Source organism: Yoonia sp. R2331 (assembly GCF_041103235.1).
Taxonomy (GTDB): Bacteria; Pseudomonadota; Alphaproteobacteria; order Rhodobacterales; family Rhodobacteraceae; genus CANMYO01.
The window spans coordinates 950777-1008447 of the sequence record NZ_JBGCUN010000001.1 but is presented as its reverse complement, the minus strand read 5'-3'; the positions used below and the strand labels follow the sequence as shown (position 1 = coordinate 1008447).

53 protein-coding genes, 1 tRNA gene, 2 pseudogenes and 1 riboswitch (2 of these 57 running past the window's edge) are annotated in these 57671 nt (G+C 57.5%); of the genes and pseudogenes, 32 read left to right on the top strand and 24 right to left on the bottom strand.

The genetic code is table 11. The features are described 5' to 3' along the window. Window positions 1-2081, top strand: partial view of an EAL domain-containing protein gene (locus AB3Y40_RS05080; protein WP_369437708.1) — the 3' portion only. The gene continues 787 nt to the left of window position 1, outside the view; only the last 2081 of its 2868 coding nucleotides appear in the window; its start codon lies beyond the left edge, outside the window; its stop codon occupies window positions 2079-2081. A gap of 165 nt (window positions 2082-2246) precedes the next feature. After that, entirely contained in the window at window positions 2247-2396 is a 150-nt protein-coding gene (locus AB3Y40_RS05075) for a hypothetical protein (protein WP_369437707.1), read from the top strand. A 22-nt stretch (window positions 2397-2418) separates the two neighbouring features. Here AB3Y40_RS05075 and AB3Y40_RS05070 read toward each other — a convergent pair whose 3' ends face one another. The 7 genes from AB3Y40_RS05070 to AB3Y40_RS05040 all read right to left on the bottom strand — a co-directional run bounded on the left by AB3Y40_RS05070 (window position 2419) and on the right by AB3Y40_RS05040 (window position 9539). Continuing rightward, window positions 2419-3798 carry an FGGY-family carbohydrate kinase gene (locus AB3Y40_RS05070; protein ID WP_369437706.1) on the bottom strand — a complete coding sequence of 460 codons (1380 nt, stop codon included), beginning with the start codon at window positions 3796-3798 and terminating at the stop codon, window positions 2419-2421. Further along, a complete protein-coding gene (gene rhaM / locus AB3Y40_RS05065) occupies window positions 3795-4112 on the bottom strand; it encodes an L-rhamnose mutarotase (protein WP_369437705.1) in 318 nt (105 codons plus the stop codon). The genes AB3Y40_RS05070 and rhaM overlap by 4 nt, the downstream gene beginning before the upstream one ends. After that, window positions 4109-5110, bottom strand: coding sequence for an ABC transporter permease (locus AB3Y40_RS05060; RefSeq protein ID WP_369437704.1), 1002 nt, complete (start codon window positions 5108-5110; stop codon window positions 4109-4111). The genes rhaM and AB3Y40_RS05060 overlap by 4 nt, the downstream gene beginning before the upstream one ends. Beyond that, on the bottom strand, window positions 5107-6087 hold the full coding sequence (locus AB3Y40_RS05055) for an ABC transporter permease (RefSeq protein WP_369437703.1): 981 nt from the start codon (window positions 6085-6087) through the stop codon (window positions 5107-5109). The genes AB3Y40_RS05060 and AB3Y40_RS05055 overlap by 4 nt, the downstream gene beginning before the upstream one ends. Next, the gene (locus tag AB3Y40_RS05050) at window positions 6084-7625 is read right to left on the bottom strand and encodes a sugar ABC transporter ATP-binding protein (protein ID WP_369437702.1); all 1542 of its coding nucleotides are present in this window, start codon (window positions 7623-7625) and stop codon (window positions 6084-6086) included. Before AB3Y40_RS05050 ends, AB3Y40_RS05055 begins: the two co-directional genes overlap by 4 nt. An 80-nt stretch (window positions 7626-7705) precedes the next feature. Then, entirely contained in the window at window positions 7706-8701 is a 996-nt protein-coding gene (rhaS, locus tag AB3Y40_RS05045; protein ID WP_369437701.1) for a rhamnose ABC transporter substrate-binding protein, read from the bottom strand. 25 nt (window positions 8702-8726) lie between these two features. Beyond that, entirely contained in the window at window positions 8727-9539 is an 813-nt protein-coding gene (locus AB3Y40_RS05040; protein ID WP_369437700.1) for a DeoR/GlpR family DNA-binding transcription regulator, read from the bottom strand. Between the two features lie 186 nt (window positions 9540-9725). Between AB3Y40_RS05040 and AB3Y40_RS05035 the strand changes: the two genes are divergently transcribed. Together AB3Y40_RS05035 and AB3Y40_RS05030 are read left to right on the top strand one after the other, a co-directional pair. Further along, complete coding sequence (locus tag AB3Y40_RS05035; RefSeq protein WP_369437699.1) at window positions 9726-11828, top strand: bifunctional rhamnulose-1-phosphate aldolase/short-chain dehydrogenase; 2103 nt, start codon at window positions 9726-9728, stop codon at window positions 11826-11828. A 20-nt stretch (window positions 11829-11848) separates the two neighbouring features. Beyond that, window positions 11849-13087, top strand: a complete 1239-nt coding sequence (locus tag AB3Y40_RS05030) for an L-rhamnose isomerase (RefSeq protein ID WP_369437698.1) — start codon at window positions 11849-11851, stop codon at window positions 13085-13087. Between the two features lie 59 nt (window positions 13088-13146). On the opposite strand, the gene AB3Y40_RS05025 is transcribed toward AB3Y40_RS05030, so the two are convergent. The 6 genes from AB3Y40_RS05025 to AB3Y40_RS05000 form a co-directional block, all read right to left on the bottom strand. Continuing rightward, a complete protein-coding gene (locus AB3Y40_RS05025) occupies window positions 13147-14124 on the bottom strand; it encodes a sterol desaturase family protein (protein WP_369437697.1) in 978 nt (325 codons plus the stop codon). Between the two features lie 128 nt (window positions 14125-14252). Continuing rightward, a complete protein-coding gene (locus AB3Y40_RS05020) occupies window positions 14253-15263 on the bottom strand; it encodes a FecCD family ABC transporter permease (RefSeq protein WP_369439608.1) in 1011 nt (336 codons plus the stop codon). A gap of 52 nt (window positions 15264-15315) precedes the next feature. Then, entirely contained in the window at window positions 15316-16218 is a 903-nt protein-coding gene (locus AB3Y40_RS05015) for an ABC transporter substrate-binding protein (protein WP_369439607.1), read from the bottom strand. Between the two features lie 29 nt (window positions 16219-16247). Next, window positions 16248-17048 (bottom strand): ABC transporter ATP-binding protein, encoded by an 801-nt coding sequence (locus AB3Y40_RS05010; RefSeq protein WP_369437696.1) that lies wholly within the window; start codon window positions 17046-17048, stop codon window positions 16248-16250. Next, window positions 17045-17440: a DUF1636 family protein gene (locus AB3Y40_RS05005; RefSeq protein WP_369437695.1), complete on the bottom strand. Its 396-nt coding sequence runs from the start codon at window positions 17438-17440 to the stop codon at window positions 17045-17047. Before AB3Y40_RS05005 ends, AB3Y40_RS05010 begins: the two co-directional genes overlap by 4 nt. Before the next feature lie 119 nt (window positions 17441-17559). After that, window positions 17560-17774, bottom strand: a riboswitch (cobalamin riboswitch). 226 nt (window positions 17775-18000) lie between these two features. Further along, the gene (locus AB3Y40_RS05000) at window positions 18001-18720 is read right to left on the bottom strand and encodes an IclR family transcriptional regulator (RefSeq protein WP_369437694.1); all 720 of its coding nucleotides are present in this window, start codon (window positions 18718-18720) and stop codon (window positions 18001-18003) included. Between the two features lie 255 nt (window positions 18721-18975). Between AB3Y40_RS05000 and AB3Y40_RS04995 the strand changes: the two genes are divergently transcribed. The 13 genes from AB3Y40_RS04995 to katG are packed head-to-tail and all read left to right on the top strand — an operon-like array spanning window position 18976 to window position 31116. Then, window positions 18976-19812, top strand: a complete 837-nt coding sequence (locus tag AB3Y40_RS04995; RefSeq protein WP_369437693.1) for a cyclase family protein — start codon at window positions 18976-18978, stop codon at window positions 19810-19812. Next, window positions 19812-20165: a cupin domain-containing protein gene (locus tag AB3Y40_RS04990; RefSeq protein ID WP_369437692.1), complete on the top strand. Its 354-nt coding sequence runs from the start codon at window positions 19812-19814 to the stop codon at window positions 20163-20165. The genes AB3Y40_RS04995 and AB3Y40_RS04990 overlap by 1 nt, the downstream gene beginning before the upstream one ends. A gap of 4 nt (window positions 20166-20169) precedes the next feature. Further along, window positions 20170-20955 carry an SDR family NAD(P)-dependent oxidoreductase gene (locus AB3Y40_RS04985; RefSeq protein WP_369437691.1) on the top strand — a complete coding sequence of 262 codons (786 nt, stop codon included), beginning with the start codon at window positions 20170-20172 and terminating at the stop codon, window positions 20953-20955. 3 nt (window positions 20956-20958) lie between these two features. Next, complete coding sequence (locus AB3Y40_RS04980; protein ID WP_369437690.1) at window positions 20959-21885, top strand: 3-hydroxyacyl-CoA dehydrogenase family protein; 927 nt, start codon at window positions 20959-20961, stop codon at window positions 21883-21885. A gap of 42 nt (window positions 21886-21927) precedes the next feature. Beyond that, on the top strand, window positions 21928-23208 hold the full coding sequence (locus AB3Y40_RS04975; RefSeq protein WP_369437689.1) for an ABC transporter substrate-binding protein: 1281 nt from the start codon (window positions 21928-21930) through the stop codon (window positions 23206-23208). A gap of 60 nt (window positions 23209-23268) precedes the next feature. Further along, entirely contained in the window at window positions 23269-23997 is a 729-nt protein-coding gene (locus AB3Y40_RS04970) for an ABC transporter ATP-binding protein (protein ID WP_369437688.1), read from the top strand. 4 nt (window positions 23998-24001) lie between these two features. Then, window positions 24002-24697: an ABC transporter ATP-binding protein gene (locus AB3Y40_RS04965; protein WP_369437687.1), complete on the top strand. Its 696-nt coding sequence runs from the start codon at window positions 24002-24004 to the stop codon at window positions 24695-24697. A 1-nt stretch (window position 24698) separates the two neighbouring features. Next, on the top strand, window positions 24699-25562 hold the full coding sequence (locus tag AB3Y40_RS04960) for a branched-chain amino acid ABC transporter permease (protein WP_369437686.1): 864 nt from the start codon (window positions 24699-24701) through the stop codon (window positions 25560-25562). Then, window positions 25559-26587: a branched-chain amino acid ABC transporter permease gene (locus tag AB3Y40_RS04955; RefSeq protein WP_369437685.1), complete on the top strand. Its 1029-nt coding sequence runs from the start codon at window positions 25559-25561 to the stop codon at window positions 26585-26587. The genes AB3Y40_RS04960 and AB3Y40_RS04955 overlap by 4 nt, the downstream gene beginning before the upstream one ends. Before the next feature lie 3 nt (window positions 26588-26590). Continuing rightward, a complete protein-coding gene (locus AB3Y40_RS04950; RefSeq protein WP_369437684.1) occupies window positions 26591-27532 on the top strand; it encodes a beta-keto acid cleavage family enzyme in 942 nt (313 codons plus the stop codon). Window positions 27533-27583: 51 nt separating this feature from the next. Next, entirely contained in the window at window positions 27584-28279 is a 696-nt protein-coding gene (locus AB3Y40_RS04945) for a CoA transferase subunit A (RefSeq protein ID WP_369437683.1), read from the top strand. Then, the gene (locus tag AB3Y40_RS04940; RefSeq protein WP_369437682.1) at window positions 28279-28905 is read left to right on the top strand and encodes a 3-oxoacid CoA-transferase subunit B; all 627 of its coding nucleotides are present in this window, start codon (window positions 28279-28281) and stop codon (window positions 28903-28905) included. Before AB3Y40_RS04945 ends, AB3Y40_RS04940 begins: the two co-directional genes overlap by 1 nt. 39 nt (window positions 28906-28944) lie before the next feature. Further along, a complete protein-coding gene (gene katG / locus AB3Y40_RS04935; RefSeq protein ID WP_369437681.1) occupies window positions 28945-31116 on the top strand; it encodes a catalase/peroxidase HPI in 2172 nt (723 codons plus the stop codon). Window positions 31117-31835: 719 nt separating this feature from the next. Here katG and AB3Y40_RS04930 read toward each other — a convergent pair. Beyond that, complete coding sequence (locus AB3Y40_RS04930) at window positions 31836-33482, bottom strand: sulfatase-like hydrolase/transferase (protein ID WP_369437680.1); 1647 nt, start codon at window positions 33480-33482, stop codon at window positions 31836-31838. Beyond that, window positions 33479-33988: a MarR family winged helix-turn-helix transcriptional regulator gene (locus tag AB3Y40_RS04925; RefSeq protein ID WP_369437679.1), complete on the bottom strand. Its 510-nt coding sequence runs from the start codon at window positions 33986-33988 to the stop codon at window positions 33479-33481. The genes AB3Y40_RS04930 and AB3Y40_RS04925 overlap by 4 nt, the downstream gene beginning before the upstream one ends. 135 nt (window positions 33989-34123) lie before the next feature. Here AB3Y40_RS04925 and AB3Y40_RS04920 point away from each other — a divergent pair, with 135 nt between their 5' ends. Beyond that, window positions 34124-35179, top strand: a complete 1056-nt coding sequence (locus tag AB3Y40_RS04920) for a TAXI family TRAP transporter solute-binding subunit (RefSeq protein ID WP_369437678.1) — start codon at window positions 34124-34126, stop codon at window positions 35177-35179. Between the two features lie 26 nt (window positions 35180-35205). Continuing rightward, window positions 35206-37494 (top strand): TRAP transporter permease, encoded by a 2289-nt coding sequence (locus tag AB3Y40_RS04915; protein WP_369437677.1) that lies wholly within the window; start codon window positions 35206-35208, stop codon window positions 37492-37494. Window positions 37495-37734: 240 nt separating this feature from the next. On the opposite strand, the gene AB3Y40_RS04910 is transcribed toward AB3Y40_RS04915, so the two are convergent. Then, on the bottom strand, window positions 37735-38262 hold the full coding sequence (locus AB3Y40_RS04910; protein WP_369437676.1) for an SRPBCC family protein: 528 nt from the start codon (window positions 38260-38262) through the stop codon (window positions 37735-37737). A 133-nt stretch (window positions 38263-38395) separates the two neighbouring features. Here AB3Y40_RS04910 and AB3Y40_RS04905 point away from each other — a divergent pair, with 133 nt between their 5' ends. Next, entirely contained in the window at window positions 38396-39292 is an 897-nt protein-coding gene (locus AB3Y40_RS04905) for a LysR family transcriptional regulator (protein ID WP_369437675.1), read from the top strand. 129 nt (window positions 39293-39421) lie between these two features. On the opposite strand, the gene AB3Y40_RS04900 is transcribed toward AB3Y40_RS04905, so the two are convergent. Next, complete coding sequence (locus tag AB3Y40_RS04900) at window positions 39422-40039, bottom strand: glutathione S-transferase family protein (RefSeq protein ID WP_369437674.1); 618 nt, start codon at window positions 40037-40039, stop codon at window positions 39422-39424. Window positions 40040-40133: 94 nt separating this feature from the next. Here AB3Y40_RS04900 and AB3Y40_RS04895 point away from each other — a divergent pair, with 94 nt between their 5' ends. The 5 genes and pseudogenes from AB3Y40_RS04895 (at window position 40134) to AB3Y40_RS04875 (ending at window position 43414) form a co-directional block, all read left to right on the top strand. After that, window positions 40134-41048 (top strand): LysR family transcriptional regulator, encoded by a 915-nt coding sequence (locus AB3Y40_RS04895; protein ID WP_369437673.1) that lies wholly within the window; start codon window positions 40134-40136, stop codon window positions 41046-41048. 254 nt (window positions 41049-41302) lie between these two features. Continuing rightward, window positions 41303-42052 (top strand): annotated as a pseudogene (locus tag AB3Y40_RS04890) (transposase); the annotation flags it as partial. Between the two features lie 42 nt (window positions 42053-42094). Further along, the gene (locus AB3Y40_RS04885; RefSeq protein ID WP_369437672.1) at window positions 42095-42328 is read left to right on the top strand and encodes an IS3 family transposase; all 234 of its coding nucleotides are present in this window, start codon (window positions 42095-42097) and stop codon (window positions 42326-42328) included. A 105-nt stretch (window positions 42329-42433) separates the two neighbouring features. Further along, a pseudogene (locus tag AB3Y40_RS04880) lies at window positions 42434-42547 on the top strand (helix-turn-helix domain-containing protein); the annotation flags it as partial. Between the two features lie 48 nt (window positions 42548-42595). Further along, window positions 42596-43414: a substrate-binding domain-containing protein gene (locus tag AB3Y40_RS04875; RefSeq protein WP_369439606.1), complete on the top strand. Its 819-nt coding sequence runs from the start codon at window positions 42596-42598 to the stop codon at window positions 43412-43414. Here AB3Y40_RS04875 and AB3Y40_RS04870 read toward each other — a convergent pair. The 6 genes from AB3Y40_RS04870 to AB3Y40_RS04845 form a co-directional block, all read right to left on the bottom strand. Further along, window positions 43384-43668, bottom strand: coding sequence for a hypothetical protein (locus tag AB3Y40_RS04870; RefSeq protein ID WP_369437671.1), 285 nt, complete (start codon window positions 43666-43668; stop codon window positions 43384-43386). The genes AB3Y40_RS04875 and AB3Y40_RS04870 overlap by 31 nt on opposite strands. A gap of 22 nt (window positions 43669-43690) precedes the next feature. Next, on the bottom strand, window positions 43691-45577 hold the full coding sequence (locus tag AB3Y40_RS04865; protein ID WP_369437670.1) for a DUF2264 domain-containing protein: 1887 nt from the start codon (window positions 45575-45577) through the stop codon (window positions 43691-43693). Continuing rightward, complete coding sequence (locus AB3Y40_RS04860; protein WP_369437669.1) at window positions 45574-47259, bottom strand: dipeptide ABC transporter ATP-binding protein; 1686 nt, start codon at window positions 47257-47259, stop codon at window positions 45574-45576. The genes AB3Y40_RS04865 and AB3Y40_RS04860 overlap by 4 nt, the downstream gene beginning before the upstream one ends. 10 nt (window positions 47260-47269) lie before the next feature. Beyond that, window positions 47270-48445, bottom strand: a complete 1176-nt coding sequence (locus AB3Y40_RS04855) for an ABC transporter permease (protein ID WP_369437668.1) — start codon at window positions 48443-48445, stop codon at window positions 47270-47272. Next, window positions 48445-49443 carry an ABC transporter permease gene (locus AB3Y40_RS04850; protein WP_369437667.1) on the bottom strand — a complete coding sequence of 333 codons (999 nt, stop codon included), beginning with the start codon at window positions 49441-49443 and terminating at the stop codon, window positions 48445-48447. The genes AB3Y40_RS04855 and AB3Y40_RS04850 overlap by 1 nt, the downstream gene beginning before the upstream one ends. Window positions 49444-49524: 81 nt before the next feature. Beyond that, window positions 49525-51411 (bottom strand): ABC transporter substrate-binding protein, encoded by a 1887-nt coding sequence (locus AB3Y40_RS04845; protein ID WP_369437666.1) that lies wholly within the window; start codon window positions 51409-51411, stop codon window positions 49525-49527. Between the two features lie 360 nt (window positions 51412-51771). Between AB3Y40_RS04845 and AB3Y40_RS04840 the strand changes: the two genes are divergently transcribed. The 3 genes from AB3Y40_RS04840 (at window position 51772) to AB3Y40_RS04830 (ending at window position 54447) form a co-directional block, all read left to right on the top strand. Next, a complete protein-coding gene (locus AB3Y40_RS04840) occupies window positions 51772-52896 on the top strand; it encodes a glycoside hydrolase family protein (RefSeq protein ID WP_369437665.1) in 1125 nt (374 codons plus the stop codon). 203 nt (window positions 52897-53099) lie between these two features. Further along, the gene (locus tag AB3Y40_RS04835; protein ID WP_369437664.1) at window positions 53100-53327 is read left to right on the top strand and encodes a M48 metallopeptidase family protein; all 228 of its coding nucleotides are present in this window, start codon (window positions 53100-53102) and stop codon (window positions 53325-53327) included. A 718-nt stretch (window positions 53328-54045) separates the two neighbouring features. Beyond that, window positions 54046-54447: a hypothetical protein gene (locus AB3Y40_RS04830; RefSeq protein ID WP_369437663.1), complete on the top strand. Its 402-nt coding sequence runs from the start codon at window positions 54046-54048 to the stop codon at window positions 54445-54447. Between the two features lie 2 nt (window positions 54448-54449). Here the strand turns inward: AB3Y40_RS04830 and AB3Y40_RS04825 are convergent. Next, a tRNA-Ser gene (locus AB3Y40_RS04825) sits at window positions 54450-54539 on the bottom strand. 252 nt (window positions 54540-54791) lie between these two features. Between AB3Y40_RS04825 and AB3Y40_RS04820 the strand changes: the two genes are divergently transcribed. The 4 genes in view from AB3Y40_RS04820 to AB3Y40_RS04805 are tightly spaced (at most 22 nt apart) and all read left to right on the top strand, a layout consistent with a single transcriptional unit that may run on beyond the window. Next, window positions 54792-55682 (top strand): SPOR domain-containing protein, encoded by an 891-nt coding sequence (locus AB3Y40_RS04820; RefSeq protein WP_369437662.1) that lies wholly within the window; start codon window positions 54792-54794, stop codon window positions 55680-55682. Window positions 55683-55704: 22 nt separating this feature from the next. Next, a complete protein-coding gene (locus AB3Y40_RS04815; protein ID WP_369437661.1) occupies window positions 55705-56874 on the top strand; it encodes a D-alanyl-D-alanine carboxypeptidase family protein in 1170 nt (389 codons plus the stop codon). Next, on the top strand, window positions 56871-57479 hold the full coding sequence (gene tmk, locus AB3Y40_RS04810) for a dTMP kinase (protein ID WP_369437660.1): 609 nt from the start codon (window positions 56871-56873) through the stop codon (window positions 57477-57479). Before AB3Y40_RS04815 ends, tmk begins: the two co-directional genes overlap by 4 nt. Then, window positions 57476-57671, top strand: partial view of a DNA polymerase III subunit delta' gene (locus AB3Y40_RS04805; protein ID WP_369437659.1) — the beginning only. The gene runs 929 nt beyond the window's last position; the window shows 196 of its 1125 coding nt (coding positions 1-196); it begins with the start codon at window positions 57476-57478; the stop codon falls past the right edge of the window. Before tmk ends, AB3Y40_RS04805 begins: the two co-directional genes overlap by 4 nt.

The window sequence follows — 57671 nt, the reverse complement described above, 5'->3', positions numbered from 1 at the left end:
AGGTTGCCATCCAAAGCGCCGATCAGGGGGTCTGGGATCATGACAAGGGCTCTGGTCAGCGGTTCGTGTCAGATACCTGGCGCAAAATGCGTGGCATGCCGTCTGAAGAAGACGTGCACCAATCGGTGGACGCTTGGCTGGCCGATGTGCATCCAGATGACATCGACATGGTGAAGGGCGAGATTAAGCGCCATGAGTCGGGCGAAACCGATGTGATCAATTACCAATACCGGCAGCGGCATCGCGACGGTCACTGGGTCTGGATCCTCAGCCGTGGCCGCGTGGTCGAACGCTTCGACGATGGGCGATCTGCCCGTATCATCGGCACAGACACCGACATCACAGAGATCAAGAAGGTCGAGGAAGAGCACGAACAGATGTCCGACCGCTTGCGCGTGGCGATGCGCGCGGCTGAAATGGGGCGGTGGGAATTCAACGTGCGCGATAGCGTTGCCTATTGGGATGACCGCCTGCTTGAAATGTTCGGCGTGCCGGAACTGGATAATTTCCAGCCCGCCGACTTTTGGTCGACCTTGATCCATCCTGACGATCTGGAACGCGCCACTGCGATTTCAGAGGATTCTGTCAAACGCGGCATTGATCTTGCGCTCGATTATCGCATCCTCCGGCCTGACGGTAGCATCGTGCATGTGCGCAGCCGTGCGATCTTTGTGGCGGACGCCAAGCGCGGCGACCGGTTTGTAGGTGTGAATATCGACATCACCAACGACATCCTCCGTCAGGAAGAACTGGAGGCCGCCCGCGCCCTGCTGGAACATGAATCGCGCCACGATGCGATGACAGGCCTCACCAACCGCCGCGGTCTGGATGAATTACAGGGCGGCTTTCTGCGCGATTTTCCCGATCAGCGGCAGGCGGTGCTGCACCTTGACCTTGATAACTTCAAACAGATCAATGACACGCTTGGCCACGGCGCGGGTGATGCGGTGCTGATCCACGCCGCTGACATCCTGCGCCAATCCGCCCGCGACGATTGGGTCGCGGCCCGGGTGGGTGGCGATGAATTTGTGATGCTGATGGCCGATGCGCCCTCTGACGCAGAGCTGGCCGAGGTTGCCGGGCAGATCATCAGCAAGATGAATGCGCCTTTTGCCTTCAAAGGGCAGCCCTGCAATTTTGGCGTCAGCATCGGTATCGCGGTCTCGGACCGGCAGCAGGCACCCGATGCCTCGTTGTTTGTTTCAGCCGATCTTGCGCTTTACGCGGCCAAGGCAGACGGACGGGGCCGATTTAGGTTCTTTGACGAAGCAATGCGCAAGACCGCCGCAGACCGCAAAGATGCCTTTGACGCGCTCCGATCTGGCTTCAATCAGGGAGAGATCATTTGCCACTATCAACCGCAGTTTGATGCCCACACGCTGCAACTTACCGGGCTTGAGGCTTTGGTACGCTGGCAAAGTCCGACCCGCGGCCTGATCATGCCCGATGCTTTCCTTGGCACCGCGGAAGAAATGGGGATGATTGCACAGTTTGACGCGTTGGTCCTTCAGCGTGCGCAGCACGATTTGCAACAATGGCAAGAGGCGGGGCATGATGTGCCGCGTGTTTCTGTGAATGTATCAGCCATGCGCCTGTCAGACCCCGATTTGATCCGCACGCTGGAAGGCATGAATTTGGCACCGGGCAAGTTTGCCTTTGAGCTGCTGGAATCGGCGTTTCTGGATTCCTATGGCGACGAGCTGGCCGATAACCTTAGCGCGCTGCGCACAATGGGCATTGATGTCGAGATTGACGACTTCGGCACCGGCCATGCTTCGATTGTCAGCCTTTTGCAGGTGTCCCCTGATCGGCTGAAAATTGATCGCCAATTGATCAGCCCCATCACCCATTCCAAACGCCAGCGGAACCTGATTGCAACGATCATCAACATTGGGCGGATGCAGGGTGTGGCAGTTGTGGCCGAAGGCGTGGAAACCGCCGAACACGCGCGCATTCTGCGCGATCTGGGGTGTGATTATTTGCAAGGCTATGCCCTTGGCCGCCCCCTGCCCTTTGATCAGGTCATGGCGCTGCTCGGCCGGCTTGACGCAAACGCCGGGCGCCTGATCCTCGCGGCGTAGTCCGGTCATCCTGCGGCTAGGACATTTGGCGGTGCCGCGCCCGAGACCATGCCACATCGAAGTTCAGAGCAGCATATGTGAAATCATGAACTGGTCGTCGATCACGTGGTCCGCACCGAATTGCTGCACCATTGAGGTTTACCGTCCACTGCAACAGTCGTGCCCTTGATCAGCTCATCTGCAGCGCCTGACGTGTTACACGTTCTGCCCGATCTTGAACCGTTGTCGTTTCCGATCTGGCTGGTCGCCCACCGAGAGGTGACGACAAGCCGCAGCATCGAGCGTGTATATGATTTTCTGACCGCTGAACTCTGACGCTAGATTACCAGCTTTGCTGCTACGCGGCGCCGGTCAATTCTGACCACAAACCAGCATAGGCCCTTAGCGCATCCAAAGGCAGAGTTGGTTCTTCTTGGTCAAGTTTTGGCGGAAACTCATCATCGCCAAGCAACATCGCCGCGCCGATGCTCGTTCCCGTCACCGCCGCATTCGTGAGCACTGGGCGCTCCGTCACAGCTTGAAGCATCGCAAGGTATTCGGGGTTTCTGGCAAACGGGCCCTCCACGATTGTCGGGCCATCGCCTTTGACAAAGTTCAGGCAGGTGCCCGTCATCAAAGCCAGATAGAACGAAAGCGCCGCCGACCTTTGGCCCGTTCCGACCTCTGGTTCACCGTTATGCCAATGCATCTGCCGCCCTTGAAAAGGTCCCGAACCGGTTTCGACCGATGGCAGCAACATGCAGGGCCGTTCCAGAACCGCCGTCACCTCTTGTTCGGTCGGTGCGACCTGCTGGCCTTGCTGGACCATTTCAAATTCTCGCCCGCCCATAAAGCGCGCGCTGGCGACTGCCTGTTCACGCGCATTGACGTTGACAAGTGTGTCACGAGACGGATCCAGTGCAACAGCACCCCCGTCTTTCATCGACATGACAATCACCCAGGTCCCGGTGGACACAACAGAGACGGGGCCGACCTGCGAAATGACATGCGGATAAAGCGAGGCGTTCGAGTCATGGATGCCGACGCAAACCGGTGTTTCAGGCGCAAGCCCGGTGGCTTTTGCAATCTCTGGCAAGATCGGCCCCAAAATGTCGCTCGGACGGCGCACGGGTGCAATTTTGTCGCGAATGCCAAGCTTTGCCGGCAGGTCAGAAAACGTCCCGTCATAGGGATTCCAGAGGTCCGTATGGCAGCCGATGGATGTGACATCGGTTGCAGTCACGCCGGTCAGACGGTGCCCCCAATACTGCGGGTAGGTGACGATCTGGGCGGTGCGGTCTTTCAGTGTCGGATCACTGGCCAAAAGCCAGTGCAGTTGCGCGCCAATGTTCAGGCCACCTGCAAGCCTCGGCGATCCGGTTTGCGCAAAGTCAGGTTTGATCGCCTCGTAGGCATCAACAACCTCGGCGGGATAGGTGTGTTCATAGTCCAGGATTGGTGCGGCCAATGCGCCGGTGGAATCCAGCAACGCAGCACAAGCCCCGTGGGTCGTCACTGAAATTGCGTCGATCCGGTGCTCTCGGTGGAACTGTGCCAAGGCATCCAAAAGGAACGCCCAATGCCCATCGACATCATAGTGCGGATAAGGAGGTGCCGGCTGCACGATATTAGGCCGCGTGACGACCGCCATTTCGGTGAGGGTCGACAGATCAACCAACGCCAGTTTTGCATTGGTTTTGCCAATATCAATGACGGCGATGTGGCGGGGTCTGGTCATGGCATATGAAACAGGGGCGTCAGCGCCACGGCAACGGGCGAGCTGTCCTCGTTCGTCTCCATGATATCGCCCATATACGCCCACCATTTCTGCATCACCGGATGATCTGGCAATGCGTCCATGCCGTGATCATCCGTGTGGGTCAGGACGCCGATCAGGTGGCCGGTTTCCGTGTCCAGATGGATCGAATAGTCACTGACGCCTGCGTCGCCCAGCAGTTCAACCAGCTCGGGCCAGATCGCATCATGGCGGCGCTTGTACTCTTCGGCCATTCCATCGTTCAGCCGCATGCGAAAGACAAAACGCTCGCTCATGATGCGCGCCGTGCTGCAGCCATCGCCCAAAGACGCGGCAGCGCAATCACACCGATCAACAGTAGGCCGATGAAGATCGACATGACGATGCCGGGCACGTTCAAAAGGCCAAGCCCAAAGGTGACAAGCCCCATGACGAAGGCCGCGATGACGACACCGGGGATCGTTCCAGACCCACCAAGGATGTTGACGCCCCCCAGAACCACCATTGTGACCACTTCAAGCTCCATCCCCGTGGCAATACTTGGCCGTGTCGACCCAAGGCGCGACGTCAGGCAGACGGCTGCAATACCGGACATCAGGCCAGTCAAAAGGAACAGGATGAATTTCACGCGGGCCACGCGAATGCCACTAAAGGATGCGCCGGTCGGGTTGTTGCCGATTGCATAGACGGCGCGACCAAAGTTGGTCTTGTGCAACAGCACCCCGTAGATGATGGCGATGATCACGAAAAACAGCATCTCGACTGTGAAGACCCAATAGATGTAGCCCTGCCCGAACCAGGAAAAGCTGGCGGGATACCCGCGGAAAGCGTCATCGCCAAGAATGATGAAACTGATACCGCGGAACAGGCTCATGGTACCAATTGTCACCACGATTGACGGCAGGCCAAGGACGGTGACAAAGAAGCCGTTGAACGCCCCGCAAAGAACACCAACCGTCAGGCCGATCACCACCAGTTCCGGGGTCCCTGCCCCGTATTGCAGTGCCAGCCCCATCGCCGTGCTGGCCAGCGCAATGATTGATGCGACTGACAGGTCAATTTCGCCCGAGATGATAAGAAGCGCCATCGCAAAGGCGATCATGGCTTTTTCGGTGAAGTTGAACGTCGCGTCGCTGAGGTTCCAAGCGCTCAGGAAATAGGGCGATGCAAAGCTATTGACCACGAAGATTGCGATTGCCACGGCCAGCAACAAGGCTTCCCAGCTTTTGAACACGCGCGCGGCGCGGCTGTTCAGCCGATCGGGGACATGTCGGGTTTGGGTTTCGTCCGTCATTGGGTTGTCTCCGCCGATTTAAGGATGATGCGGCCTTTGGTGCGGCCTGCGCGGGCGTTGAACGCCACGGCGATCAGGATCGCACTGCCCGAAATGGCAAGCTGCCAAAACGGCGAGATGTTCACGACCGGAAGGGCGTTTTTGACGACGCCTAAGAAAATCGCGCCCAGCACAGCGCCACCGACAGAGCCGACCCCACCAGCGATTGAAATGCCGCCGATGACGCAGGCCGCCACGACCTCAAGCTCGAACCCGCCCGCGATGTCGACGTAGGCCACAGCAAAGCGCGACACCCAAAGGTATCCGGTCAATCCAGCCAGAGCGCCGGACACAACAAAGGCCCAGAACTGCGTCTTGCCGACATCAATCCCGGTGTAGACGGCGGCATGAGGGTTGCCGCCCACCGCGAAAATCGAACGGCCGAATTGCGTGCGCGCCATCATTACCCCGAACAGGACGATTGTGATGATCGCAGCCCATGACAACACTGGCAGGCCCAAAAGCACCATGCGGGGGAAGTCGGTGAATGCGGGCGACATTTCATGGGAATTCACCCATTTGCCGTCAGAGATCAAAAAGATGATCCCGCGAAAGATGGTCATTGTGCCAAGTGTCACAACAATTGGTGGGATGGCGAGCTTCCAGACCAGCAACCCGTTGATCGCCCCCATGACCGCGCCCAGCAGGATTGCGATCGTGATAATGGCAGGGATCGGCAGACCGGGCATCGCCACATTGATCATCGCCACGACCATGCCAGTCAGTGCGAGGTTCGCGGCCACTGACAAGTCAATACAGCGGGTCAGGATCACGACCATCTGCCCCAGCGCGAGAATGATCAATGGGGCAGTATCGTTAAAGACGTTCGCCAGATTGGACGGGGCGACAAAGCCTGAAAAGCGGGAAGAAATCAGAAGCAGGAGAACCAGGATGGCACCGGCCAAAATCGCTTCGCGTACGGGTATGAAACGGGTCATGCTGCCACTCCGTCAGATGTGATGCCCGCTGCGTGGCGCACAAGGGTTTCGGGGGTCAATTCGTCTTGTGTCAGCTCCGCCGCGATGCGGCCGTCCCGCATGACGATCACGCGGTCTGACATGCCGATGATTTCCGGTATTTCCGAGCTAACCATGATGACGGACAGGCCCTGTGCTGCCAATTCGGCCATAAACTCATGCACCGCAGCCTTCGATCCAATGTCGATGCCCTTGGTCGGTTCGTCCAGAATGATGACTTGGGGCTGGGTCGCCAGCCATTTGGCGATGACGACCTTTTGCTGATTGCCGCCCGACAGATTGCCAACGTCCTGATCAAGCGACGCCGCGCGAAGATCCAGTCGCTGCGAATACTCACGCGCCAGCTTGAATTCTTCCGCGAGCTTCAAGAATCCGTTTTGGGACGTCTTGCCCAAGGACGGTAACGTAATGTTCTGGAAGATCGGCAATCCAATGATCGCACCCTGTTTGCCGCGATCCTCGGGCACATAAACAATCCCGTTGGACACCGCATCAGCAGGCGAGCGGATGACTTTGACGTCGCCATTGATCCGGCAGACCCCGTTTGAGGGTTTGGTGATCCCGAACAGGGCTTGCATGAACTCGGATCGGCCAGCGCCAACCAGCCCGTAGAAGCCAAGAATTTCGCCTTTGTTGAGGCTGAAATTGATGTCAGCGAATTCCGTCGGGTGTTCATACCCTTCGACCTTCAGGACTTCATCGCCGATGTCGTGGTCGGTTTGCGGGAAGATCTGATCAACGGACCGTCCGACCATCATCGTCACCAACTCCCCTTCCGTGATGTCAGCGATCCGGCCATCGCCGACGAATGCACCGTCGCGAAAGACCGTGTAACGATCCGCAATGCGAAAAATCTCATCGAACTTGTGGCTGATGAACAAGATCGCCTTGCCTTGGGATTTCAGTGTTTCGACCAGCTCGTACAGCTCTTCGATTTCCTTGTGGGACAAGGCCGCGGTCGGCTCGTCCATAATGACCACACGTGCATCGACAGACAGCGCGCGAGCAATGGCGACCAGGTGTTTGTTGGCAATTCCCAAGTCGCGCAACTGAGTGTGGGAACTGAAAGGCGCGCCGATGTCGGCCAGCAGCTTGGCGGCGGCGCGATGCATTTGTGCCGTATCAATCAGGCCGAACCGCGTCCGGGGTGCATGACCGATGTATATATTCTCTGCCACGGAAAGCTCATCGAACAAAACCGTCTCTTGGTGGATGGCCGTGATACCGGCTTTCGACGCGTCGTTCGGCGTGGCAAAGGAAATAGGATCGCCGTTGATGCGGATTGTGCCGCCGTTGGGCTGATAGATTCCGGTCAGAATTTTGACGGTGGTGGATTTACCGGCACCGTTCTCGCCGACAAGGGCGGTCACTTGACCGGGGTATAGGTCCAGTTTCACCTCATCCAGGGCTTTTACCCCGGGAAATGTCTTGGTGATCATGTCCATTGAGACCATGGGGGACACGTCAGGCGATATGGCGGGCGCGGGGCGAGTCGACATCCGAATACTCTCTCAGGAATGGGGGTTGGGGTAATCCGGCCCAGCGCACGTGTTGCGCCGGACCGAACCAGGGAGACGTCTTAGAAGATCGACTTGAACTGGTCGATGTTGCTGGCGTCGTAGACGAACGGATCAGCCATTGCGCCTTCGTTGTTCTCATCCAGCGTCAGGCTGCCCATGCGGCCCATTGGCACTTCGGCACCTGGGGCGGCTTCGACACCATTTTGGCTCAGCTCATAGGCAAGCATCGTCGCGGAGTAGCCCAGATCAATCGGGTTCCAGATCGCAAACGACTGCGATGCACCGGATTCAATGGCACCAGCCATTTCGGACGGCAGGCCAAGGCCAGTGACGTTCACTTCGCCAACTTTGCCAGCATCCACGACAGCCTGCGCTGCGGCCACGATACCAACGGATGTTGGTGCAATGATCGCGTCCAGATCAGGATAGGACTGCATCAGGCCGGTTGCTTCGCGGTAGGATTTGTCAGCAAGGTCGTCGCCGTAAACTGTCGCCACGACTTCGATGCCGGGGTAGTCGCCCATCACCTTGTTCATCTCTTCGATCCAGATGTTCTGGTTCGTCGATGTAGTTGTCGCAGAAAGCAGCGCCACTTCACCGCCATCTGGCAGGTGATCGGCAGCCAGCTTGATGATCATGTTACCGATCAGCGGGTTGGACGATGGGTTCAGGTGCAACTGACGGCCTTCGGGGGCAACGCCGGAATCCCAGCTGATAACCGTAATGCCGCGCTGCATGGCACGCTGAAGTGCGGGCACCAATGCATCAGTATCGTTTGCGGAAATCGCAATCGCGTCAACGTTCTGGGCGATCAGTGCGTTGATCACTTCGATCTGGCCTTCAGCAGTCGTATCTGTCGGTCCGGTATAGATGATCTCGACATTGCCAAGTTCTGCGGCGGCTTCTTCCGCACCTTCTGCGGCGGCTTCGAAAAAGCCAATGCCCAAGGCTTTTACGACCAGCGCGATGCGCACGTCGTCTTGGGCAAATGCTGGCGTCGCGATCATCGCTGCGGCCATTGCAGCGGATGCTGCCAGTTTCTTCAGTACACTCATGGTTTCCTCCCTGGAGTGGTTTTAATCAGGCTGGCAAAGACGCCATCCCCTCTTTCTGCGTGGCACCGGACGGCACCACGATCAGTCTTACATCCGCCGATTCCAGCATGGCCGCGGTGCGGTCATCTATCATGTCGTCGGTGATGATTGTGTCAATCCGCTCAAGTGGGCACAGCACAAGGCTGGAGCGTTGTTCAAACTTGGTGCTGTCCACCAGAACGATCAGTTCTTCGGCTTGGCCGATCAGTTTTTGTTCGGCCTGGATCAGCAAGGGGTCGCCTTCCATCAGGCCCAACGGACCGATGCCCTGCGCGCCCATAAACATGCGTTTGGCGTAGAAATTCCGTGTCACATCGTTCTCGAACGGCGACAGGATGATGTTCTGTTCACGGTACAGGATACCGCCCGACACCATGACGGTGTTGCTGGTATTCTTGATCAAGTGCTCGGCGATCGGGAATGAGTTGGTGAAAACCTGCATGCGACGCGACGCCAGCGGGTGGACCATTTGAAACGTCGTTGTGCCGCCATTGATGATGATCGGCTCGCCATCGTCACATAGCTCTACTGCGGCGGCAGCAATCGCCTGTTTTTCAGCACTATTCAGTGTTTCGTTGACCGAGAACGGCCGCCCGGCAAGGCCGACAAATGGTGTTGAGGTCAGCGCCTCTGCACCACCGCGCACCCGGCGCAGCTGCTTTTGGTCATCCAATGTATTGATATCGCGACGCACCGTTGCCTCAGACGCGCCCGTCAACGTGCACAGATCAACGACCGTCACAAGTGACCGGTCCTGAACGGCAGATAGAATGACTCTGTGGCGATCTTTTTCGTGCATGGGGTGTCCCTTTGATGATCCGAACGTGGAGCGAATCGCGACAACTTGTCAATCATTAATTGTCATATTCAATCATTCTGCACTGCAGCATGATTGTTTGTGATCGAAAATGATTGACTTGTCTGCGCCACACCGCCACGTTGATTTCTGAAACTTAGTCTTAACCCGCCGTCCACGGAGACACACATGACCTCTTCCACAAACAGACAACGCCTTGAAAACAAATGGGATGATGCCCGCGCCAGCAAGATGAGCGATTCTGAGAAGCTGCTATATCGGTCAAATCTTTTGGGGTCTGATAAGAGAATCACCAACTACGGCGGCGGCAATACCTCTGCAAAAGTCATGGAAGATGATCCGTTGACCGGCGATAAAACGGAAGTGTTGTGGGTAAAGGGATCGGGTGGCGACGTTGGCTCGATCAAGATGGACGGGTTTTCGACGCTTTATATGGACAAGCTGAACGCGCTGCGGGGCCTTTATCGCGGGGTAGAGTTTGAGGACGAGATGGTCGCCTACCTCCCCCATTGCACGTTCAACCTGAACCCGCGTGCAGCATCTATCGACACGCCACTGCATGCTTATGTGCCTGCAAAACATGTCGATCATATGCACCCCGATGCGATCATTGCAATCGCTGCCGCCAAGGACAGCAAGGCGCTGACGCAGCAGATTTTCGGGGACAGCATCGGCTGGTTGCCCTGGAAGAAACCGGGTTACGAATTGGGCCTTTGGCTGTCTGACTTTTGTGAAAAGAACCCGGATGCAAAGGGCGTTGTCCTTGAGAGCCACGGCCTCTTCACCTGGGCCGATGACGCAAAGGACTGCTATGAACTGACGCTGCATGTGATTCAGACGGCGATGGATTGGTTCGCAAAGGAAACGGCTGACAAGGCTGCTTTCGGTGGTGCCGTTCACCAAAGCCTTGATGCCCAGGAGCGGCGCGCCACCGCCGCTCGCCTGATGCCTGCCATCCGCGGATATGTATCCGGCCAGCAGCATATGGTCGGCCACTTCACCGACAGTGACGCGGTGCTGGAATTCGTCAACGCCAAGGATATGGAGCGACTCGCCGCACTTGGCACATCCTGTCCCGATCACTTTCTGCGCACGAAAATCTGCCCGCTTGTCGTCGATTTCGATCCCGCAAACCCGGACGTCGATGCCACCATCGCGGGTCTCGACGCGGCCATCGCTGACTACCGTGTCGGCTATCAGGCCTATTATGATCGCTGCAAACATGACGACAGCCCTGCCATTCGTGACCCGAATGCTGTTGTCTATCTGATCCCCGGTGTCGGCATGATCACCTTTGCCAAGGACAAGGCGACGGCGCGTATTTCCGGTGAATTCTACGTCAACGCCATCAATGTGATGCGCGGTGCCGATGCCGTGTCCGAATACCAGGGCCTGCCAGAGCAGGAAGCCTTTGACATCGAGTACTGGCTTCTGGAAGAGGCCAAGTTGCAGCGCATGCCTGCGCCAAAGTCCTTGGCCGGTCGCGTGGCATTGGTCACCGGCGGTGCTGGTGGCATCGGGGCCGCCACAGCTGAAAGGTACCTGCGCGAAGGGGCCTGTGTGATGCTGGCTGACATTGACGATGCCGCCCTTGCCGAGACGCTCGAAGGTCTGAGCGCGAAATACTCTGCGGATGTGGTGCGCACGGTCAACATGAACGTCACCAACGAAGACGCCGTCGCTGCGGCCTATCATGATGTCGCGGCAGAGTTTGGTGGTGTCGATATCCTTGTGTCCAATGCCGGCATCGCAAGTTCCGCCCCGATCGAAGACACCTCTCTTGATCTGTGGAACAAGAACATGTCGATCCTTTCGACCGGCTATTTCCTTGTCAGCCGTGAAGCGTTCAAACTGTTCAAGGTTCAGAACATGGGCGGCGCTGTTGTCTTCGTGGCCTCCAAGAATGGTCTTGCCGCATCTCCAAATGCATCGGCCTATTGCACAGCCAAAGCGTCAGAGCTCCACCTTGCACGGTGCCTTGCCCTCGAAGGCGCACCGATGGGTGTCCGGGTGAACGTTGTGAACCCGGATGCAGTGCTGAAAGGGTCCAAGATCTGGCAAGGTGAATGGCTGGACCAACGGGCTGGCACCTACGGGACTGACAAAGACGGACTTGAAGAAATGTACCGGGACCGCTCTATGCTGAAACGCTCTGTGCTGCCCGAAGACATCGCAGAGGCCGCGTATTTCCTTGCATCCGATCTTTCGGCCAAATCGACAGGCAACATCATCAACGTTGACGCCGGCAACAAAGAAGCGTTCACGCGATAAGTGTTCGAGGGAGGAACGACATGAGCTATGAGAGCGCAAAAAACGTCTTTGCAGACTGGGGCGTAGATACAGAGGCCGCCCTGAACCGGTTGACCGACATCCCGATCTCCATGCACTGCTGGCAAGGCGATGACGTTGTTGGATTTGAAGCCAAAACCGGCAGTTCAGGCGGCGGCATTCAAGCCACGGGCAACCACCCTGGCCGCGCCCGCACGCCGGAAGAGCTGCGCGCAGACCTGGAGTTTTCCTACGGACAAATCCCGGGAAATCACCGACTCAACCTGCACGCCTGTTATCTTGATACCGACCAGAACCCTGACCGGGACGAGATTGAGTACAGCCATTTTGCCCCTTGGGTTGATTGGGCAAAAGACCAGGGCCTTGGCCTTGATTTCAACCCGACGTTCTTTGCCCATGCCAAGGCCGACGACAATCTGACACTCAGCCACCCCGATCAGGGTATTCGCGATTTCTGGATCGAGCATGGCAAACGCTCACGCGACATCGCGGCACAAATGGGTGCGGCGCTCGGCTCGCCGGTTGTGAACAACATCTGGGTGCCTGACGGCTACAAGGACACACCTGTCGACCGGATGGCCCCCCGCAAACGTTTGGAAAACTCGCTCGACGCGATGATGGCCGGCCAACACGACAAAGCCCAGATGCTGGATGCGGTCGAAAGCAAGCTTTTCGGGATCGGTGTTGAGGCCTGCACAATTGGCAGCCACGAATTCTATATGGGCTACGCGATCCGCAAGGGTACCTTGTTATGTCTCGACATGGGGCATTTCCACCCAACCGAAAACGTCGCAGACAAACTCAGCTCGGTTTCCCTGTCGGTCGATGAAATCCTGCTTCACGTCAGCCGCCCGATGCGTTGGGATAGTGACCACGTGATCCTGCTGGACGACGCAATCATGCAGATGGCACAGGAGCTTGTCAGCGCCGATCTGTTGGACCGCACCCACATTGGCCTCGACTTCTTCGATGCCACGATCAGCCGGACAGCCGCTTGGGTGATCGGGACACGAAATATGCAAAAAGCGTTGCTCCGTGCGCTTCTGGCCCCCTGGTCAAGCTTGAAGTCGGCAGAAAACAACCTTGACTACACATCCCGTCTGGTTGTCACCGAAGAAATCAAGGATCTGCCGTACGCAGCCGTCTGGGCCGAATTCTGCAACCGGATGGACGTCGCAAGTGGCCAAGCCCTTGTTTCAGATCTCAACCGGTATCAGGAAAGTGTCGCAGGTCGCGGCTGAATTCGCTCCGGTCACCGCCTCCGGGCGCGCGCAAATCCACCACGGTCAAAGATGGCCCATCAGCCCATAATCCGTTTGCGCCGTTCTTGCATTTTCGCGTTGGCGGTGACCGTTCCATCATGGAAAGAGCCGAACCACTTGTCCCACGGAATTTCCAGACTGCCGTAGTTACACTCAAAATAGCGGTGATGCATCTGGTGATGAAACGTGCCCAGGGCCAGTCGGTTCTTGTCGCCAACAAGCAATCCCTGAAAACCCGTATGCGTGGTGATGGCCGTCAGGAAATAATACTGCAGATGGAATAGAATATGCACCGGGTGCGCCCCGATGATAAGATGCACAAAGACAGAGCCAAGGAAGATGAACTGCTCTGCCGGGTGCATCGACATGCCCGACCACGGCCCGACATTGATGTTGCGATGGTGAAGCGCATGCACGTGCTTGTACAAAAACGGGATGTGAAGCGCGCGGTGGATCACGTAGAAATAGAAGCTTTCCCAAATGGGGATCAGAAAGAAGATCGCCACAAACCAGATTGGCTTGGTCTCAAACGTAATCAGGCGCATGTGTCCATTGGCCAGCGCCCAAAGCAGCAAAACCTCAAAGGCGGTCCAGATCAGAACACCGCTGCCAAGCGTCCAGAATATGTTGTCCCGCACCTGGCCGCCTAGCGTGAATTGCCGCCCTTTGACCATCAGCGGGCGCGGATCAAACTTTAGCTTTTGGCCCTGTGCAGAGTAGGTGTAGAACCACAAATGCAGCGAACCTGCGACAAGCAGTGTCAGCACGATATTGCGGGCGTACATCCGCGCCATCCAGCTGAATTCGAAATTCTGCGCGGCCTCCAAAGGCGGCTGGAACCAAATGTAGCAGGCAAAGGCGATGCCAACGATGATCAGCTTTTCGGTGACAAGAAACCACGAATTCCAGACCCATTTCACCATCTCGCGCGGATTAAGCGGCCAGATGAAAAAGGGTGACGTCTTGATGGGAACATCCGGCAGATGGTTCCATCCTTTGAGTTGTTCTTCTGACATCCCGCCACTCTCTCTCATTGTCGCGGGGCCAGATTGACATCAGCCACGTCCCACAACAAACAGAATTCACCAACGATCCAAATCGGAAATGCAGCCTGGGCCGGGATCGTGAATGCCAACAGGATGCTTCACACCACAGATCTTCGTCGCCCCAGTAGCCAGACAAAGAACACCCCGCCCACGAGTCCTGTGACGATGCCGATTGGCATATCTTCCGGTGCCATGACCTTGCGGGCCGTGATGTCCGCCCACAGCAGAAAGACCGCCCCGATAAGGGCTGAGCCGGGCAAGACACGCGCGTAATCACCGCCAACCAGCATGCGCACGACATGGGGCACCATCAGGCCAACAAAACCAATGATGCCAGAGAACGCGACCATGACCCCGGTGATCAAAGCCCCCACGACAAAGACGGATAACCGAAATCGCGCAACCGGAATACCAAGGGTTGATGCCGTCTCGTCCCCGACTGTCATTGCATTCAGGTCTTGGGCTTTCCACATCAGCCATCCGGCGCAGATGACCAGAATGACCAGCGGGTAGATCAACTGGCTCCACTGCGCGAGGCCAAGCCCCCCCAACATCCAGAAAACCACGATATGGGTGGCCTTGGGATCAGCCAGAAAGATCAGGACATTGGCGCAGGCCATGATGATGAACGACACGGCCACTCCGGCCAATACAAGCCGGTCAGCACTTGTGGCATCCGCAAGTCGTGACACACCCAGCACGATGAGTGTCGCGCCAAGTGCCCCCGCGAAAGCCAGCAGCGGCACGGTCAACAAGCCAATGAACATGCCGGTATGCAGCAGCGCGAGGATTGCGCCAAACGCGCCACCTGACGAAATTCCCAGAAGGTGCGGATCAGCCAGCGGGTTGCGGGTCACTGCTTGCAGGCTTGCGCCAACCATCGCCAGCCCGGCCCCGACCATCATCGCAAGAAGGGCGCGTGGAAACCGGATTTCCCAGACAATGGCCTCCCGGCTTTGAGACCATGTTTGCTCGATCAGGCCCGGCGCAACCTTGTTGCCGACGACGCCCCAGACCGTCGTCAGCGGGACCGGGACAGCACCAACTGAAATCGCAAGTGAAAGCGAGATCACCAGCAGAACCACCCCACCCAAAAGGAATGCGGTCATCCCGCTTGGATGTCGGACGGTGGCTTGCGTCTCTGTGACCTCGCTCATCTGCTCAATTCGCCCAGAAGGCTTCTGCCAAGGTCTTGATCGCTTGAATGTTGCGCGGACCGGGTGTCGCCTCTACGTATTCCAAGGTCACGAAGCGGTCGTTCTTGACCGCGTCCAGATCGGCGAACGCCGGATTTGACATCATGAATGCGCGCTTTTGTGCGGCGGTCACTTCGCCATAGTTCACAATCATGATGACTTCGGGATTGCGTTCAACGACCTCCTCCCACGTCACTGTTGCCCAGCTTTTCTCAAAATCATCCATGATGTTGACGCCACCTGCAGCCTCAATCAGTGCGGTAGGCATGGCGTAGCGACCAGCGGTGAATGGCGTGTCTTCTCCGCTGTCATAGACGAACACACGCAAAGGCTCACCGGTTTCCAACTCATCCGTAAGGGCAGCAAGTTCTGCCCGATAGCCGTCCACCAGTTCGGCGGCCTTGTCTTCGACATCAAAGATCGCACCAAGGTTGATCAGGTCAGCGTACATCATGTCGATGCTGGCCTTTTCGGTTTCCATGATGTGGGCGCAGGACTCAGTCAGTTCGTAGACCTGAACGCCGAACGGCTCCAACGTCTCTGGCGTGACCTCGCCGCCAACTTTCATGCCATAGTTCCACCCCGCGAAGAAAAAGTCAGCGTCCGCACCTACGATGACCTCTTTCGACGGATACTTCGCGGACAACTCGGGCAATTGCGCGACACCTGCGCGCATATCTTCGTCCAATGTCTTCCAGCCGGAAATGCCGGTATAACCGACCATCCGGTCTGCCAGACCCAGCACCAGCATCATTTCTGTCAGGTTGACGTCGTTTGAAACCGCGCGCTCTGGTGGTGCGTCGAAATTCACGGTGCGGTTGCAGCTTTGGACGGCCGTTTCCGCAGCGACAGTGCTTGCTGCGATCATTAACGCGGCTGAGCTCAGGAGGGGTGCCTTCACGTGGATATTCCTTTGTTATGAAGGTGAAATGTAAGGTGGCCGGTGTCGCTTTTGGAAAGCTGTTCACGTTGGGCGATGACTTGGAATGCGTCAGAGACAGCCGCCTCTGACAGCACCCGATCCGGGGGGCCAAACCCGATGGTGTGACCGGATTGCAGCAGCAGAACATCGTCGCAAACCCCTGCTGCGAGGTTCAGATCATGCAGAGATGTGACAATGGTCAGCGGCAGGGTGCGGATAAGGTCAAGAACTTCCAGCTGGTGACGGATATCCAGATGGTTGGTCGGTTCATCCAGGATCAAAATGCGCGGTTCCTGTGCCAAAGCGCGGGCAACCATCACCCTCTGGCGTTCTCCGCCTGATAAGGTTCCCAGATGGCGATGGGCCAAACCGTGCAGGTCCAAGCGGCCCAATGCACCATCAACAATGGCCTTATCACTGGATCCTGCGTTACCGCCGAACCCGCGCCGGTGGGGTGTGCGGCCCAAGGCTACGATCTCACCTACAGTCAAAGCAAAGTCGCTGGGCTGCTCTTGCAAGACGGCCGCAACGCGCTGAGCCACGGAACGAGCCGACAGGGTCCAGATGTCATCTCCATCAACATGCACAGTTCCGGTCATCGGTCGGTGAAACCGGTAAAGCAGCCGTAGCAGCGTTGTTTTTCCGGCTCCGTTCGGACCAACAATCCCCAGAACCCGTCCGGCCTCTACCATGAAACTGGTGGGCTGCAGCAGCGTTCCAGCACCACGTCCTGGCGACCAAGACAGGTCCTGCACTCTGAGGGTCGCAGCACTCACGATGCACGCGCCTCATTTTCCTCGATGACCATGATCGCGGCAGGCACACGCGCCAATGTCGACTTGCGCAGCTTCCCAGGGCGATCCACAGACGAACACCAACCATCGTGCAAATAGGCATATTGTTTGGCAAAGGCCACAAGGTCTTCGACGTCCGTCGCGGGGTCGATATCGCCGAAAAGATACGTCGCCTTCTTTGTGCCGTGATAGGCTACGGTGCATGGGCGATCACACCCCGCCATACAGGCCACGCCCGAAATCTCGAATGCCTCGGGAACTGCGTCCCCTGCATTGGCAATGGCCAGCCGCAGCTTTTCGATCAGCTCAAAGCCGGGGCGACATTCAGTGCCTTTGTGCCGACAGGATGTGCAAACTGTTATGCGATGATTCATCGGGCCCTCCGCCTCTCAGAAGGGCGAAGGAAGAACCACGTTGATGCCGGCAAAACCGATTGGCCATCATATGCTCCTGACCAGGCACCCCGCCTGCATCGTGTTGAAATGCCGGCATGCGATACATGCCGGTGATGGCAGGTCTCCTGACTCGCGGGTCGCAGCTTCCCCGAACCTTCCCGGACATCTTGTCCAGTGGTCCATATCGGGGTCGCTCACCGCTTACAGTTGCGGGGGCAGTCACGGATTTGGTGCCTACTGGCTACGCCTCACCGTGTTCCCTTTTCATCTCATTTGCCTTTGGCAGTTGAGAACCATCGCCCAAAGCAAATCGCAAAGTCCAACCGCAGTCAATGACCGAACCATTCCAGTCGCAAATTTGGCCTGTCGGCTAACTTATGATTGTTCTGCATTGCAAACTGAGAACGCGCGTTCGGCAGTGCTGGCCACATATGCCAGCATAAGGTGATGCGCCCGACGCCTCGCATTTCTTGATTGGATTTCGACATCGGGGCGCCCCTGCCCTTGTGAAGCGGCGCCACGCAGAACCATTGGGCCGGTTAGGCAGCACGCATGACCTTTTGCACCGACCGGGCAATCTTCCGAACCGCCACCTCAATCATCGGTTTTTGTCTGATGAACCGCGACGTCGGGACCGGGACCGAAATAGCGTGCAGTTCATCGGAAAGATCGCGGAATGCAAATCCAACGGCAGAAATTCCGTCCGAATGCTCGTCATTGTCGTATGCAAGTCCGGTCTCGGTGACTTGATCCAGAATCTTCGCAAATGCGTCAACGTCGAAGCCACCGTCAGTCTGGGCTGCCTCTGTCTGCGCATGCTTCAGAGCTAGGTCGCGCGGTAACTCTGCAAGACAGGCGCGCCCATTCGCTGTCGTTGTCACAGGAAACACCTCCCCCACCGAGGACACGGTGCGCAGGCGATGTGTTCCGGGAACCTGGTCGATGAAGATCATTTTGTTGCCCCGCAATACGGACAGATCAGAGGTTTCCCCAGTCGCCTGCGTCAATTCGGTCAAGAGCGGCCGACACAATTCAGCTGTGTTAAATCGGGCCGCTTCAGCCAATGCGCCCAACTCTGGGCCCAAGCGCACGCCACCACCCGATGTATTCGAGATCAACAGGCGTTCAACTTGCAGGGCCCCGACAATCCGCTGAACGGTCGAGCGCGGCAAACCGACCTCTGACGCGATCTGCCCAAGGCTCAATCCTTCAGGATGCTCTTTCAGGCTGCGCAATACCGTTGCTGCGCGTGAAATCACCTGAATTCCGCTTCTTGCGTTTTGACTTTCTTGCATTGCTCAAGGGCCTCCGCTGGTGCTGCTAGCATCTCATACCGCTACAGCCGCGCCCGTCAATACCAAACCGCATTGCGGTACAAGTGATCTACAATGCGATTTATTATTGACCGCAATGTGGTGCAAGTGTACCAAAAAGGAAGAATCGGGCTGGGTGGCCTAAGCAACAATTCAAACGCAACGCGCACCGCTTCGGCGGTGAACAGAGGACCTGTATCCATGGTGGAAATTCGCGGAATAGAATTCCAATCAAACACAGAAAATGACATGGGGCTCGAGTTTGTGAACCTCAGCCACCGGTTTGGCTATCAGTGTCCGAACTGGCCCTACTTCAAAGACGTCGCCATTGAGCGGAAGCACTACATGGCGAAGTCAGGTGTGCTGAGTCAGACGATCACCACCACCATGCATGTCACCACGCATATCGACGCGCCCGCCCACGTGGTTCAGGGCACACCATTCATTGATGAGGTGCCACTGCCGCACTTCTTTGGGTCCGGCCTTGTCGTCTCGATCCCAAAGAAAAAGTGGGAATCCATCACTGGCGATGACCTTGAAAAGGCCTGCGGCCACGCCATCCGCAAAGGCGACGTGCTCATCATCAACACAGGCTGGCACAAGCAATACGAAGACGGTGACTACTTTGCCTACTGCCCCGGGCTGGTGCAATCGGCCGCCGATTGGATGGTTGAAAAGGGCGTCAAAGTTGTGGGGCACGACACACAAGCCAATGACCATCCGCTGGCAACGGCAATTGGCCCGCAGCGCAATGGCCCGATCCTGCCCCATCTGGAAGAGGAATACAAAGAATGGTCCGGCGGAAGGGATTGGAAAGACGACTTCCCCGAATGGGAGCCGGTCCACAACACATTGTTTTCAAACGGCATTCTTGGAATTGAAAATGTCGGTGGCGATTTGGACTCTGTCACTGGCAAACGCGTGACGTTTGCGTTCTTCCCCTGGAATTGGGACCGGGGGGATGGCTGCATCATTCGCCTTGTTGCAATGACAGACAAACAACAGGCCTACCGCATCGAAGCTGGCGAGACGTTCTGATGCACGTCAAACGGTTTGCCGATGCCACGACCTATGACGCCCCCAATCACTGGGGCGTCACGGGCCTTCGGCTTCAAGGGTTCGAAGACGGTGGGCCCGAAAACCAATGGATTGGCTTTTCCCAGTTTCTGCCCGGTGGTGGAGCGGGACCGGACAGCACGCCGTTTGAAAAAGTCTACGTCGTTCTCGAAGGGGAAATGACGGTCGAGGTTGATGGCCGGGAAACCATTCTGGCGGCGATGGACAGTTGTACCATCCCGCCAGGTGAAGTCCGGCGCATCGAAAACAAGACGAACCATATTTGCAAAATGCTTGTCGTGATCCCGTATCCCAACGGCAAGAGACCGGAGTAACCACATGTCCCTCGATAATCCGCTCTCGATGTTTGATGTCCGTGGCAAGGTGGCCTTGATAACCGGGGCCTCTGGTGCCTTTGGCGCGGTGGCCGCACGTTGCCTGTCTGGCGCTGGATGCAAAGTCGTCCTCGCCGCTGGCAATGCCAAAGCTATGGCAGAGGTTGCGAACACCTGCGCGGGCGAGGTCCACCAGATCAACGCCCGCCCCGACAGTGAAGCTGCGTGCAACCAGTTGGTGGCAGATACGGTCGCTGCATTTGGCAGTGTCGACATTCTGGTTGTAGCCTCCGGCATGAATAAGGTCGCCAAGATCACAGAAATGGAGCCGGATACCTTCGATGGGGTGATGGACGCCAATGTGACGCAATCGTGGCTCATCGCTCGGTCTGTATCTGCGCAGATGACGGCGCAGGGGACTGGCGGAAAGATCGTGTTCGTGTCGTCTGCACGCGGCCTGCTTGGTCACCCAGCAGGATACACCGCGTATTGCGCCTCAAAGGCTGCGGTGGACGGCCTTACAAAGGCCCTCGGCTGCGAATTAGGACCGACGGGGATCACTGTGAACGCAATTGCCCCGACAGTGTTCCGCTCTCCGCTTACCGCATGGATGTTCGAAGACACACCAGAAGCGACCAAAGTCCGCGACGGATTTCTGGCCAGAGTACCCAAAGGACGGTTGGGAGAGCCCGAAGATTTGGCTGGCCCCCTGCTCTTTTTGTCCTCTGCCGCGTCTGATTTCTACACAGGCCACATCTTGTATGCCGATGGCGGCTATACGGCGGGCTGAGCGATGCGCAAGAACATCCAAACCGCCGTAATTGGTGCGGGCCTGATGGGGCACGGCATCGCGCTGACGCTGGCGCGTGCGGGGCAATATGTGCGTATCACCGATCCTGTTGATGCCGCCCGCGAAACTGTGGCGCAAAGGATTTCAGATAGTCTCAGAAGCCTCGGCGAAGCTGACGACCAAATCCCCAAGATCCTGAAGAAAATTGAAATCTGCGGCACGGTTTCCGGTGCCGTGCACGACGCGGAAATTGTTTTTGAAGCTGCGCCTGAAAAGCTCGACCTGAAGCAAAGTATCTTTGCAGAGGTAGAAGCACATGCGCCTGACACCTGCATTCTGGCATCGAATACGTCTGTCATGCCGATCACCAAGATTATGGGGAACCTCAAGCTCAAGAACCGCGCATTGGGGACACATTGGTGGAACCCACCCCATATGATTCCACTGGTCGAAGTGGTCCGCACGGAATGGACCGATGCCAAAGTTGCCGATCATGTCTTTGCGTTGCTGGCCGATGCCGGGAAGACACCTGTCTTGGTCAATAAGGATGTGCCCGGCTTCATTGGCAACAGGTTGCAACATGCGCTTTGGCGCGAGGCCATAAGTCTCGTTGAAAATGACATCTGCGATGCAGAAGCCGTCGACACCGTGGTCAAATCCAGTTTTGGCCGCAGGCTTGCGGTCTTGGGTCCGCTTGAAAACGTCGACCTTGTCGGAACGGATCTGACGCTGGATATCCACGAAAACGTTCTGTTTGATCTTGAGCGCCGTGCCGCCCCATCGCCGTACCTGGAGGACCTCGTCGATCAGGGCCGCTTTGGCATGAAGTCGGGCGAAGGCTTTCGCAGCTGGACAAAGGAGGAAGCCGCCCAAGTGCGCGCGCGCGTAGCCCAGCATCTGCAAAGATTGGACGAAATACTTTTAGACTGAAGCAACGAAACCGGTTCAAGAAACCGGACAAGGGAGGAAAACATGACATCGAAAACATCAACTTGGTCGCGCCGCCGTTTCTTGGCGGGCAGCGCCACAGCGTTGGCAGCCCCCGCCATTCTGACCGGCGGGCGCGCCTATGCAGACAATCCAGTGATCAAGGTCGGCCATGTCAGCCCGCGAACAGGGCCATTGGCCGGTTTTGCCGAGGCAGACGATTTTGTTCTGGAAGCGGTTCAGGCGGCACTGTCGGCGGGTCTGGAAAACAACGGTAAAGCCTACACGGTTGAGATTATCTCAAAAGACAGCCAATCAAACCCGAACCGCGCCGCAGAGGTTGCTGCCGATCTTATTCTTGGGGATGAGGTCGATATCATCGTCGCCGCCTCCACACCTGACACCGTGAACCCGGTTGCCGATCAGGCCGAGATTAACGAGGTCCCCTGCATCACCACCGATTGCCCTTGGCAGCCTTATTTCTTTGGCCGCAACGGCATCCCCGGCGAAGGATTCCTGAGCACCTACCATTTCTTCTGGGGGCTTGAGGATGTGATCGGTGCCTTCCTGGACATGTGGGACACAAGCGGCGTCGCAAGACAGGTGGGCGGCCTCTTTCCGAACGACGCAGACGGCAATGCATGGGGCGATGCCGAACTCGGCCTGCCCAAACCCTTGGCAGCGGCTGGCTATACCCTGACCGATCCGGGCCGCTATCAGCCGCTTTCGGATGACTTCAGCAATCAGATTGCTGCCTTCAAATCTGCCGGCTGTGAGATCATCACCGGCAATATGATCCCCCCCGATTTCGCAACTTTCTGGGCGCAGTCAGCCCAGCAAGGCTTCAACCCCAAGGTCGTAACCATCGGCAAGGCGCTGCTTTTCCCGTCGGTGATTGAGTCGCTGGGAGAGCGCGGTGACGGCCTTTCGTCAGAGGTCTGGTGGTCCCCGAACCACCCGTTTAACTCTTCCCTGACCGGTGCCAGCGCCAAAGAGCTTGCCGAGGGGTACACGGCGTCTTCCGGGCGCCCTTGGACCCAGCCGATCGGCTTTAAGCACGCGCTTTTCGAGGTTGTGGCTGACGTGATCAAACGGGCCGAAGATCTGGAAGATCCAGCGGCAATCGTATCTGCGATCGCGGCGACGAACCTCGATACGATTACCGGCAACGTGAATTGGTCCAACGGCCCCATCAACAACGTCACCAAGACGCCGTTGGTTGCAGGCCAATGGCAACGTGATGGCGATGCGCTTGACCTCAAGATCGTCGCGAACGCCGCTGCACCGGATATTCCTTTGACCGGCGAACTGAAACTTTTGTCGTAAACGCAGTCCCAAGGCAGCATGGCACAGGTCATGCTGCCGCCCCTACCCCCAAGAGGTGTCATGTCCACGTTCCTCCAACTGGATCAGGTCTCAAAGTCATTTGGCGCGGTCACCGTCGCCGATGGGCTGAGTTTTGAGGTCGATGCCGGGCAGGCCCTCGGCGTGATCGGGCCAAATGGTGCTGGCAAGACCTCCATGTTCAACTTGATTACAGGGACCTTGTCGCCCAACTCCGGGCAAATCATGTTTGATGGTCAGGATGTGACGCGCAGCAGCGCCGCCAAACGATGCCGGGCGGGGATGGCGCGCAGTTTCCAGGTCCCGCAACCGTTTTCGGGCATGACAGTCTTTGAAAATGCAATGATTGCAGCGACCCAGGCTGGTGGGATGATTGGCAAAGAGGCCGAAAATTTCTGTCTCGAGGTCTTGGACCAGACAGAGCTAATGGATCGTGCCAATACGCTTGCCGGCGGGTTGCCCCTGCTGGGTCGCAAGCGGCTGGAATTGACCCGCGCACTTTGCGCAAAGCCCAAGCTTCTGATGCTCGACGAAATCGCGGGCGGCTTGACCGAAGCGGAATGCACGTCACTCGTGCAAACGATTCAGGACATCCACAAACGCGGGGTCACGATCATCTGGATCGAACATGTGGTGCATGCCCTTTTGGCAGTTGTGGACAAGCTCATGGTCATCGACTTCGGTCGCAAGATTGCCGAAGGCGACCCCCGCACAATCATGGAAAGCCCCGAGGTTCAGGAAATCTATCTGGGAATTGATGGCGATGGCTGAACACATGCTGAAACTGAGCGGCCTAGATGCTTTCTACGGCGATTTCCAAGCACTCTACGGCGTCGACCTAGAGGTCTCGCAAGGCGAAATCTTGGCCATTATCGGTGCGAACGGCGCGGGCAAAACGACGCTGATGCGGGCGATCTCGGGATTGACGCAAAGCGGTGCGCCGATGGTGCGCTATCGCGGCGAAGACATTGGCGCACTCCGCGCCGACGAGGTCGCCAGCAAAGGCATCGCCCTGGTGCCCGAAGGCCGTCAGCTTTTTCCGTCTTTGTCGGTCGAGGAAAACCTCATCATCGGCGGGCAAATCGGGCGCAAGGGGCCATGGTCCTTGCAAACCGTCTACAAACTCTTCCCGATCTTGCAGGAACGCAAGCGCCAGCAATCGACCTCGCTATCGGGTGGTCAGCAGCAGATGGTCGCGATTGGGCGCGCGCTGATGTCCAACCCAGACCTGATCCTGTTCGACGAGATCAGCCTCGGACTGGCCCCGATCATCATCAAAGACATCTATGCGGCTTTGCCCGGCATCATCGGCGAAGGCATGAGCGCGTTGATTGTGGAACAAGACATCACCAAGGCGCTGTCGGTTTCGCAACGTTTCTATTGCTTGCAAGAAGGACGCGTCTCGCTCGAAGGGACGTCCGCGACCGCCGCGCGAGAGGATATTTCCCGCGCCTACTTTGGGGTGGCATAAGATGGATTGGGTCAACGCAATTGTTCAGGGCACGCTATTGGGCGGGCTATATGCGCTGTTCGCGGCAGGGCTTTCGCTGATTTTCGGGGTGATGCGTCTGGTGAATATCGCCCATGGCGACCTGATCGTTCTGGGTGCCTATCTGGGTCTTTCCGTCACCACGATTTTGGGGCTGCACCCCCTGTTGGCGCTGGTTCTGGTCGTCCCTGCAATGGCTTTGATCGGCTATGTCCTTCAACGCGGCATTCTCAACCAGACCTTGGGCAAAGACATCTTGCCCCCATTGCTGGTGACCTTTGGTTTGTCCGTCATCATCCAGAACGCGTTGCTGGAAACATACTCCGCCGATCCGCAGAAAATGAATGCGGGCACGCTGGAAACGGCCAGCATTTCGACCGGTGGCCTGTCGCTTGGCGTCTTGCCAGTCACGACATTCGTGATCGCCGTGGTCGTCATCGCAAGCCTGCAATGGGTGTTCTATCGCACGGCCCTCGGGCGCGCCTTTCGCGCCACCTCAGACAACCAAGAAATCGCGCAACTGATGGGGCTGAACCGGCGTCACATCTTTGGTCTTGCAATGGCGCTCGCGCTGGCTGTGACGGCGATTGCGGGCATCATGTTGGGCATCCGCACAAGCTTCGACCCCTCTATCGGGGGCGGGCGTCTGATCTTTGGGTTCGAGGCCGTCATCATCGGCGGTCTTGGCAACCTCTGGGGGACTTTGGTCGGCGGGGTGATCCTTGGTGTGGCCCAGACGATTGGGGCCAAGATCGACCCCGGTTGGCAGCTATTGGCGGGGCACCTCACCTTTCTCGTCATCCTTGCCATAAAACCCAACGGCCTATTCCCAAGGATCAACGAATGACCCAGCACAGCACATACGTCACGCGATCCTCCCCTGCGACCAGGACGATTGCTGTTGTTTGCGCACTTGTCTTGGTCGTCCTGATCGCCGCGCCCTATTGGGCTGGCCGCGCTGATCTGAGGTTGATGGGCGAGATCTTCCTTTACCTCGCACTCGCGAGCCTTTGGAACCTCATGGCAGGCTATGCCGGGCTGGTCTCTGTTGGGCAACAAGCCTTTGTGGGCCTTGGCGGCTACATGCTGTTTGCATTCACCATCTTCGGCGGGGTGCATCCGCTCACCGCGCTCGCCCTTGCCGGCGTGGTTGGTGCAATCGTCGCCGTGCCCGTGGCCTTGCTGATCTTCCGCTTGCGTGGGGCTTACTTTGCCATTGGCACCTGGGTCATTGCAGAGGTATTCCGCCTGTCGTTTGCTCAAATCTCTGCCTTGGGTGGTGGATCCGGGTCATCATTGCCGGTTGGCATTGTGCGATCTTTGGCATCATCGCGCGCGGGGCGCGAACACCTGAGCTATTGGTTGGCATTGGGGTCGGCCATCCTTGTGATCAGCGCGGTCTATCTGTTGCTGCGCTCGCGCAATGGTCTGGCGCTGACGGCGATCCGTGACAACGAACTTGCCGCCGGGTCGCTTGGCATCGACATCTGGCGAACCAAATTTGTCGTCTACCTGGTAACGGCGGCCCTGACCTCGGTCATTGGCGCATTGATCTTCCTGCAAAAGTTGCGGATTTCGCCCGACGCCGCCTTTTCGGTGAACGATTGGACAGCCTTCGTCATCTTCATCGTTGTGATTGGCGGCATAGGCACCATCGAAGGCCCGATCATCGGCACCCTGATCTTCTTTCTGCTGCGCGAAACGCTTTCCGATCTGGGAACGTTTTATCTGATGATCCTCGGGGTCGTGGCGATTGTCATCATGCTCAAAGCACCACAGGGCCTTTGGGGGCTGATCCGCGGTCGCTTCGACTTTGAACTCTTCCCGCTCAGCTATCGCGTGAAGAAAACCATTTCCTCTAAGAAAGACTGACCCATGGCCAAGAAGAAGCAAAAAACCATCATCACTTGCGCGGTGACGGGGGCCATCCACACGCCCACTATGTCTGACGCCCTGCCCTATAGCTATGACGACATCACGCAACAGGCCGTCGACGCCGCAGCGGCAGGCGCGTCAATCCTTCACCTGCACGCCCGCGACACACAAACCGGTGCGCCCTCGGTCGCGATTGATGATTTCGCGCCCTTCCTGCCAAGGATCAAACAGGCCACCGACGCCGTCGTGAACATCTCGACGGGCGGATCGCTGACATTGTCAATTCAGGATCGGATAAACCCGGCCAAGACATTCTCGCCCGAGATGTGTTCGATGAACATGGGATCAATGAATTTTTCCTTCCACCCGCTCGCCGGGCGTTACAAGGACGACGACTGGAAGTTCGATTGGGAAAAAGACTACGTCAAGAATTCTGACGGCAACATCTTTCGCAACACCTTTCGTGACATTCAGGAAGCCGCCGAAACACTCGCGCCGCACAACGTCAAGTTTGAGCATGAATGCTATGACGTCGGACACCTCTATAACCTGAAATTCTGCATGGATATCGGGTTGTTCAAGGCGCCGGTGTTTATCCAGTTCATCTTTGGCATTCTGGGCGGCATCGGGCCAGAAGTGGACAATCTTGTTTTCATGAAACGCACCGCAGATCGGCTTTTTGGTGACGACTATCGGTGGTCCGTGCTGGGGGCCGGTGGCGCCCAAATGACCCTTGGCACAACGGCAAGCCAGATGGGCGGCAACGTCCGCGTCGGACTAGAGGACAGCTTGTTTATCTCACGCGGTGCTCTTGCGGAAAGCAACGCGCAGCAGGTCACCAAGATTCGCCGCATTGTTGAGGATTTAGGTTGTGAAGTGGCCACACCAGATGAAGCGCGCGAAATACTTGATCTGAAGGGCGGCGACCGCGTGTCCTTTTGAGATCACGATGATCGGCCTGAACCAGAACACAGACAAACAAAGAGATTGATGATGAAAAAAGTCTATCCAAACGCCACCAGTGCGCTGGACGGCATCTTACAAGATGGCATGCTGATCGCCGCCGGTGGCTTTGGCCTATGCGGCATTCCAGAGCTTTTGATCAACGCGATCAAAGAGGCTGGGACCAAAAACCTGACCTTCGCCTCCAACAATGCTGGCGTTGACGACTTTGGGATCGGGGTGCTTTTGCAAACCCGACAGGTCAAGAAAATGATCTCGTCTTACGTTGGTGAAAACGCTGAATTCATGCGGCAGTACCTATCCGGCGAGCTAGAGCTCGAGTTTAATCCTCAGGGAACCCTTGCCGAACGCATGCGGGCGGGCGGATGCGGCATTCCGGGCTTTTACACCAAAACCGGTGTCGGGACCGTGATTGCAGACGGCAAAGAACACAAGGAATTCAACGGCGAAATCTACATCATGGAAGAAGGCCTGTTCGCCGACCTTTCTATCGTAAAGGCGTGGAAAGCGGACGAAACGGGCAATTTGGTGTTCCGCAAAACGGCGCGCAACTTCAACCCACCTGCCGCAATGTGTGGCAAAATCTGCATCGTCGAGGTCGAGGAAATCGTGCCCACAGGATCAATCGATCCCGATCACATTCACCTGCCGGGTATTTATGTGCATCGGCTGATTCAGGGCGAACACGAAAAACGTATTGAACAACGCACGACGAGGGCTGCCTAATGTGGGATCGCAATCAAATGGCCGCCCGAGCGGCACAGGAACTGCAAGATGGTTGGTATGTAAACCTCGGGATCGGCATCCCCACACGGGTCTCGAACTTCATCCCTGATGGAATTGAGGTCACTCTCCAATCAGAGAACGGGATGCTTGGCATGGGGCCCTACCCGTCCGACGACATGGTTGATCCGGATCTGATCAACGCCGGCAAACAAACGATCACAGAGCTCCCGCAAACCGCGTATTTCGACAGCGCACAAAGCTTTGGCATGATCCGGGGCGGAAAAATCGCCATGGCGATCCTCGGCGCAATGGAAGTCGCGCAAAACGGTGACATTGCGAACTGGATGATCCCGGGAAAACTGATCAAGGGCATGGGAGGCGCGATGGATTTGGTGGCAGGCGTTGGCCGCGTGGTGGTTGTGATGGATCACACCAACAAACACGGGGCCTCAAAAATCCTGAAAGAATGCACCTTGCCGCTGACGGGTAAAGGCGTGGTTGACCGGATCGTCACGAACCTTGGCGTTCTGGACGTTGTTCCAGGTGGTTTGCAGATCGTCGAAGTCGCCGACGGCGTCACCGAAGAGGACCTGCGCGCAGCAACAGAAGCAACGATCGTTTCATAAGAACAGATCCCGAATTTCGCCGACCGAAGGAGACCCAACATGGATGGAAATAACCCGGCTCAGCCGACCGGATGCCCAGTGCTGCACGGAAGCAATACGGCACAAGGTCAAACCGCAACCGGATGGTGGCCGAATGCTTTGAACCTCGGCATTCTCCACCAGCATGGCGCGCGGACGGATCCGATGGATCCCGATTTCGACTATCATGAAGCTCTCAAAACTCTGGACGTTGACACACTCAAGGCAGATTTGCGCGATCTGATGACGGACAGTCAGGACTGGTGGCCGGCTGACTGGGGCAGCTACGTTGGTATGTTTGCGCGGGTGGCGTGGCACGCAGCCGGGTCATACCGCACTTTCGACGGACGCGGCGGTGCCGGAAGCGGCAACCAACGTTTCGCGCCGCTGAATTCCTGGCCGGACAACGTGAATACCGATAAAGGCCGACGCTTGCTGTGGCCGATCAAACAGAAATACGGCAACGCTATCAGCTGGGCCGACCTTATCGTTTTGGCAGGAACAGTTGCTTACGAAGTCGCCGGGCTAAAGACCATTGGATTTGCCTTTGGCCGCGAAGATATCTGGGCCCCGGAAAGCGACATTAATTGGGGCCACGAAAACGAATGGCTTGCCGCAAGCGACAACCGCTATGACGATGTGGATCACGCCGAAACCCTGGACGCACCTCTCGCTGCGGTTCAAATGGGCCTGATCTATGTGAACCCCGAAGGCGTCAACGGCGTCCCCGACCCGCTCCGCACCGCAGCCCATATGCGCGAAACCTTCGCTCGGATGGGCATGAATGATGCCGAAACAGTCGCTCTTACGGCAGGCGGTCACACCATCGGCAAATGCCACGGCGCAGGGTCCGAAGCAAACCTCAGCCCGGATCCCGAAAAGGCCGGACCAGAGTTTCAGGGCATCGGATGGATGAACACCAAAGGCCGTGGCATTGGCCGCGACACCATGGTCAGCGGTCTCGAAGGCGCATGGACGACCGAACCGACGAAATGGGACATGGGCTATTTTGACATGCTCATGAACCATGAATGGGAATTGACAAAAAGTCCCGCAGGCGGCCAGCAATGGCAGCCTGTTGCCATCAACGAAGACCACATGCCGGTCGATGTCGAAGACCCGTCAATCCGGCGGATGCCGATGATGACGGATGCGGATATGGCGCTCAAGGTCGACCCGGCCTATCGCGCGATTGTCGACGCATTCCGTGCAGATCCCGCATCCTTTGATAAAGCCTTCGCGAAAGCTTGGTTCAAATTGACACATCGCGACATGGGTCCACCTACCCGCTACCGCGGGCCCGACGTGCCGCATGAAACGTTTATCTGGCAAGATCCCGTCCCGGCAGGTCCGACCGATTTTGACGTGGCAGCCGCAAAGTCCCTTATCCGGGCAACCGGGCTGAATGGAAGCGCGCTGATCGCAACCGCTTGGGACAGTGCCAGAACCTACCGTGGATCTGACAAGCGCGGCGGCGCCAATGGCGCACGCCTGCGGTTGCCCCCACAAAAGGACTGGGCCGGAAACGAACCTCAGCGGCTGGCCAGGGTGCTTGCGAAATTGGAACCCGTTGCTGCACAGGTTGGTGCTTCTGTTGCTGACATCATCATCTTGGCTGGGAATGTCGGCCTCGAAGATGCGATCGCGGCAGCCGGTCACAAGATTGACGTCCCTTTTGCGCCAGGTCGCGGCGATGCGACAGAAGCGATGACTGACGTTGCAGCGTTCGAGGTTCTCAAGCCCCTCGCGGATGGGTTCCGGAACTTCGCACCAGACACACCAGTTGCAAGCACCGAAGAACTGCTTCTGGACCGCGCGCAACTGCTGGGCCTTACAGCTGTGGAAATGACCGTTCTCATCGGCGGGATGCGCGTCCTGGGTACGAATTTCGGTGGGACTGATTACGGCGTCTTCACAGATCGTGTGGGCGTTCTCTCTCCTGATTTCTTCAACGTCTTGACGGACATGAAATACAGCTGGCACCCGGCGGACGATGGGCACTACGACATCAAGGACCGATCGTCAGGTCAACGGAAATGGCGTGCAACGCGGGTTGATCTGGTCTTCGGCTCGAATGCGATCCTCCGCGCCTATGCGGAAGTCTATGCGCAAAACGGGAATGCAGAAAAATTCGTCCGGGATTTCGTATCGGCCTGGACGAAAGTCATGAACGCAGACCGCTTTGATCTTTAACATTGCCCAGATTGCTGGCGTGGTTGAATAGACCACGCTGGCAAAAATCTGAACGATATCGGCGCTATCGGCCATGATGGATGGTGATACAGACAGCGCGCCCTAAGCCCAATTCGGGCGTAACGGCGCGCCAAAGATCTGGCCTGTTGCTTTGTCAGCGAACCAAATCGCGACATCACAAATACCTCGTTCCCGGCCAGCCATGTTGCGACAAAGGTGTAAGTGACAAAGCTTCAAGGCGAAAAATGCATCACCTTACAGGCTCCTCAACATCGAAAACGACCGTAATCAACGCGCCACATTCGGACAGACCATAACAGCATGATGGCGGAGGATCAGTCTGTCGAACTATTCCGCCAAACACTTGAAATAAATAGTATATTTGACAGACAAGAAATTATTGCCACACCTTACACCACACTAGCACCTCAAAAACGATACGTTCGGCCTATTGCGGACCTGCGAGCACCTTTCAAAATGCTGCGTTTCCAGCCCGTATTGCCGCCGTTTGTTGACGCACCTATTTCGCCGTGGGCTGAGCTTTCTTGGTAAATGCGCGTTTGGAAACAAACGTGTTGAGCGGATGTGATCCTCGAAATTTTGGCCAAGGACCAAGGTCGTTTCAAAGAAGTTCCGATGCGAAAAGCTTTTGCGAAAGAAAGACGACAGCGGCCGTGCCTGCACCTGTCTCCTGAAGACAAGAAATGTCCTGCGTAAAATCAGGTTTTTCCGACAGGCTTCAACTCTGCAAACGCCAGGCCGGTGGCTTCCTCATATTCTGTTTCGTCCCAAAATCCGATTAGGATACCATCTTTTGCGGCTCGTTTTTGGCGGGCGAGGACGGCTGGTGTTGCGGTGATCCGTGTGTGGTGACGCGTCGCCCAGTGAAGGAGCGCGGCCTCCATCCGTGTTCGAATGCCGATATATTCAGGAATGTCAGATTGGCCAAGGTCCGTGAGTTCGCCCGGGTCGCTCTCAACGTCGAACAGGATCGGTTCGAACCCCTCGCATCTTATATATTTCCAGCGGCCATCGAAGATCATCGTCGTGTGCGCATCTTCTTGGCTTACGTCCAGCGCACGCGCCATTTCGGACCAGTGGTAATCATGTTCGCTGATGACATACTTACGTGAAAATCCATCGGCTCCGTGCAGGATTGGCGTCAGGTCACGGCCTTCTATGACGTGCGGCTTGGCCTCGCAGCCCAAGGCATTCATGAAGGTTGGCGCAAGGTCGATCATTTCGACCAAGGCATCTGACACGGTGCCTCGGGTGGCGTCCGCCTGCGATCTCGGATCGCTGATGATAAGAGGAACCTTGACCGCCATCTCATGATAGAAGTCTTTGTCGCCCATCCAGTGATCGCCCATGTAGTCCCCGTGATCCGAGGTGAAGGCGATGATGGTATTCTCGCCAAACCCCTTTTCATCCATCCAGGCGAATAGCCTGCCAAGGTTGTCATCAAGCTGCTTGATCAGCCCCATATAGGCCGGAACAACATGGGCACGCACGTGATCGCGCGAAAAGCTGCGGCACACACGCGCCTCCAGATACGCGCGCATCAAAGGGTGCCGGGTCTCGCGTTCGGCGTCCGCGCGGACCGGATCGATGATATGCGTCTCATCGTACATGTCGTGATACGGTGCAGGAACGATGTACGGCCAATGTGGCTTGATAAAACTCAGGTGACACATCCATGGTCGTCCATCGGCCTCGGCCTCCTGCATGAAATCCATGGCGCGGTCGGTCATATAGGCCGTCTCGGAATGCTCTTCGGGCACGTTGGCGGGCAGGCGCGAGTTCTTCAGAAGCCAGGCCGAAAGCAATTCGCCATCGTCATCGAGGCCGGAATTGGCGAAGTCTTCCCAGGGATTGTCGCTCTCGTATCCATGGGCGACCAGGTAATCATCATAGGCCGACCATTGCTGGCGCGCGCTATCGGGGTGAAGGCCATCGTCACGTTCGAACGGTTCGAATCCGCATTCAGACCGCCGCACACCGATCTCGCTTTTCGGATCGATGCCAAGCCACGCCATGCCTTCGCGGTCTGCGATCATATGTGTCTTGCCCACCAGCACTGCGCGCGCTCCGGCCTCGCGCAGGTGATCGCCCAAGGTCGGCTCACCGACGCGCAGCGGCATGCCATTCCAGGTCGAGCCATGGCTGCGCACATATCGCCCGGTATAGGCAGACATCCGCGAAGGGCCGCACACCGGCGATTGTACATAGGCACGGTCGAAACGCACGCCGCGCGCGGCCAGCGCATCGATATGCGGCGTGTGCAGGTGTGGGTGGCCATAGCAGCTGAGGTAATCGAACCTAAGTTGGTCGGCCATAATCCAAAGCACATTCGGGCGGTCGGTCATGGCGCAGCCTCGGCACCAAGGCTTTCGGGCAAAGGCGCCTCCACACAGGCTTCGAAACGGTCGATGAGCCCGATGAAGGTGTCCAGCTCTTCTTCGGAAAAGGTCCGGGACAGCGCCGCGCGGCGGGCCGACATGACGACCGAAGTCTGCTTGAAGACCTCGCGCCCATGGCCTGTCAGCTCAACTAGGGACTGCCTGCGGTCGGTCTGACTGATGCTGGTTGTCACGTATCCTTTGCTGACCATCACGGGGATCGCGCGGCTGATCAGGGCATGATCGGTCCGCTGAATTGCGGCCATTTCGGTCACGGTGAGCGGACCGGCCTCTGCCAGATCCCACAGGACCCGCCATTCGGTGATGGACAGCTCTCCGGCAGATTTCAGCATGCGTTGCGCCTGAACGCGGGAGGCCTGCGACGCCGCTGCCAAGCGACCGAACAGATTGCGGTTCTGTTCAAGCTGGCGGTCTTTGACCTTGTCTGGCCTGGTTTTGATCCGGTTTGTCATGTGATCTCCCTCACCAGCGATAAGACCAGCAAAACTTTTACGTGACAAGTCACATAATTTTTGTAACGGTGAATCAGGAAACCCGCAAAAGGCGGGTCATTTGCCTGCGCCACGGCGCTGCATTGGGAGGAAGCCATGATCAGAAATACCATCGCCGGGGCGATTTTTGCCTCGTTGCCAGCCGCAGGTTTTGCACAAGTGACACTTACGGCAGAGACCACTTCGCCCGGGTCAACCCCACACTACATTGATACGACCTTGGCGGCTGTTCTGGATGCAGCGGGCGTCGCCACGATGCAGATCACCGAAGGTGCCACGCTCACCAATTCGGTGCAGGCCGTGGCCGAAGGCCAACTGGATATGGCGCCGGCACCCTTGATCCTACCATTTCTGCTGTCCCGTGGTGTAGGCCCCTATTCCGGCCTGGGGGAAGAGCGCGGCGCCGAGCTGGCCGGGAATTTGCGGGCGCTGTTCTTTTCCGCACCTTCGGCTCAACTCTTTGGTCACTACAACAGCGGCGCAATTCAAAGCCCTGCCGATATCGAAGGCAAGCGCATCTACAACGGTCCGCCGCGTGGCGCGGCGTTGACGACGGGTCGCGCAGCGATCCAGTTGCTCAGCGGCTTAAAGGATGGCGAAGGCTATGAAGGCGTCCAAACACCTTGGCCAGATACGGTTTCAACAATCACGGGCGGTGCGGTTGACGGCTGGACCCTTCCCGAAGGCTTGCCCTCTGGTCGGCAGATCGCCATCGCCGCAGCAGGTGGCACGACGCTCTACGATATTCCTGCGGATGTTCTGAACAGCGAGCTTGGGCAGCAGATCGTGAACGCGCCCGGAAACGTCGCATATTCCATCCCGGTCGAGGAATATCGCGCGGCCTATGAAGGCAATGACATCACGATCGTCACCGATGATGATACGTTTGATACCTTTGCGCTGGCTTTTGCGCAGATCGTTCCGGCCTCCATGGACGAGGAACTGGCCTACAAAATCACCAGCGCTTATCTGGCAGAGCAGGAACGGTTCTTGACCGGGTCGCCGCGCGGTCCCTACCTGTTCCTGAGTTTCGGCGACATTGATGGGGCGCCCCAGGGTATTTGCGGTGCCGTCAAGCTGACCATGCATCCTGGCGCGATCCGCGCGTATGAGGAGGCTGGACATACGGTAGCCGATTGCGCCCGGCCTTAGGGGGCAGCAGCGCAGCCGGTGGGAAAATGACCGACGCACCACAGACCATGAAGCCAAAGGGGCAGCGCATTGCGCTGTTCCTTGCGTTTGTTCTCGTGTGTGTCGGTATGCTCAACACCTTGCCCGAAATCCCGGGACTTCAGGATTGGGCGCGCGAGATCACAGGCATCCGGTTCTTTCGCATTTCCGGCTTTCCCACTGAATTCTTCTTTCCGCCGATCTTTGTCCTGATGATGGTGATCGTCGCACTCGACGCGAGCCTTTACCGCAAATGGCGCACGACACGTCCCGCGCGCGCCTGGCTGGGTCTTGCCCTGGATGTGGGACTGATTTTGGCAGCATTGGCTGGCGCGGTGGGTTTCTGGATCGAGATCGACTCGGTCTGCCTGATAGACCAGATCACCGGCGAACGAGCGCGCTTGATCGAAGAAGCGATGGGGCGATCCGCCAATCTGATCCCCGGCATGACCCTCGAAGCCGAGGTGCCGGCCTGTCAGGCCCGCCTGGGCATCTGGGCTCTGCCGCTGCTGTTCACCATCATCCTTCTGTTCTTTCTCTACAACCTGCGAGTCTGGGGGCTGCCGCTGGTTGTCGTCGCCAGCATCGTCGTGCTCTACACGATCGCGACAGCCCTGATCTGGGTCTTTGGCCTGAGCGAGCATAACTTCTTTCTGACCAAACTGGGGGCGGATGGAGGCGATGCGCTGGCTGCGGCGATCCAGAAGGCCACAAATGTCTTCATCACGCCCGATGGATTCATGGGCCGTTTCATGGACATCATCATAAACCAGGTGTTCCCATACGTCGTGTTGGGGGCGCTTTTCGGGTCGTCGGCAGGTGGCACGTCGCTGATCAAACTCGCCGTGCGCCTGACGCGGAACCTGCGCGGCGGCCCCGCACACGCCGCGATTGTCTCATCGGCCATGTTCGGCACGATCACCGGTGGCCCGGTCACCAATGTGCTCTCGACCGGTCGGCTCACCATCCCGATGATGCGTCGCAATGGCTTTTCGCCACAGTTCGCAGGCGGGGTCGAGGCGGCCGCGTCGTCAGGTGGGCAGATCATGCCACCGGTCATGGGCATTGCAGCCTTCGTTCTGGTCGCACTGACCTCGGTGCCCTACACCAAGGTCATCACGGCGGCTTTCATCCCGGCCATTGCGTTCTTCTTCTCGATCTTCCTGGCGGTCATGTTCCAGGCAAGACGCGAAAAGGTCGAGCCGATGCGCACTATCCCTGAAGATTTGATCATGGAGCGGCAGGATTGGCGGAACCTATGGATCATCTTTCTACCCATTCTTGTGATCCTGTTTTTGCTTCTGGGAAACAAGGATGCCATTGGCGAAAGCTGGATCGCCTTTGTGCTTCCGGAGGTTGTCATCCAAACAATCGTCAACGCCACCGGTGACGCCGTGTCGGCCGGTTGGTGGGCCGTGGCGATCCTGCTGCCCCTGTTGCTTCTGGACCCAGGAACTCGCGCGCACCCTCGCAAGATCGCAATGGCGCTTGGCGAGGGTGGCATCCTCATTTCGCGCTTGTTTCTGCTGCTTTTCGCGGTTTCGATTATCGCGGCTTTCCTGAACGAAAGTGGCCTGACGGGTGAACTGACCCGTGCTGTTACGACTTGGCTGGAGCAGGTCACGTCAATCCGCGTTCTGGGGTATGAGATCCAGATAGCCGGTGGCGTTTACCTGATGCTTGCCCTGGTGTGCGCCATGTTCTGCGCAATCCTTCTGGGCATGGGGATGCCAACCGTTCCGGCTTATGTGAACGTCGCCCTTCTGCTTGGCCCGCTTCTGGCGGAGCTTGGTGTCAGCTTCTTCACCGCCAACATGTTCGTCTTCTACTTCGCCGTGGCCTCGGCCATTACGCCGCCAGTTGCGGTCGCCGCCTTTGCCGCGTCGTCGATCACAGGGTCAGAGCCCATGCGCACGGCTTTTTCGGCGGTGCGGGTGGGCATCGTCATGTTTACGATCCCCTTTGTCTTTGCCTGGTACCCCGAATTGCTGCTGATCCCCGAGGCCGTCACGATAACCGATGAAACCGGACGGCGCGTGTTCATGGAAGGATATTCAGGCGAAACTGAATTCGGGGCACTCGCGCTGCTCCTGTTCCGGCTTTCTGTTGCGCTGTACTTGCTGGCCTCCGCTCTGGCCCGTTACGATCATACGGCACTTTCCGGGTGGGAAATGTCACTGCGGATTCTCGCGGCGGTACTCATTCTCTGGAAGGCACCATTAGTGATGTTCGTCGGGGGTGTGTTGGCCAGCGTCTTGTTGGCGGTTCACTATTTTCGAAGAAGAACGCTGCACTAGGAATGGTGGCCGATCGGCAAATTTGGATTAAACCATTTAGGGTTTGCTGACAAAAAGGGTTTTGAACGGCCCTTAGCTGCCATTGCACGACTTGAAACTAGTCCAATTTCTACGCCCCAGAGCAAAGCGATCAGACAATACTCCCGACTCAAAGGTCGCTTGAGCAAACAGCGCCAGCCATCCTCTGCAATCTAAGAGGCACCCTGTGATGCCTCTTTTCTTATTTGCCTCGCTTTGAACCTAAGTGGCCCTCGCCAAATACGCTTGCTCTTCCTCCATGTTCTTGACCTTGCGTGGATGCCATTCGCCTGTTTCTACATAGTGCTTCAATTCTTCAACACCGCGTAGAAAGCCGGGGTTCAGCATTCCCTTTGTACCGGGGATAAGCTTTGCAAGCAGCTTCAGGCGCGGTTCACCATCCCAGACAATCCGGCAGGTCGTTGTTGTGATTGGCTCAATCCACGCTTTCACGCTGTATCCAATCAACGGGTTCACAAACGGTGTGTTCATCAGTGTGACTTCGACGGCCAAATACTTCTTGGCATCGTCGTAATCCACAAGCACTTCATGCTGATAGATCCCATTTTGCTTTGACAACAGGTAGGAGTTGCGACCAATTGCCGGTGCTCCGCTCACTAGTGTTCCCTTGCTGATCGGTTCAGCACGCACAATCGCTGCCATCCAATTTTGTACATTCACAAAATCACGGCCAAAAATTTCCCATGTATCCTCGGCAGATGCGTCAATTTCCAAAATGGTCTTTGTCATTTTCAGTCTCCAGTTTCGGTCGGCCCGTTGAAGAGCCCATTCAGTCATTTGATGAGTTAGAAGTACGCTCTTGTGGGGAAACCTAAATGCGCCAAAGTTGATCATTGCGTTACGCTGAAGTAACAATAGGAGTATGAAACCGTCTGACTGGGAATACTTGCCATTCTTCTTGGCCGTCGCCCGCGCGGGCAATCTACGTGCGGGAGCGGCTTTGCTAAATGCGAATTACGGCACCGTGAACCGCAACATCCAAGCGCTTGAGGCAAGCTACGGCGTGCGCCTGTTCAATCGCTCGCGCAAAGGGTTTGCGCTCACCGATGCCGGCGAAAGCCTTGTCCCGATCGCGGAAGAGACGGAACGCACCGTTATCTCTGCACGCCGCCAAATTGAAGGGCACGACAAAACTGAGACTGGAACAATCCGGTTTTCTGTAACGCCCACTCTCGCCTATGATATCGTCGCGCCGATCATCGGGACGTTTCACGCAAAATACCCAGATATCCAAGTTGAAATGCGCATTACGTCCGAGATTGAATCGATCAATCGCGCTGAGACTGACATTTCTCTTCGTGCCGCGATGGAAGTCACAGATGACGTTGTGGCCCGCAAACTTTATGCGATGGCTAACGGTGTTTTTGCCAGCAAACGCTATGTCGCGAACGTCGTCCCGCAGGCCGGTCCACTCGGTGACGGGTTGGACTGGATCGGCTTTCCGGGCGCCGTCGACCCGGCCGCCTGGCTCGCCAAAACACAGTTTCCGCATGCGCGCATCCGCCATTCAATTGGTGACGGCCCCATGCGTATCGCGATGCTGCGTCAGCACTGCGGGATGTCTGACCTCCCTGTGATCTTTGGGAAAATCCATCCCGATCTGGTTCAAGTCCCGGGAACCAAGACTAAGCTTGGCCCATCACTTTGGGTACTTCTCCATACGGACCTACGCCGAACGGTGCGAGTGCGACGTTTTGTTGATCATCTGTCCGAGGGTTTGCTCGCGCTCAAATCGGACATGCAGGCAGGCGCGACCTAGCAAACAGGTTCAGACGATCACGGCCCATCCCGGACCTTCGCTGACCAGTCAAGCGCTGCAGTGCAGCGGATGTTGCCGATCCCAGACAGATTTGTCTGGCTGGGATCGGCGTTGTCAACGCACTATCCGTCAATCATATCCAAACTCGCCCGAAAACACCGGTCGCACTCTCGACAACGCAACAACGCGGTCACGATGAACGGCGAGAGATGGAAAGGTCTTAGTTATTGCGTTTTCAATTGCGTCATCCCAATGGGTAGTAGCCGCCAAATAGAGGTCGGCCAAAGTAAGCTGATCACCAGCAACGAAGTCGTGTTTGGCAAGCTGTGCGTCTACTAAACTGTAAAGCTTCATTGCTTCGTCCATCGCCTTTGAGATGACTTGTGGTTTGGCGCTCTCATCGGCAAACCGTTCCGGCATGAACAAGCGGACCCAAACGGGATGGATTGATGCATAGACGAAAAACAACCACTTCAAGGCGTTCGCGCCCTCTATCGTGTCAAGCGCAGGCATCAGGCCCGCATCCGGATTGCGCGCTGACAGCCAAAGATTAATTGCTCCGCCTTCAGACAATGGCGTATTTTCAAAGACAAGCGCGGGCACCTTGCCCAGGGGGTTTGCGGCGACAAATGCATCTGTCTTGTTGGAAAGATCTACAGGCACAATCGAATGTGGTTCTCCTGTTAACGCAAGGGCGGCTTTGACTGCAGTCGAACAGCTTGAGGGTAAGTGGTAAAAGTCGATCATATTGACATCCTTTCTTAATGGTGATGGACATCTATTGATCCCCCGGGGTTTTATTAGATATCATCTTGGTAGATATTATTTCTTGGGTGTATCAATGAACACAGATGGTCTTGCCGAGTTTTTGGATTTGTCGCGCACGTTGTCGTTTACAAAAACGGCAAAAAATCTGGGCGTATCTGGCGCACATGTCAGCCGAAGGATCGCACAGCTCGAAGACCGACTATCCGTGCGCCTGTTCCATCGCAGTACGCGTTCGGTTCATTTGACGCCTATCGGCGAAGAATTCTTAATAAGTTGCCGCAGGATCAATGACGCCGTCGAACATGCGCACGAGACTGTGCTGGCCAAGGATCAGGCTTTGCGGGGATCGGTGCGTATTGCATCACTTTCGGGCAGCTATGCCGATCAGGTTGTGATCCCGGCGATGGTTCAGTTCTCAAAAGATCACCCTGATGTTGATCTTGAGATTGATTTCAGCCCTCGCAGCAGCAACTTGCTAGACGAGAATTTTGACTTCGCAGTTCGAGCAGGCGAGAGCCGTGACAGTAGCTTGGTGCGTCGCACCCTGGCAAAGCGGACGCGGATTGTCGCGGCTAGTCCTGCCTACCTCGGGCAACGAGGCGCCCCAAAATCGCCAGATGATCTTGTTAATCACGACTGTTTACTTGCAGCAGGGGCTTCTTGGAAATTCACTGTGAATGGCGCTGAAACAGATGTTTTTGCCAAAGGTCCAATCGCCACGAATTACGGCCCCGCAATCCTTGAAGCATGCAAAGCTGGCCTCGGTCTTGCCCAAATGACGGTTTCTGGTTTCGGGGATAGCATCGAAGGCGGAGAGGTTGTCCCCGTCTTAGAGGAATACTGGGCATCCGAACAGCATATCTATCTCCTATTTCCAGACCGTAAATTCTTACCCAGACGTGTCAGCGCTGCCATGAAAGCAATTGAAGAGCAGGCGGTTCAGGTCCGTAGTAGCGAGAAGGGCACTCTTAGCCGGATCAATTGTTAAATGAACGGCGCTTTGGGCGGTGATGTGTAGCCTTTGTAAGCCAACTTACGCAAACACGGCATCTTTATACAAGTCGACATTCGTGCGTGGTGCAGCATCCGGCAGTATGGGCTCCTGACGGCCGTCGGAGCCAATGCAGCATGCGGGCCTTTTCGCTGGCCTGCGCAGTTGAGGTCGGCCCGACGCTGTTGAAGAACTCTGTGTTGCAGTGCGGCAAAGGACTGGAATGAAGACGAGCTCGGGCAGCAGAAAACCGCGCGGCTAGGGAATATCTCGAAACGCTGGATGATGCGGCCTTCGGCGCTGCCTCTCCTGACCAGCCCAAGTTTGTCCCCAAGTGTGATCCAGCCGCCCAATGGACGCGCGCCGAGGTGAGCAGACCATACTTCGCCTACGCCACCAACTATCTGATCGACACCAAGAGCTCAGTCATCATGGATGTTGAAGCAACGCGGGCGATCCGTCAGGCCGAAGTAGGTGCTTCGCAAACAATGCTGGATCGCACAGAAAGCCGCTTCGGTACAAGGCCGGATTGGCTGGCCGCAGACACAGCATATGGCTCCAGCGATAACTGAGGATGGTCGGTCAAGAAGCGCGGGATCATCCCATTCATTCCGGTAATTGGGCACGCGATCAGCAAAGACGGGGCATGGACGCGGTTTGAGTTTGAATAGGATGAAGACAACGATCAATACATTTGTCCAGAAGGCTTCGCGCTCAAGCAGTTCCGACGAAACTACTCCGATCCCAATCGCGGCAAGAACATCCTTGGCACACGAAAGTATCGAGCCCTAAAGTCCGACTGCCAAGGGTTTCCCTCCAAAGAAAAGTGCTGCCCCAACGCGATCTGCCGATCAATCAGCCGGGAAGAGCATGAGGACGCACGAGACTTTGCGCGATCCTGTCGGAAGACGAAAGCGTGCAAAGTTAGCCGCGACAAACGCAAGAAGGTCGAGATGCTCTTTGCACATCAAAAGCGCCTCCTCAATCTGACCAGGTTGCGATGACGCGGCCCAAACGGGGCCAAGGGCGCGCACTACCCTGAAGTGCGACTCCTATTCGAAAACAATGAGTTACCTAATGGGAGTATTATCGTATGCTCGACCCCAAAAACCGAAACCTCACCAAAATCTGCAATGGACGCAACAGTCCCGTGGCAGACGCGAAGAGAAGCGGAGTTGGCCATCCTCCAGTACATCAACGGCTTTTGCAATCCGCGACGGCGGCACTCAGCATTGGGTTGGAAAAGCCCTGTCGCTTTCGAGAGAAAAGTTGCCTAAACGAGAGCATGGGTCGACACTAAAACGGGACAGGTCCAGATCACTTCAGAGGGAAAGGCTATCTGCTTGGATGTCGATTCGAAAAAACCCGTCACGCTAAAAGATGTGTCCAAGGCTGCTGGCCTGTCGCTGATTACCGTTTCGCGGTCGCTGCGGCAGCCAGAAACTGTCCATGCCGAAACCCGAAAACGCATTCAAGAAACGATCGCTGAGCTTGGATACGTTCCCAATCTCGCAGCACGGTCATTGACGTCAAAAAGGTCAGACATGATCGGCGTGGTTGTGCCAATTCTGGCCAGTTCGCTGTTTTCCGATTTCGTTCAGGGCGTAACAGAGACGCTCGACAGTCATGGAATTCGCGTATTGCTCTCTGTCAGCAACTGGTCGCAGGACGCCGAAGAAGCCGCGGTCAAAACATTCATTGCGCGTCAGGCTGACGCGATCATATTGACTGGGTTTTCCCACACGGATGCGACCCGAAAATTGTTGGAAAGGTTTCGCGGGCCGGTCGTGGAATCCTGGAACATCTCGGACAGTGTGATTGATAGCGCGGTTGGGTTTGACAACTACGCGGCTGCAGCGGCTATGACCCGATTTCTGATTGAAAAGGGGTACGAAAATATCGTGGTCGCGGGTGGCTCTTCCGCGAACAACGACCAGGCTGCCGATCGAACACGCGGCTTTGTCGACACGATCCGGGCGTCGGGGCGGGCCCTGCCACCTGACACGGTCGTTGGATTCGAACACCCCGCGACCATCGAGAGTGGGGGCGTGCTCATCCGTCAGTTGCTGGAAAGAGAAAACCCGCCCGATGCAGTTTTCTTTCTCGCCGAGTTGCCTGCACAAGGCGCAATGCTTTGGTGTCTGTCGAATGGTGTCAAGGTGCCCGAGGATGTGGCGATCGCCGGTTTCGGCGATCTTAGTCACTCGGCGCTCCTGCCAGTTCCAATGACAACAGTGCAGATCAGGGGGCGGGCAATTGGTGAGCGTGCAGCCGAGATTGTCTTTCGACGCCTTCAAGACAGCCAGACCAACATCGTAACCGATGACATCGGCTACAGTCTGAAAATCAGGGAAAGCACATGATAGGGTTGTCTGAAGCAACCCGGCCTCTTTTGAGTGCTGCGATCATTGGCGCCGGGCATCTTGCCTATCGGATGCATATTCTGGTTCTCGCTGCGCGCGCCGAAGTCGACCTCAACAGCGTTTGCCGGCTTGGCCGCTCGTAATTGGCGCTGATCGGCGACGAGTTCGGCTTTTATTTTGCAATCGATGACTGGCGCGAGGTTCCAAAGCGCGACACGCAAGGATGCGTGCGCGGATGCTTCCCGGTCGGCCACGCGAAACCGCGAGCGCTGGCCATCAATGTTCCGGCAAATCCCAGACAGATACGATTTGACCGCCCCTGCGCATCTCATCCAGCATCACAGCTGTCGGCATCGCGTCTGGGACACCACTCGGGACGTCGCCTGCCGCGTTTGGGCGGGCCAGAACCCAGCAGGCAAACCCCCAATCGCCGGGTTCAAGGGACACTGTCAGTTGCGGGACCCAACTCCGCGGGAACAGAATATTTGTGTTGGGCGTCGCGGCGATCACGCGGGCATTGCGCTTGATTGTCGTGGCGATTGGCGCTGGCGCGTCTTTCAGGATCGTCGTGTCCATCGCGGTTGTGAAGCTAGCCGTGTCTGTGGCTTTGACGCCTGCAACGGCGGGGGCAAGCGCAGAAATGGCCGGATCTGTGTCCCGACGCGGAATTGAAAACCCGCCCTCGATGGTTTGAACAAGACGTTTGGTACGGACACGGTGGATGCGCAGATGCCATGGCGGATGCGCCAAAAGCCAGGTTTCGACATCAACCTCTGGCATGGGTGACCAAGACGAATACATCCAGTCCGGTCCAATCCGCGACGCGGTTTCGTGGCTTCGGAAATGCGCGACCTCTCCGTCCTCGGAAAACGCCAGCATGTTGTCATGCGGACCGGATGCAAAACCTCTGGCCTCTGCTTCGACGCTAAAGGCATATCGGGTTGAATAGGCGAACTTGTTATATTTTTCCGCAGCGCGCCCGAAGTTCATCGGTTGTTGCCCGCCGGCCAGAACGGTCACATCGCCCGCGTCTTCCCATTTGATCATGCCCGGCTGCGGCATCGACACGATTTCATCGCGATCTTCAAACGGGCTTTCTTCGGTTGTCCAAAACGGGTGGTTTTCGGGCAAGGCCAGCGGCGCAAAGGCCTTCATGGCCCAATAGGGCGATGCAGGAGAGTTGTACCGCTCGGCCATCGCAGGTTGGGTGTAGCCATATCCGATGGACAGCACGCCGCTGCGATCAGCAATATCCTGTTCTGACCAATACCGCAGATTGCGGGCCCAATAGCCCCTGATGTCCCCCCACGGCAAAGCGTCGACATCCGCAAAAGCCAGCGCCCCCCAAATCCCCGCATGCGCAAAGCGGTAGGTCAAAGAGCGGCCATAGGGCAATCCGGCACCGTCAGCTGCAAACCAATGGGCGATCTGCGGCATGCTTTCGCGGGCACGGGCGATAAACCGGTCGCGGCGGGCCTGATCTGTGTCCGGGCCAAGCTTTGCGTAAATCATGCCGTAGAAATGCATGGCGAATGGAATGTAGTGGTCGGCACGCCGATCCATGCCATCGCGATACCACCCATTGTCCATCGCGTAATTTTCAAGCTCATCCAGATCGGTCGCGATGATCGACGCCTCATGCGGAATGCCGACCCGTGTCAGCCCAAGCGAAACCATAACGTGGAAAAAGTGCCAGTTGTTGTCTGGCGGCGCGCATGCGAGGGAGGCCACGAGCCAGTTCGCGAGGTTGTAACGCCCCTTTTCCGTCATTCCGTCCCAGAAGGTTTCAGGGGCAAGCGCAAGCGCATACCCAATTGCCGCGCTTTCCACCATGCGTTGGTCACGATCCCGTACTGGCCCCCAGTATTCCGGGTGCTCGGGGTCGGCACCATTGGCGATCCCTTCGACGAAATCGGAAATGCCTTCGAAGTGCCCGCCCCCGGCCAGAAGCGGCGCAAGACCCCAAAGCGGTCGGGCCAGCCCTTCGAGATGTGCAGCGGAGGTGTCGAAAAACGCCTCGGCACTGCCCAGATGCACCCGCGCCTTGCCGGGCGAAAAGGCGGACATCAGGGGCGTTGTCAGATCGACAACCGCCTGTTGCGCATCCTGCCGCGTGCGGAACGGGTTGCCGCCAAGCGGGTTGGAAAGGGGCGCGAATGTCATGCGGTCTGGGTTGCCCTGATCAGCCGGCGCTGGCGCGGATCGGGGACGGGGACGGCAGAAATCAACCGTTGCGTATAAGGTTCCTGCGGCGCATCACAAATCTGTAGCGCAGTACCTGTTTCCACGACACGGCCCTTGTGCATCACTGCGACGCGGTCGCAGAAATACCGCACGACCCCAATATCATGCGCGATGAACAGGATCGCCAGGTTGAATTCGTCTCTGAGATTGAGAAGCAGGTCGAGGATCTGCGCGCGGATCGAGCCATCAAGCGCAGACGTCGCCTCATCCGCGATGATGATCTGTGGATTCAGTGCAATGGCCCGCGCTATCCCAATGCGCTGACGCTGCCCGCCGGAAAACGCGTGCGGATACCGTTCCATGATACTTGCGGGCAGCCCCACTTTTTCCAGCAGTTCACCCACGCGATTACGCAGCGCCTCACCCTTGGCAATGCCATTGACCAGCAGGGGCTCACCGATGATCTGTTCGATTGTCATACGTGGATTGAGAGAGCCGTAGGGATCTTGAAAGATCATCCGCATTTCACGGTAAACCTGCCCATCTCGAAAACTGGACGCCTTGGTCAAATCGACAGCTTGCCCGCCCCGCGTCTTGAAAACAGCCTCGCCGGACTGCGGTTTATATCGGCCCATCAAGACCCGTGCCAGTGTCGTCTTACCGGAACCAGATTCCCCGACGATGCCCAGAATTTCGCCGCGATGCAGATCAATCGAGACCTCATCAAGTGCCTTGACGCCCGCGTTCGGATTGCGCTTGTCATACCCGAACGTCAGACAAAGATCGCGCGTCGTGATCAGGGCCTCCGTGCGGCCTTGCTGTTCCGGTCGCGCGGCTGAATGGTTCAACCCGACCGCTGCGTTAAGTAGTTTGCGCGTATATGGGTGCTGCGGCGCGTGAAATATGTCGTCGACTTCGCCGGATTCGACGACACTGCCATGCAGCATCACCACGACCTGATCCGCGATTTCTGCAACCACCCCCATGTCATGGGTGATGAACATCATCGCCATGCGGCGGCTCTCTTGCAAACTGTGCAGAAGCCGGAGGATTTCGGCCTGCGTCGTCACGTCCAGGGCCGTCGTCGGCTCATCCGCGATCAGGATATCGGGCTTGCAACCAAGCGCCATGGCGATCATCGCGCGCTGGCGCATACCGCCCGAATACTCGAACGGGTATTTGTCGACAGCCAGTTCCGGATCGGTGATCTGAACTGCGCGCAGCGCCTCAATCGCAATCTCGCGGGCCTGAGCGGCATCCACATCCTGATGCAACAGGATCGCTTCGATGATCTGTTCGCCAATGGTGTGAACCGGGCTGAGCGAGGACATCGGCTCTTGGAAGATCATGGCGATGCGCGCGCCGCGCACCGCGCGAATTTCGAGCCCATCGGGATCAAGGCCGGAAAGTTCCAGCTTTTGTCCGGCTTCCAGATCGACGAGGTTGACTGCGCCGGCCCGGATCACCGCAGGTTCGACGATGTTCATGACTGCGCGGGCGGTCACGCTTTTGCCTGACCCCGATTCCCCGACAAAGCAGGTCGTCTGGCCCAGGCGCAGGTCGAAACTGACGTCCTGGATGGCAGGCGTTGCGCCGTGGCGGCTGGGGAAATCGACGCTGAGGCCACGGACTTCGAGAACGGTGTCGTGCGTGTTGGTCATTGTCTCAACCTCAGTGTGAATAGGGATCAGCGGCGTCGCGCAAACCGTCGCCGACGAAGTTCATCGCCAGAACGGCAATCACGATTGCGAGGCCGGGCACCAGTAGCCATGGGGCGGTTGCCAGGGTGCGGATGTTCTGTGCTTCCTGCAAAAGCACGCCCCAGGAAATCACCGGCGCTTGAAGTCCAAGACCCAGAAACGACAGCGCTGTTTCGGCCAGGATCATCGACGGAACTGCCAGCGACGCGGCCGTGATGATATGGCTGGTGAACGACGGCACCATGTGGCGAAGGATGACGCGCGTATGCGAACAGCCATCATAGCGCGCCGCAGCGACATAATCCTCGCCCTTGAGCGCAAGAAAACGCCCCCTGACCACCCGCGCAAGTTCCGTCCAGCCCAACAGCGACAGGATCAGAGTGATGGCGAAATAGACCTGTAACGGGGACCAACTGCTTGGCATCGCGGCCGCCAGTCCCATCCAGAGCGGGATTGTGGGCAGTGATCGGAGAAACTCGATCACCCGCTGTGTCGCGGCATCGAAGAAGCCTCCGAAATATCCGGCGAAGCCCCCGATGATGACACCAAGAACAAGGCTCATGATCACGCCGACCAGACCGACGGAAAGCGAGATGCGCGTCCCATAGGCCAAGCGGGAAAACATGTCGCGTCCAAGACGGTCGGCGCCAAGAATGAAAAGCGGTTTCCTTGGTTTTTCAGTGCCGATCAAATGGATGTCGGTCGGGAAGATACCGAACAGCTTGTAATCCCAGCTGCGCTTGAAGAACTGAAGATAGATCTTGTCGGTCTTGTCGATGACGAAGACACGGCGCAGGGCTTCTGGTTCGACCTCAACATCGTAGCCATAGACATAGGGCTTAATGCGCCAGCCGCCGTCCTCTGTCCGGTCAATAAAGTGGATGCCTTGCGGCGGCGCATAGGTATAGCGCGCCTGCACGTCATTGGGATCGTTTGGCGAAATGAAGTCCGCGAAGACTGCGACAAGCACGAAGAAGCTCAGGATCCACAGACTGATGACCGCAAGGCGGTGCTTGGCGAACCTGCGGCGAATAAGCTGCCATTGGTTCTCGGTGCCGGTCACGTGTCCGATCCGGGGGTCGACACCGATTTCATCAATGTCGCTGTCCGCGGCCGCGTCCAGATTGGTAGGTTTCTTCTGTTGCATCATTTCGCACCCACCATGCCAAGCCGGATGCGCGGATCGATCCAGGCCAGCAACAGGTCAGAAATCAGGGTGCCGACGAGCGTGAGAACCCCCATGAAAAGGATGAGCGCCCCGGCAAGGTACATGTCCTGACTCAGGAGCGAGCGCAGCAGGATCGGCGAGAGTGTCGGCAGGTTCAGAACGATAGCCGTCACGAAAGAGGATGAAATCACCGTCGGCAGTACCCAACCAACCGTCGAGATCAGCGGGTTCATGGCGACCCGAACCGGATAGCGCCAGATCACGCGACGCTTGGGCAAACCCTTTGCCCGTGCAGTCAGCACATAGGGTTTATTCAGCTCGTCAAGCAAGTTGGCGCGCAGAACGCGGACAAGTTGCGCAGCCCCCGCGGTCGAGATGACCAGAATTGGTGCCCAGACATGGGATGCGAAATCGAGAAACCGAGCCAAAGACCAACGCGCATTCATGTACTCGGTCGAGAACAGGCCGGTGATGGTGACGCCGAACCAGTTGTAGCAAACGTACATGAGCACAAGCGCGAACAGGAAATTCGGGATTGCGAGCCCCAGGAACCCGAGGATTGTGAAGGCATAATCGCCCAACGAATACTGATTGACGGCCGAATAGACCCCGATCGGAACGGCAATGGCCCACATGAAGACAACAGCAGTCAATTCAACGGCGAGGGAAATTCCGATCCGTTGTCCAAAGATTTCGCCCACCGGCTTCTGCAACTCGAAACTGTAGCCGAGATTGCCTTGCAACAATTGCATCAGCCACGAAAAATACTGAACCAGGACCGGGCTATCGAGCTTGTAGCGCTCGCGCAGGATTTCGATGGCTTCCTGATCCACCGTTTCGCCGGACGCAGAGAGGCTGGCGACATACGATGTCACGAAGTCTCCGGGTGGCAGCTGGATCACGATGAAGACGACCACCGACAGAGCGAGCAACGTCAGGATCATGGTGATCAGTCGTCGCGCGATATATGTCCACATGTTCGCCTCCTCCGCGATCAGGTTGGGTGTTTGGGGACTAGGCGGGACGCGGGAAGGGAGTGTCCCGCGTCCCCAGTGACATCACTGCTTGTAGAACAACTGTGACGTCTGCATTGGACCGGGCTGCGGGTAGAGCCAGGTATAGATCTGGCCTTCCGGCACGTTGCCCAGGTTCTTGTTCGCGACCATGTAGCCATCGGCAGGCAAGACGGTACCCATCACGTAGAACTGCTCAGCCGCGATCTGCAAGACCTGATCGAACAGCTCTTTTTGCTCGGCGGGATCACCCGTCTTCGCAATGGAATTGTACAGGTCCATCTGTGCCTGAATTGCTTCCGGCGGTGCCTCTGCAAGGTTGCTGCCAGTGCCCATGAAGTGCTGCGCCCAGGCCTGTGCGAAGGCCGACTCCAGATTGAAGGGCATGTAGAAGCGCGGATCGAGCATCGCATCGTTCATTCCGCCGTCACCCCACCAGACATGCATGTCGTGCTGGTTGTTCTGGATCTGCTCGTAAACCAAGCTGCGCTCGGCGTTGCGGGCGTCCAGATCAATGCCGATCTCTTTCCACTGCTCGGTCACAAGCTGGGCGATGTCGCCGAACTCGGATTGATCGGACGATGCCAACAGCTGAATGCGGATGGGTTGGCCGTCAAACCCCAGGCGGATACCGTCGGAGTTCTTCTCGGTCAGACCAATCTCGTCCAGCAGCGCGTTGGCGGCGTCGGGATCATACTCGGTAAATTGTTTGGCGAGCTGTTCGTTGTAGAACGGCGAACCCGGGCGTGGTGCCGCCTGATGCGGCTCACCCTGCCCCGCATAGACCACATCGATGATTTCCTCGCGATCCATACCCATCGACAGGGCCTGCCGGAACTCTTTCATACCGAAAAGCTTGCGCTTGTTTTCATCGGGATGGGTGAGGTTGAGCTGGAGGATGGCATTGTTCATCCGGGCGTCGACGGTGGATTTCAGCGTGTAACCGCCGGCTTCCTGCCCGTCGAAGATCACCGGCTTGTTCGCCACAGTTGCAAAGTGGCGGTTCGAAAAGTCGACCTCGCCATTCACGACCTTCAGCACGATGTCCTCGACACTTTCGGTCTGCACCATCTTCACATCATCGATATAGGGCAACTGCTGACCCTCGGTGTCGACCTTGAAGAAATAGGGATTGCGCTCCCACTCGACCAACTGGGTCAGACCATCGTAGTTGGTGACCTGATGCCAAGCGAACAGCAGCGGACGGTTGGCGTCCTGGAAGTTGAAAAAGCAGGTTTGTTCGATCGCCTGGCTCCAGTTGTCGAAACCGCGCTCCTGCGCGACGGCATTCGCATCAGGATTGATCTCGGGGAACAGGGGACCACAATAGTGCTCTGCGGCATTGACGATGAAGGGGCCTTCAACTGTCGCCAGTCGCTGCAGAAACAGCCCGTTCGGTTCTTCGAGCATGATCTTGAAAGTGGTCTCGTTCACCACTTCGCCCGTGACGCCGCCAAGCGGGATGTTGACCTTGCGTCCCGCATAATCGGGGCTGGTCATGACCTTCAGTGCGAAGTCGAGGTCGTCTGCCGTGAAGGGTTCCCCATCGGACCATTTGTGCCCTTCCCGCAGGTAGAACGTGAACTCGGTCGCGTCTTCATTGACTTCAAAGCGCTCCGCGACATTGGGCACCACCTCGGTCCAGTCGTAGTTGAACGCAACCAGTGGCTGATAGCCGATGGTGCGACGAATCCAACCTGTGTCGAATGACCCCTTGAGGGCGGATCGCCAGACGCCGCCATACGTTCCCACCATTTCGATAGGTTCGACGACCAGCGGATTGGCAGGCAGCCGCTCTTCGACGGGCGGCAAAGTTCCCGCCGCAACAAGCTCGGCCAATTCTGGCGCTTCCTTGTACTCTTGCGCGGTCACTGGCACCGCGAATGCGAGCGCCGCGAAGAGCGGAACCGCGCTTTTTCCAATACGTCTCATTTCTTTCCTCCTGGTTTGATTCTGTGGCCATTGGGGTGTGGCCCCGGTCCCAAGGCGTCGCTGAACCGCTTGAAATCGGAACAGTATGGAACATGCACCTGGAACCATTTCTCCCCCCACGGCTAATCACCCAATATCGGAATGACACCCGAATATCATTGGCTGTTGACGGACGTTAATCGCAATGATACTCGTATGTCAATTGATTTTCCGAACGCTCCGAAACGGCCAGCGGACAGGCGCGTGGGCGAAAGTGACAAGCGTTGTGGACCTTGGGTCAAACGCCCTGCGCAAGCGCGCCGGAATCAAGTCAAGACCGGGGATGCGACGCTTTCCCACGGTCCAGAGCAGGAAGAAGGCATGATCGACACAAGTTGGACAGACGATGCATGGACGGCACTGGTCGATAAGGTGAAGAAAACCAGCACGGCCATCGGACCGCGCTTCCCGACGATGACGGATGACACCGGACGTTACGTTCTCACCGACGATACGTGGCGATGGGTTACGGGTTTCTGGCCGGGTCTGCTTTGGCTGCTGCACGACGACACAGATCACGCCCCTTTCGCTGACATCGCCCTGCGCTGCGAGATGCGGATGGACGAAGCCCTGAACGCATACGTCAACCTGCACCACGACGTCGGTTTCATGTGGCAGTTGACGTCCGTCAAACGTTTCAAATCGACGGGAGACACGGAAGCGCGACGGCGGGGTCTCGTGGCGGCCAGCCACCTTGCAAGCCGGTTCAACATCAAGGGCAACTACCTGTCCGCCTGGAACGTCAATGACGTGAACGATTCCGATCCAAGAGGTTTAAGCATCATCGACAGCATGATGAACCTGCCGCTGCTCTACTGGGCCAGTGAGGAAACCGGCGATCCAAGATTTCGACATGTGGCCATCGCCCATACCGAAACCGTCATCAAACACTTCATTCGGTCCGACTCCTCGATCAATCATATGGTCGAGTTCGATCCCTTTACGGGCGAAAAAGTGAGGGTGCGCAGCGGGCAGGGATTTTCGGAAACCTCTGCATGGTCTCGTGGAACTTCATGGGCGGTTCACGGCATGGCGCTTGCGTATCGATATACGAAAGACCCCCGCTACCTTGAAATCGCCAAAAACGTCGCCGACTTTTTCATTCGCGAACTGCCTGCGGACAATGTCCCTCATTGGGATTTTCGCGTACTGCGGACCGAGGCGACACCGCGGGATACCTCTGCCGGAATGTGTGCCGCGTGTGGCATGCTCGTTCTTGCATCCCAACTCGAAGAGAGAGAGGCCCAAAAATATCTCTCAGCAGCCAACGCAATTGCCAAGTCCACATACGAGGCTTTCGGCAATTGGGATAATGAAAGCGACGGGATCATTCGCGGAGGGACATTCAATCATCCTGCGGGCTTGGGCATAGACGTCTCACTGATCTACGGTGACTACTATTACGTCGAAGCGCTATCGCGGCTCAGGCGAATTGTAACCCTCTGAAAAGACAGAGCCGCAAGCTGGAATGATAGTCTCGTGAGTTGGATGCCCCCACTCGACGGTATCGAATGCGCCCTGAAAGCACTCTGTAGACCCGTGCGATGGTGGTACCCAACTGGCACCTCAAGCTTCGTCGCGCGCCCCCCTTGATCAAGAAGTAGGGAAGCCGGATTGGTGTCGAAGTCCAAGGCTATTTCCTGCAGCGCATGAAGACCAAATGGGGAAGCTGCAACGCGAAACAGCGGACCATTCGCCTGAATACAGAGTTTGTTAAGAAACCCCGGGACTTGCTCGAATACGTCGTAGTTCACGAGTTGATTCAGATATTCGCACCGACCCATAGCCCAAGGTTCTTCGATCTCTTGCCAACGCACGATCTGAGCTGGTCCGAGGTGCGCGCTGAATTGAACGAGTTGCCAATCCCGGCACTCTGAAACCTGAACTTAGGCACTTCTTGGATCATGATGTTCTCAAACACATTCTGTAGGTCGGCTTCGGCTGTCGGCAGGCAGCGGTGTTTGCAGCAGCCGCGAACGACCGCTTCCCGCCCCTCGCCCCGACGGCCCGCCCGGTTAAACCGGGCAGGCTCAGTGTTGGTTCGCCGGAGCTTTTTTGATCCAATCGAGCGCGCGCCGACCTTTCGGACAGTGCCAGCTAAGCAGCTTGTCGTATTCACTCTGAGCCAATCCGCATCGCAGCCACGCTCTTCGAGAAGTTTTTCGGCATTTGGCAGGCTGCGGAGCAAGGCCCGCGCCCTGTTGTCGTCGCTGACCCTAAAGCCCCAGCTGAGAGGCGATCTATCAACCAGAGCAATCTTTTCATCGCCGGTCAGCTGCCTCAGGCCACGACCCTTCGAACCCGCGTTGTGTCCAAGTTCCATTCTGCGTTCCGCGTGCGTCAAAGGTCGTTGGTCAGGATGAGTATTGGCACCTCAGACCCTTCGGAAAGCCTTTGGCCAAATCCATAAGCCGAGCCATCGTGGCGACTTTGCGCGAACTCTTTATCTGGCTTATTCAGCGCGATAGATTTCGCAGTCGGATCAGATTGCGGGACGCCGATTATTTTCGCATTTCCCGTCGGGATGAAGCCGAGGCGCGTGCGGCATCGGAAAAGCAAGCCCCCAGCATCAACCAAGCGAAACGCGCCTAGTCGATGATGCCCGAAGGCACGCGCGCCGGGGCTGCGATCACGCTGCGGGTCAAGCACGTTGATTTCGAGGACACGTCGGTGCGCCAGAACCCGCGCAATGGTGCGACCAAGTTCCGTAAGAATATCGAGAGCTTCTTTCACAAGGGCGTTCCCAAAGCCGAAGAGATTTTGGCCCGTTGGATCACCTATCTGGACGCAACCGCCCTTTATGGCCCGGACGATCCTCTGTTTCCTGTATCAGAACGCGTGGCGGAAGGATCAGCGACGCTTGATTACTGGCGAAGAACGCGGTCACAACGACGCATAGACCCATTTTGCGAGTCGCGTCAGATGTGGGAGCAGGTGTGGGAACGAAAAGCGAGATTTCGAAATCTACTTTTTAACATCAAACACATATTTGGCTGATGTGGCGGAGGCTCAGGGATTCGAACCCTGGGAGGACTTTCACCCTCGTCGGTTTTCAAGACCGGTGCATTCGACCACTCTGCCAAGCCTCCGCTGAAGACGGGGTTTAGTGCCTTCCTTGCCGGTCGTAAAGACATGATCACGCTTTGTGGAAATCCGCCGAACAGACGCGCTCCGGCCTTCCAAAACGGCCCCCTCGCCGCTATTGTAGCGCTAGCCAGCCGTGGGGCAGGCACGCAAGCGGCGTGACCTGTGCTATGGGTGGCACGTGGGTGTGCAGAAAAACGGTTGATCCAACAACCTGTGGTGCGCGCCTGGGTGAGGATAAATGCAAGGGGCGAGCGATGTCAGGCGATGTTCAATTGAAGACCGGTTTAATCCGGCTGAGTGCTGCGGCTTTTGTGGTCATCGGGCTGGCGGCCTGTGACGAACAAGGCAAGTTCCAGATGCCAAGCCTACCGAACTTTGGTGGCGATGGCGCGGCTGCGGAAGGCCCCGCCGATCCTGCGGCCCCGCTGAGCGCCGGGCCCACCGTGGAACGCGATGTCGAAGCGCCAGAGGTGTTTTCCGTCAGCGAAAACGGCCTGTGGGATGGACGCCCCAGCCTTGGTGGCGTCTGGGTCGCGCACCCGGATGCCTCTGGCCCCGAACGGGTGATCATCCGCAACCCCAGCAACGACAAGTTCGTCATTGGCGCACTTTTCCGTCGCGAACGTGAAAACCCCGGCCCGGCCTTGCAGGTCTCCTCTGACGCCGCCGAAGAACTGGGCATGCTGGCCGGTGCGCCGCAATCGCTGTCCGTGATCGCCCTGCGGCGCGAAGAAGGCCCTGCCGAAGTGGCCGCTGCCGTCACCGATTTCGACAACCCGGTCGAAATCACAGCAGAACCGCTTGATCCCGTCGCCGGTGCCGCCGCTGCCGCGATTGAGACGGCAGAATTGGCCGCCGCGGCTCCAACCCCTGCCCCCGCACCTGCGCCGGCCCCTGCCCCCACATCAAGCCTTGAAAAGCCCTTCATCCAGATCGGGATCTTCTCGATCGAGGCGAACGCCACCCGGACCGCTGACCGCTTGCGCGGCGACGGCCTGTCAGCGCGCGTCCTGTCCCAGCAAAGCCAGGGCAAATCGTTCTGGCGCGTCATCGTCGGCCCTGCCCCGAATGCAGCGGACCGCGCTGCGGTGCTGGCAAAGGTCAAGGCGCTTGGCTTTGGTGATGCCTACTTTGTGACCAACTAACGCATCCAGACGGAGCTGCCACATGCCCATCGCCCTGCGGACCCTCGCCACCGCCACTGCCTTGCTTTTCGTGGCCACCTCTGCGCTGGCACAGGTGTTCGAAACCAAGGCCCGCGCCGCTTACGTCTTTGACCAGACCACCGGCACCGTCCTGATGGAGAAAAACGCAGACGAACCGCTGCCGCCCGCCTCGATGTCAAAGCTGATGACAATCTATCTGGCGTTCGAGGCGATCGCGGATGGCCGCTTTGACGTGGACACCATGCTGCCCGTGTCGACCCACGCGGCCAGCTTTGGCGGCTCGACCATGTTTCTGGACACCACCGACCGTGTCTCGGTCGAGGATTTGCTGCGTGGTGTGATCGTGCTGTCGGGCAATGACGCCTCTGTGGTGCTGGCCGAAGGGCTGGCAGGCACCGAAAGCGCCTTTGCCCAGATGATGACCAACCGGGCGCGCGAATTGGGGATGATGAATTCGACCTTCAAGAACGCCTCTGGCTGGCCCGCAGCGGGGCACGAGATGTCAATGCGTGATCTGGGTATTCTCGCTGATCACCTGATCAGCGACTTCCCCACGTTCTACCCCCTCTTTGCCGAAGAAACCTATGCCTTTGATGGCCGCGCGCCCGCCAATACGCAAAACCGCAATCCGCTTTTGTCGTTGGGCATCGGCGCGGACGGGCTGAAAACCGGCCACACGCAAGAGGCGGGATATGGCCTCGTTGGTTCAGCCAAACAGGGCGACCGCCGCGTGATCTTTGTACTGACAGGTCTCGATAGTGCTGCGGCCCGCGCCGATGAGGCGGAACGCCTTGTCAACTGGGCCTTCCGTCAGTTCGCGCAGAAAGACGTCGCCAGATCCGGCACCCGCATCGCCGAGGCGCAGGTCTGGATGGGCGAAGTTGACACCGTTGGTCTGACAGTGGGGGCCGATGTTTCCATGCTGGTGCCCGTGACCAATCAGGACGGGATCAACGCCGAGGCTGTCTTTAACGACCCGATTGAGGCCCCGGTCACCGCCGGTCAGCAGTTGGGCGAACTGGTCATCGCACTTGATGGCCTGCCAGAGGCGCGCGTGCCGCTGGTGGCCGAAAACGATGTGCCGCGCGGTGGTTTTGCCGTGCGGATGCGCACCGCGATGCAGGTGGTGCTCGACAAGATCAACGCCGCGACCGCTGACGCCCCCGCATGACGCCGCCCCGCTTTATCACCTTTGAAGGCATCGACGGCTCTGGCAAATCCACGCAGGCCCGCGCGCTGGCAGAGCTTCTGCGCGCGCAAGGCGCGGACGTGGTGCTGACGCGCGAACCCGGGGGCAGCCCGGGGGCCGAGGAAATTCGCCAACTTTTGCTGACCGGTGACCCCGACCGCTGGACCGCAGAAACCGAACTTCTGCTCTTTACCGCTGCGCGCCGGGATCATCTGGAAAAGACGATCCAACCCGCACTGGACGCAGGTAAGACCGTCATCTGCGACCGCTTTGCCGACAGCACCCGCGTTTATCAGGGGGCGACCCGTGGCGACCTGCGTGGCACCGTTGACCAGCTGCACAGCCTGATGATCGGGCGCGAACCCGATCGCACATTCATCATCGACATGGACCCTGCGACCGCGCTGAACCGGGGCCTTGCCCGGCAATCAGGCGAAGACCGGTTCGAGGATATGGGCCTGTCCTTTCAGGAAACCCTGCGCCACGGGTTTCTGGCCCTCGCACATGCCCATCCCAATCGCTGCGTTCTGATCGACGGCAATCGTGATCCGCATGCGATCACCTCTGAAATCGCAGCCCACTTATGAGCGATGACGCCCCCGAACCCGACCGCATCGCGGGGGCACCGCACCCACGTGATACGGCCCGGCTGATCGGGCAAGACAGCGCACAGCAGGACTTTCTGGATGCCTTCACTGCAGGCCGCGTACATTCCGGTTGGCTGATCACCGGGCCGCGCGGTGTGGGCAAGGCCACACTGGCGTGGAAGATCGCAACCT

Coding starts and splice junctions, on each gene's coding strand:
- AB3Y40_RS04940 (WP_369437682.1), top strand. CDS start 28,279: ATGTGGGATCGCAATCAAATGGCCGCCCGAGCGGCACAGGAACTGCAA.
- AB3Y40_RS04990 (WP_369437692.1), top strand. CDS start 19,812: ATGCACGTCAAACGGTTTGCCGATGCCACGACCTATGACGCCCCCAAT.
- AB3Y40_RS05035 (WP_369437699.1), top strand. CDS start 9,726: ATGACCTCTTCCACAAACAGACAACGCCTTGAAAACAAATGGGATGAT.
- AB3Y40_RS04970 (WP_369437688.1), top strand. CDS start 23,269: ATGTCCACGTTCCTCCAACTGGATCAGGTCTCAAAGTCATTTGGCGCG.
- AB3Y40_RS04930 (WP_369437680.1), bottom strand. CDS start 33,482: ATGACCGACCGCCCGAATGTGCTTTGGATTATGGCCGACCAACTTAGG.
- AB3Y40_RS04985 (WP_369437691.1), top strand. CDS start 20,170: ATGTCCCTCGATAATCCGCTCTCGATGTTTGATGTCCGTGGCAAGGTG.
- AB3Y40_RS05020 (WP_369439608.1), bottom strand. CDS start 15,263: ATGACCGCATTCCTTTTGGGTGGGGTGGTTCTGCTGGTGATCTCGCTT.
- AB3Y40_RS04895 (WP_369437673.1), top strand. CDS start 40,134: ATGAACACAGATGGTCTTGCCGAGTTTTTGGATTTGTCGCGCACGTTG.
- AB3Y40_RS04850 (WP_369437667.1), bottom strand. CDS start 49,443: ATGTGGACATATATCGCGCGACGACTGATCACCATGATCCTGACGTTG.
- AB3Y40_RS04865 (WP_369437670.1), bottom strand. CDS start 45,577: ATGACATTCGCGCCCCTTTCCAACCCGCTTGGCGGCAACCCGTTCCGC.
- AB3Y40_RS05060 (WP_369437704.1), bottom strand. CDS start 5,110: ATGACGGACGAAACCCAAACCCGACATGTCCCCGATCGGCTGAACAGC.
- AB3Y40_RS04980 (WP_369437690.1), top strand. CDS start 20,959: ATGCGCAAGAACATCCAAACCGCCGTAATTGGTGCGGGCCTGATGGGG.
- AB3Y40_RS05015 (WP_369439607.1), bottom strand. CDS start 16,218: ATGATCGCAGCAAGCACTGTCGCTGCGGAAACGGCCGTCCAAAGCTGC.
- AB3Y40_RS04855 (WP_369437668.1), bottom strand. CDS start 48,445: ATGCAACAGAAGAAACCTACCAATCTGGACGCGGCCGCGGACAGCGAC.
- AB3Y40_RS04905 (WP_369437675.1), top strand. CDS start 38,396: ATGAAACCGTCTGACTGGGAATACTTGCCATTCTTCTTGGCCGTCGCC.
- AB3Y40_RS04995 (WP_369437693.1), top strand. CDS start 18,976: ATGGTGGAAATTCGCGGAATAGAATTCCAATCAAACACAGAAAATGAC.
- AB3Y40_RS04820 (WP_369437662.1), top strand. CDS start 54,792: ATGTCAGGCGATGTTCAATTGAAGACCGGTTTAATCCGGCTGAGTGCT.
- AB3Y40_RS04900 (WP_369437674.1), bottom strand. CDS start 40,039: ATGATCGACTTTTACCACTTACCCTCAAGCTGTTCGACTGCAGTCAAA.
- AB3Y40_RS05005 (WP_369437695.1), bottom strand. CDS start 17,440: ATGAATCATCGCATAACAGTTTGCACATCCTGTCGGCACAAAGGCACT.
- AB3Y40_RS04915 (WP_369437677.1), top strand. CDS start 35,206: ATGACCGACGCACCACAGACCATGAAGCCAAAGGGGCAGCGCATTGCG.
- AB3Y40_RS04965 (WP_369437687.1), top strand. CDS start 24,002: ATGCTGAAACTGAGCGGCCTAGATGCTTTCTACGGCGATTTCCAAGCA.
- AB3Y40_RS04835 (WP_369437664.1), top strand. CDS start 53,100: ATGAAGACCAAATGGGGAAGCTGCAACGCGAAACAGCGGACCATTCGC.
- AB3Y40_RS05025 (WP_369437697.1), bottom strand. CDS start 14,124: ATGTCAGAAGAACAACTCAAAGGATGGAACCATCTGCCGGATGTTCCC.
- AB3Y40_RS04910 (WP_369437676.1), bottom strand. CDS start 38,262: ATGACAAAGACCATTTTGGAAATTGACGCATCTGCCGAGGATACATGG.
- AB3Y40_RS04950 (WP_369437684.1), top strand. CDS start 26,591: ATGGCCAAGAAGAAGCAAAAAACCATCATCACTTGCGCGGTGACGGGG.
- tmk (WP_369437660.1), top strand. CDS start 56,871: ATGACGCCGCCCCGCTTTATCACCTTTGAAGGCATCGACGGCTCTGGC.
- AB3Y40_RS04815 (WP_369437661.1), top strand. CDS start 55,705: ATGCCCATCGCCCTGCGGACCCTCGCCACCGCCACTGCCTTGCTTTTC.
- AB3Y40_RS04830 (WP_369437663.1), top strand. CDS start 54,046: ATGATGCCCGAAGGCACGCGCGCCGGGGCTGCGATCACGCTGCGGGTC.
- AB3Y40_RS04920 (WP_369437678.1), top strand. CDS start 34,124: ATGATCAGAAATACCATCGCCGGGGCGATTTTTGCCTCGTTGCCAGCC.
- AB3Y40_RS05070 (WP_369437706.1), bottom strand. CDS start 3,798: ATGACCAGACCCCGCCACATCGCCGTCATTGATATTGGCAAAACCAAT.
- AB3Y40_RS04960 (WP_369437686.1), top strand. CDS start 24,699: ATGGATTGGGTCAACGCAATTGTTCAGGGCACGCTATTGGGCGGGCTA.
- AB3Y40_RS05040 (WP_369437700.1), bottom strand. CDS start 9,539: ATGCACGAAAAAGATCGCCACAGAGTCATTCTATCTGCCGTTCAGGAC.
- AB3Y40_RS05055 (WP_369437703.1), bottom strand. CDS start 6,087: ATGACCCGTTTCATACCCGTACGCGAAGCGATTTTGGCCGGTGCCATC.
- AB3Y40_RS04840 (WP_369437665.1), top strand. CDS start 51,772: ATGATCGACACAAGTTGGACAGACGATGCATGGACGGCACTGGTCGAT.
- katG (WP_369437681.1), top strand. CDS start 28,945: ATGGATGGAAATAACCCGGCTCAGCCGACCGGATGCCCAGTGCTGCAC.
- AB3Y40_RS04955 (WP_369437685.1), top strand. CDS start 25,559: ATGACCCAGCACAGCACATACGTCACGCGATCCTCCCCTGCGACCAGG.
- AB3Y40_RS04925 (WP_369437679.1), bottom strand. CDS start 33,988: ATGACAAACCGGATCAAAACCAGGCCAGACAAGGTCAAAGACCGCCAG.
- rhaS (WP_369437701.1), bottom strand. CDS start 8,701: ATGAGTGTACTGAAGAAACTGGCAGCATCCGCTGCAATGGCCGCAGCG.
- AB3Y40_RS05030 (WP_369437698.1), top strand. CDS start 11,849: ATGAGCTATGAGAGCGCAAAAAACGTCTTTGCAGACTGGGGCGTAGAT.
- AB3Y40_RS04860 (WP_369437669.1), bottom strand. CDS start 47,259: ATGACCAACACGCACGACACCGTTCTCGAAGTCCGTGGCCTCAGCGTC.
- AB3Y40_RS04845 (WP_369437666.1), bottom strand. CDS start 51,411: ATGAGACGTATTGGAAAAAGCGCGGTTCCGCTCTTCGCGGCGCTCGCA.
- AB3Y40_RS04875 (WP_369439606.1), top strand. CDS start 42,596: ATGATCGGCGTGGTTGTGCCAATTCTGGCCAGTTCGCTGTTTTCCGAT.
- AB3Y40_RS05050 (WP_369437702.1), bottom strand. CDS start 7,625: ATGTCGACTCGCCCCGCGCCCGCCATATCGCCTGACGTGTCCCCCATG.
- AB3Y40_RS04975 (WP_369437689.1), top strand. CDS start 21,928: ATGACATCGAAAACATCAACTTGGTCGCGCCGCCGTTTCTTGGCGGGC.
- rhaM (WP_369437705.1), bottom strand. CDS start 4,112: ATGAGCGAGCGTTTTGTCTTTCGCATGCGGCTGAACGATGGAATGGCC.
- AB3Y40_RS04945 (WP_369437683.1), top strand. CDS start 27,584: ATGAAAAAAGTCTATCCAAACGCCACCAGTGCGCTGGACGGCATCTTA.